This is a genomic window from Pseudomonas sp. F007 (genome assembly GCF_057814275.1).
This window is the reverse complement of record NZ_JBVATA010000011.1, coordinates 166,817-223,436: the sequence shown is the minus strand read 5'-3', so window position 1 is coordinate 223,436 and position 56,620 is coordinate 166,817. Positions and strand designations below refer to the sequence as shown.

General features: G+C 60.3%; 53 protein-coding genes and 2 pseudogenes (2 of these 55 cut by a window edge). 22 read left to right on the top strand and 33 right to left on the bottom strand.

Translation table 11 applies throughout. The features are described 5' to 3' along the window. From thiO to pilV, 5 genes and pseudogenes are all read right to left on the bottom strand, one after another. On the bottom strand, positions 1-355 hold the 5' portion of the coding sequence (gene thiO / locus ACZYR5_RS26710) for a glycine oxidase ThiO (protein ID WP_489092360.1). The gene continues 746 nt to the left of window position 1, outside the view; 355 of the gene's 1,101 nt are visible here — the first part of the coding sequence; the start codon lies at positions 353-355; its stop codon lies off the left edge, out of view. A gap of 57 nt (positions 356-412) precedes the next feature. Further along, positions 413-814, bottom strand: a complete 402-nt coding sequence (locus ACZYR5_RS26705; RefSeq protein ID WP_489092359.1) for a type IV pilin protein — start codon at positions 812-814, stop codon at positions 413-415. A 141-nt stretch (positions 815-955) separates the two neighbouring features. Next, positions 956-1,426 (bottom strand): annotated as a pseudogene (locus tag ACZYR5_RS26700) (pilus assembly PilX family protein); the annotation flags it as partial. Positions 1,427-1,438: 12 nt separating this feature from the next. Next, a complete protein-coding gene (locus ACZYR5_RS26695) occupies positions 1,439-2,143 on the bottom strand; it encodes a PilW family protein (RefSeq protein ID WP_489092358.1) in 705 nt (234 codons plus the stop codon). Then, a complete protein-coding gene (gene pilV, locus ACZYR5_RS26690; protein WP_489092357.1) occupies positions 2,140-2,517 on the bottom strand; it encodes a type IV pilus modification protein PilV in 378 nt (125 codons plus the stop codon). Before pilV ends, ACZYR5_RS26695 begins: the two co-directional genes overlap by 4 nt. A 219-nt stretch (positions 2,518-2,736) precedes the next feature. On the opposite strand from pilV, the pseudogene ACZYR5_RS26685 reads away from it, so the two are divergent. After that, positions 2,737-3,144, top strand: a pseudogene (locus tag ACZYR5_RS26685) (GspH/FimT family protein); the annotation flags it as partial. A 117-nt stretch (positions 3,145-3,261) separates the two neighbouring features. Here ACZYR5_RS26685 and ispH read toward each other — a convergent pair. The 6 genes from ispH to murJ form a co-directional block, all read right to left on the bottom strand. Continuing rightward, entirely contained in the window at positions 3,262-4,209 is a 948-nt protein-coding gene (ispH, locus tag ACZYR5_RS26680) for a 4-hydroxy-3-methylbut-2-enyl diphosphate reductase (RefSeq protein WP_489092356.1), read from the bottom strand. A gap of 131 nt (positions 4,210-4,340) precedes the next feature. Beyond that, positions 4,341-4,793, bottom strand: a complete 453-nt coding sequence (gene fkpB / locus ACZYR5_RS26675; protein ID WP_489092355.1) for an FKBP-type peptidyl-prolyl cis-trans isomerase — start codon at positions 4,791-4,793, stop codon at positions 4,341-4,343. After that, on the bottom strand, positions 4,786-5,298 hold the full coding sequence (gene lspA / locus ACZYR5_RS26670) for a signal peptidase II (protein WP_489092354.1): 513 nt from the start codon (positions 5,296-5,298) through the stop codon (positions 4,786-4,788). The genes fkpB and lspA overlap by 8 nt, the downstream gene beginning before the upstream one ends. Further along, positions 5,291-8,122, bottom strand: coding sequence for an isoleucine--tRNA ligase (gene ileS / locus ACZYR5_RS26665; protein ID WP_489092353.1), 2,832 nt, complete (start codon positions 8,120-8,122; stop codon positions 5,291-5,293). Before ileS ends, lspA begins: the two co-directional genes overlap by 8 nt. A 13-nt stretch (positions 8,123-8,135) precedes the next feature. Continuing rightward, positions 8,136-9,074, bottom strand: a complete 939-nt coding sequence (gene ribF, locus ACZYR5_RS26660; protein ID WP_489092352.1) for a bifunctional riboflavin kinase/FAD synthetase — start codon at positions 9,072-9,074, stop codon at positions 8,136-8,138. Between the two features lie 120 nt (positions 9,075-9,194). Then, positions 9,195-10,733 carry a murein biosynthesis integral membrane protein MurJ gene (gene murJ / locus ACZYR5_RS26655; protein WP_489092351.1) on the bottom strand — a complete coding sequence of 513 codons (1,539 nt, stop codon included), beginning with the start codon at positions 10,731-10,733 and terminating at the stop codon, positions 9,195-9,197. Positions 10,734-10,985: 252 nt separating this feature from the next. Here murJ and rpsT point away from each other — a divergent pair, with 252 nt between their 5' ends. Then, positions 10,986-11,264 carry a 30S ribosomal protein S20 gene (gene rpsT / locus ACZYR5_RS26650; protein WP_007901883.1) on the top strand — a complete coding sequence of 93 codons (279 nt, stop codon included), beginning with the start codon at positions 10,986-10,988 and terminating at the stop codon, positions 11,262-11,264. Positions 11,265-11,388: 124 nt separating this feature from the next. Here rpsT and ACZYR5_RS26645 read toward each other — a convergent pair whose 3' ends face one another. From ACZYR5_RS26645 to rplU, 5 genes are all read right to left on the bottom strand, one after another. Further along, a complete protein-coding gene (locus ACZYR5_RS26645) occupies positions 11,389-11,853 on the bottom strand; it encodes a CreA family protein (RefSeq protein WP_489092350.1) in 465 nt (154 codons plus the stop codon). Between the two features lie 16 nt (positions 11,854-11,869). Further along, positions 11,870-12,988: a glutamate 5-kinase gene (gene proB / locus ACZYR5_RS26640; protein ID WP_027617848.1), complete on the bottom strand. Its 1,119-nt coding sequence runs from the start codon at positions 12,986-12,988 to the stop codon at positions 11,870-11,872. Positions 12,989-13,125: 137 nt separating this feature from the next. Beyond that, positions 13,126-14,349, bottom strand: coding sequence for an Obg family GTPase CgtA (cgtA, locus tag ACZYR5_RS26635; RefSeq protein ID WP_489092349.1), 1,224 nt, complete (start codon positions 14,347-14,349; stop codon positions 13,126-13,128). Between the two features lie 193 nt (positions 14,350-14,542). After that, positions 14,543-14,800 (bottom strand): 50S ribosomal protein L27, encoded by a 258-nt coding sequence (rpmA, locus tag ACZYR5_RS26630; RefSeq protein WP_003176049.1) that lies wholly within the window; start codon positions 14,798-14,800, stop codon positions 14,543-14,545. 34 nt (positions 14,801-14,834) lie between these two features. Beyond that, a complete protein-coding gene (gene rplU / locus ACZYR5_RS26625; protein ID WP_003176051.1) occupies positions 14,835-15,149 on the bottom strand; it encodes a 50S ribosomal protein L21 in 315 nt (104 codons plus the stop codon). A gap of 239 nt (positions 15,150-15,388) precedes the next feature. Between rplU and ACZYR5_RS26620 the strand changes: the two genes are divergently transcribed. The 3 genes from ACZYR5_RS26620 (at position 15,389) to ACZYR5_RS26610 (ending at position 17,354) form a co-directional block, all read left to right on the top strand. Further along, a complete protein-coding gene (locus tag ACZYR5_RS26620; RefSeq protein WP_027617846.1) occupies positions 15,389-16,357 on the top strand; it encodes a polyprenyl synthetase family protein in 969 nt (322 codons plus the stop codon). 206 nt (positions 16,358-16,563) lie between these two features. Next, positions 16,564-16,905, top strand: a complete 342-nt coding sequence (locus tag ACZYR5_RS26615; protein ID WP_027617845.1) for a zinc ribbon domain-containing protein YjdM — start codon at positions 16,564-16,566, stop codon at positions 16,903-16,905. Positions 16,906-17,096: 191 nt separating this feature from the next. Further along, positions 17,097-17,354: a PA4570 family protein gene (locus tag ACZYR5_RS26610; protein ID WP_489092348.1), complete on the top strand. Its 258-nt coding sequence runs from the start codon at positions 17,097-17,099 to the stop codon at positions 17,352-17,354. Between the two features lie 111 nt (positions 17,355-17,465). Here ACZYR5_RS26610 and bamJ read toward each other — a convergent pair whose 3' ends face one another. The 3 genes from bamJ to ACZYR5_RS26595 form a co-directional block, all read right to left on the bottom strand. After that, complete coding sequence (gene bamJ / locus ACZYR5_RS26605; RefSeq protein ID WP_489092347.1) at positions 17,466-18,083, bottom strand: BamJ family beta-barrel-assembly machinery protein; 618 nt, start codon at positions 18,081-18,083, stop codon at positions 17,466-17,468. Between the two features lie 129 nt (positions 18,084-18,212). Then, complete coding sequence (locus ACZYR5_RS26600; protein ID WP_489092346.1) at positions 18,213-18,515, bottom strand: DUF6482 family protein; 303 nt, start codon at positions 18,513-18,515, stop codon at positions 18,213-18,215. A gap of 136 nt (positions 18,516-18,651) precedes the next feature. Continuing rightward, the gene (locus tag ACZYR5_RS26595) at positions 18,652-19,140 is read right to left on the bottom strand and encodes a TIGR00645 family protein (RefSeq protein ID WP_027617841.1); all 489 of its coding nucleotides are present in this window, start codon (positions 19,138-19,140) and stop codon (positions 18,652-18,654) included. 156 nt (positions 19,141-19,296) lie between these two features. Between ACZYR5_RS26595 and ACZYR5_RS26590 the strand changes: the two genes are divergently transcribed. Beyond that, the gene (locus ACZYR5_RS26590; protein WP_489092345.1) at positions 19,297-21,141 is read left to right on the top strand and encodes a hypothetical protein; all 1,845 of its coding nucleotides are present in this window, start codon (positions 19,297-19,299) and stop codon (positions 21,139-21,141) included. Here the strand turns inward: ACZYR5_RS26590 and ACZYR5_RS26585 are convergent. Continuing rightward, on the bottom strand, positions 21,138-21,479 hold the full coding sequence (locus tag ACZYR5_RS26585) for a PA4575 family protein (protein WP_489092344.1): 342 nt from the start codon (positions 21,477-21,479) through the stop codon (positions 21,138-21,140). The two genes, ACZYR5_RS26590 and ACZYR5_RS26585, sit on opposite strands and share 4 nt — an antisense overlap. Between ACZYR5_RS26585 and ACZYR5_RS26580 the strand changes: the two genes are divergently transcribed. After that, the gene (locus ACZYR5_RS26580) at positions 21,478-21,639 is read left to right on the top strand and encodes a hypothetical protein (RefSeq protein ID WP_489092343.1); all 162 of its coding nucleotides are present in this window, start codon (positions 21,478-21,480) and stop codon (positions 21,637-21,639) included. The genes ACZYR5_RS26585 and ACZYR5_RS26580 overlap by 2 nt on opposite strands. A gap of 115 nt (positions 21,640-21,754) precedes the next feature. Here the strand turns inward: ACZYR5_RS26580 and ACZYR5_RS26575 are convergent, their stop codons facing one another. Continuing rightward, on the bottom strand, positions 21,755-24,193 hold the full coding sequence (locus ACZYR5_RS26575) for a Lon protease family protein (RefSeq protein ID WP_489092342.1): 2,439 nt from the start codon (positions 24,191-24,193) through the stop codon (positions 21,755-21,757). Positions 24,194-24,470: 277 nt separating this feature from the next. Here ACZYR5_RS26575 and ACZYR5_RS26570 point away from each other — a divergent pair, with 277 nt between their 5' ends. From ACZYR5_RS26570 to ACZYR5_RS26555, 4 genes are all read left to right on the top strand, one after another. After that, positions 24,471-24,959, top strand: a complete 489-nt coding sequence (locus ACZYR5_RS26570; RefSeq protein ID WP_489092341.1) for a DUF3015 domain-containing protein — start codon at positions 24,471-24,473, stop codon at positions 24,957-24,959. Between the two features lie 92 nt (positions 24,960-25,051). After that, the gene (locus tag ACZYR5_RS26565) at positions 25,052-26,905 is read left to right on the top strand and encodes an Lnb N-terminal periplasmic domain-containing protein (RefSeq protein ID WP_489092340.1); all 1,854 of its coding nucleotides are present in this window, start codon (positions 25,052-25,054) and stop codon (positions 26,903-26,905) included. Between the two features lie 259 nt (positions 26,906-27,164). Then, on the top strand, positions 27,165-27,521 hold the full coding sequence (locus tag ACZYR5_RS26560; protein WP_489092339.1) for a hypothetical protein: 357 nt from the start codon (positions 27,165-27,167) through the stop codon (positions 27,519-27,521). 71 nt (positions 27,522-27,592) lie between these two features. Then, positions 27,593-28,087, top strand: coding sequence for a GreA/GreB family elongation factor (locus tag ACZYR5_RS26555; RefSeq protein ID WP_489092338.1), 495 nt, complete (start codon positions 27,593-27,595; stop codon positions 28,085-28,087). Here ACZYR5_RS26555 and gdhA read toward each other — a convergent pair. Further along, positions 28,084-29,421 (bottom strand): NADP-specific glutamate dehydrogenase, encoded by a 1,338-nt coding sequence (gene gdhA / locus ACZYR5_RS26550; protein ID WP_489092337.1) that lies wholly within the window; start codon positions 29,419-29,421, stop codon positions 28,084-28,086. The two genes, ACZYR5_RS26555 and gdhA, sit on opposite strands and share 4 nt — an antisense overlap. A 340-nt stretch (positions 29,422-29,761) precedes the next feature. Then, positions 29,762-31,426 (bottom strand): energy-dependent translational throttle protein EttA, encoded by a 1,665-nt coding sequence (gene ettA, locus ACZYR5_RS26545; protein WP_027617832.1) that lies wholly within the window; start codon positions 31,424-31,426, stop codon positions 29,762-29,764. Positions 31,427-31,710: 284 nt separating this feature from the next. Between ettA and ACZYR5_RS26540 the strand changes: the two genes are divergently transcribed. The 5 genes from ACZYR5_RS26540 (at position 31,711) to ACZYR5_RS26520 (ending at position 40,231) form a co-directional block, all read left to right on the top strand. Continuing rightward, a complete protein-coding gene (locus tag ACZYR5_RS26540; RefSeq protein ID WP_489092336.1) occupies positions 31,711-35,559 on the top strand; it encodes a sensor domain-containing protein in 3,849 nt (1,282 codons plus the stop codon). Positions 35,560-35,738: 179 nt separating this feature from the next. Further along, the gene (gene glyA, locus ACZYR5_RS26535; RefSeq protein ID WP_489092335.1) at positions 35,739-36,992 is read left to right on the top strand and encodes a serine hydroxymethyltransferase; all 1,254 of its coding nucleotides are present in this window, start codon (positions 35,739-35,741) and stop codon (positions 36,990-36,992) included. Positions 36,993-37,443: 451 nt separating this feature from the next. Next, entirely contained in the window at positions 37,444-38,757 is a 1,314-nt protein-coding gene (locus tag ACZYR5_RS26530; protein ID WP_489092334.1) for a C4-dicarboxylate transporter DctA, read from the top strand. 57 nt (positions 38,758-38,814) lie between these two features. After that, positions 38,815-39,516 (top strand): FadR/GntR family transcriptional regulator, encoded by a 702-nt coding sequence (locus ACZYR5_RS26525; protein WP_489092333.1) that lies wholly within the window; start codon positions 38,815-38,817, stop codon positions 39,514-39,516. A gap of 25 nt (positions 39,517-39,541) precedes the next feature. Next, positions 39,542-40,231, top strand: coding sequence for a GntR family transcriptional regulator (locus ACZYR5_RS26520; protein ID WP_489092332.1), 690 nt, complete (start codon positions 39,542-39,544; stop codon positions 40,229-40,231). 101 nt (positions 40,232-40,332) lie between these two features. On the opposite strand, the gene yjiA is transcribed toward ACZYR5_RS26520, so the two are convergent. From yjiA to ACZYR5_RS26505, 3 genes are all read right to left on the bottom strand, one after another. Next, positions 40,333-41,304 carry a GTPase gene (yjiA, locus tag ACZYR5_RS26515; protein ID WP_489092331.1) on the bottom strand — a complete coding sequence of 324 codons (972 nt, stop codon included), beginning with the start codon at positions 41,302-41,304 and terminating at the stop codon, positions 40,333-40,335. A 151-nt stretch (positions 41,305-41,455) separates the two neighbouring features. Next, a complete protein-coding gene (locus ACZYR5_RS26510) occupies positions 41,456-41,653 on the bottom strand; it encodes a YbdD/YjiX family protein (RefSeq protein ID WP_007937254.1) in 198 nt (65 codons plus the stop codon). Between the two features lie 14 nt (positions 41,654-41,667). Next, positions 41,668-43,734, bottom strand: a complete 2,067-nt coding sequence (locus tag ACZYR5_RS26505) for a carbon starvation CstA family protein (RefSeq protein ID WP_489092330.1) — start codon at positions 43,732-43,734, stop codon at positions 41,668-41,670. Positions 43,735-43,884: 150 nt separating this feature from the next. Between ACZYR5_RS26505 and ACZYR5_RS26500 the strand changes: the two genes are divergently transcribed. Next, the gene (locus ACZYR5_RS26500; RefSeq protein ID WP_489092329.1) at positions 43,885-44,253 is read left to right on the top strand and encodes a PilZ domain-containing protein; all 369 of its coding nucleotides are present in this window, start codon (positions 43,885-43,887) and stop codon (positions 44,251-44,253) included. 9 nt (positions 44,254-44,262) lie between these two features. Here ACZYR5_RS26500 and radA read toward each other — a convergent pair whose 3' ends face one another. Next, positions 44,263-45,630 carry a DNA repair protein RadA gene (gene radA / locus ACZYR5_RS26495; RefSeq protein ID WP_489092328.1) on the bottom strand — a complete coding sequence of 456 codons (1,368 nt, stop codon included), beginning with the start codon at positions 45,628-45,630 and terminating at the stop codon, positions 44,263-44,265. 581 nt (positions 45,631-46,211) lie between these two features. Between radA and mscL the strand changes: the two genes are divergently transcribed. Further along, complete coding sequence (mscL, locus tag ACZYR5_RS26490; RefSeq protein ID WP_489092327.1) at positions 46,212-46,625, top strand: large-conductance mechanosensitive channel protein MscL; 414 nt, start codon at positions 46,212-46,214, stop codon at positions 46,623-46,625. A 46-nt stretch (positions 46,626-46,671) separates the two neighbouring features. Here mscL and ACZYR5_RS26485 read toward each other — a convergent pair whose 3' ends face one another. Beyond that, complete coding sequence (locus ACZYR5_RS26485) at positions 46,672-47,448, bottom strand: ferredoxin--NADP reductase (protein ID WP_489092326.1); 777 nt, start codon at positions 47,446-47,448, stop codon at positions 46,672-46,674. A 349-nt stretch (positions 47,449-47,797) separates the two neighbouring features. On the opposite strand from ACZYR5_RS26485, the gene ACZYR5_RS26480 reads away from it, so the two are divergent. Both ACZYR5_RS26480 and ACZYR5_RS26475 read left to right on the top strand, forming a co-directional pair. Further along, positions 47,798-48,514, top strand: coding sequence for an autoinducer binding domain-containing protein (locus ACZYR5_RS26480; RefSeq protein WP_489092325.1), 717 nt, complete (start codon positions 47,798-47,800; stop codon positions 48,512-48,514). Between the two features lie 185 nt (positions 48,515-48,699). Continuing rightward, a complete protein-coding gene (locus ACZYR5_RS26475; protein ID WP_489092324.1) occupies positions 48,700-49,824 on the top strand; it encodes a methyltransferase in 1,125 nt (374 codons plus the stop codon). 64 nt (positions 49,825-49,888) lie between these two features. Here ACZYR5_RS26475 and ACZYR5_RS26470 read toward each other — a convergent pair whose 3' ends face one another. From ACZYR5_RS26470 to ACZYR5_RS26460, 3 genes are read right to left on the bottom strand one after another with little or no spacing between them, the layout of a single operon-like run. Continuing rightward, positions 49,889-50,056, bottom strand: a complete 168-nt coding sequence (locus ACZYR5_RS26470) for a DUF2474 domain-containing protein (protein WP_489092323.1) — start codon at positions 50,054-50,056, stop codon at positions 49,889-49,891. Between the two features lie 59 nt (positions 50,057-50,115). Next, entirely contained in the window at positions 50,116-51,123 is a 1,008-nt protein-coding gene (gene cydB, locus ACZYR5_RS26465; protein ID WP_489092322.1) for a cytochrome d ubiquinol oxidase subunit II, read from the bottom strand. A gap of 3 nt (positions 51,124-51,126) precedes the next feature. After that, positions 51,127-52,566 carry a cytochrome ubiquinol oxidase subunit I gene (locus ACZYR5_RS26460; protein WP_489092321.1) on the bottom strand — a complete coding sequence of 480 codons (1,440 nt, stop codon included), beginning with the start codon at positions 52,564-52,566 and terminating at the stop codon, positions 51,127-51,129. Positions 52,567-52,907: 341 nt separating this feature from the next. On the opposite strand from ACZYR5_RS26460, the gene ACZYR5_RS26455 reads away from it, so the two are divergent. Beyond that, entirely contained in the window at positions 52,908-54,191 is a 1,284-nt protein-coding gene (locus ACZYR5_RS26455; protein WP_489092320.1) for an MFS transporter, read from the top strand. Here the strand turns inward: ACZYR5_RS26455 and ACZYR5_RS26450 are convergent. Next, positions 54,157-54,708: a DJ-1 family glyoxalase III gene (locus tag ACZYR5_RS26450; protein WP_489092319.1), complete on the bottom strand. Its 552-nt coding sequence runs from the start codon at positions 54,706-54,708 to the stop codon at positions 54,157-54,159. The genes ACZYR5_RS26455 and ACZYR5_RS26450 overlap by 35 nt on opposite strands. Positions 54,709-54,787: 79 nt before the next feature. After that, entirely contained in the window at positions 54,788-55,234 is a 447-nt protein-coding gene (locus ACZYR5_RS26445) for a DUF4879 domain-containing protein (RefSeq protein WP_489092318.1), read from the bottom strand. A 243-nt stretch (positions 55,235-55,477) separates the two neighbouring features. Between ACZYR5_RS26445 and ACZYR5_RS26440 the strand changes: the two genes are divergently transcribed. Then, positions 55,478-56,620 carry the 5' portion of an NCS2 family permease gene (locus ACZYR5_RS26440; RefSeq protein WP_489092317.1) on the top strand. The gene runs 153 nt beyond the window's last position, so 1,143 of the gene's 1,296 nt are visible here — the first part of the coding sequence; it begins with the start codon at positions 55,478-55,480; its stop codon lies off the right edge, out of view.

Sequence of the window (56,620 nt, the reverse complement as noted above, 5' to 3'; positions counted from 1 at the left end):
GGTTCAACGGACGGTTCTCGCGCCGCGCCCACGCCAGCGCCTCGGCTTCGTCATCCAGATCGAGCCAATACAAACCGGTAGTGTGAACTTCAGGATCGATCCCGGTGCTGGCAAACAGACGCTCGCCCAGCTGTGGATAAAAATCCTGGGACCAATGGGCCAGTGCCGTAACGGCCTGGCTGTAGCGCCACGGATAAAGCGGTGAAACAATCCCGCCTCCGGCCCAGGACGACTCCTGACCCACTTTAGAGCGGTCCAGCAGGGTCACGCGCTGTACGTGCGGTGCCAGATTAAACGCGGTCAGCAGGCCAATCACCCCGCCACCGACAATCACCACGTGCTGTTGCTCGGTCATCATCTGATCCAACGATAAGGAAGACAGCGAGCGCACACCGCGCCCGAGAAAAGGGACTCAGCGCCCCCAGCAATCTTTGCTGGTCACGTCCGCTGCGGCATTGATCATGCTCATTGCGCCAGTGTTGTTCAGGGTGAAGTCACCACACTTGTCGGCGGCCATGCTCGAGTCGGCTTTACGCACCGCGGTCAGCAGGTAGGTCTGGTCAGCCAGGGTCGCTGTGATGCTGTAGTGTTCATTGCCTGCGCTGAGGCCGGTGGCATTGCTGTAGACATTGTTTTTCGAGTGAAAACGCTCAAGCAACTGCGCCTGTTCGGTCAACAAGCTGGCAATTTCGCTGCGATGGCCTTTCTTCACGTATTCGGTGAGCAGCGGAGCGGCTATGGTCACCACAATCCCGATGATCGCAATCACGATCATGATTTCGATCAGGGTAAAACCTCGGTTGGATCTACGCATTGCTTCAACTCTCACTTACTGAATTTGTCGCCACATGATTCGCCGGCCCGGGACATCGGCCTGACCATTGGTGCGGGAGGCGAGCATCTTACCGCTGATCGCAGCGCATTCGCTTGATTTGCCTTCGGTAAAACGCCAACAGGCGTGGATGCTTTCCAGGACGCTGCGCGATGGGCCGGCGCGACCGACTGCGGTAACCCGGTAAAGGGCTACCGGCATCTTGTTCGGGATATTCACGGCCTTTTCGCTGAGCCCAAGGTTTTGTACGCCGTAGAAACCGCTGCCAGCCGCCACCCAGGTGACGCCGGAGTGGGCGTTGAATCCGGCACTGGCGACTACCGCAGACTCGGCCGGCGGCGCACAGTGAATGGGGGCTGCACACATCGGCAACTGGAATCCACCGCCCAGGACTGCGCTTTCGCCCAAGCGCAAGGCGGACTCTGCGTCCTGGAACGACTGATTGCGCGACACAACACTACCGGCCATTTTCTCCTGAAGCGTGGCGCTTTGCATCGAGGTCAAGCCGATCACGCTCAACAGCAGCAGAAACACCAGGCTCATCATCAATGCGATGCCGTTCTGCTGTCGCGCCTCTATCAACCCTGTCCGCATCATCTGCCCCTCCTACATCAATCGATTGCGCAAGGCAGCAACCACATGAAAGGTTTGCTCGCGCACCCGCTGTTCAGGGTCGAACAGGGTCAGGCTCAAGCGCACACTGCGTATCCGCGCGGGATCTTCCGGGTTGGTGCTGTAACTGGAGACCGCAACGTCCGACGCACTGGCAGCCATGCCGAAGCTCACCGCGAAAGCGCTGACGTTACTGATCAAGGCTGCGGTCTGGTTGCTGACCGTCATCCGAATTTCGTTTCCTTGAAAGCGGTACTCCAGCCGCCGGATAGCAAAGGCAACCTCTCCGACATCTGCAGCTCGGTGCTTGCTGTAGGCCGTCGCGTAGGTTTTACAGTCCGACACCACGGTCCAGGTCGGCGTACCGCCATGAATCCCTGCATTCGCCGTCACCAAGGCCAAACTACCCGCAGCATTGTCCCAACTGACCGGCGTCTTGCGGTGGCGACTGAAATCACCGACCTCACTGGCATCAGTGATCTCTGCCAGACAACCCAACATGCCCACCATGCGAATGTCCTGGATCATTTTGCTCAGGGCAAAGCGCGCATCCTCCTGCATGCTCGCCGCCGCGCGCTGGCTGAGATGAGTGTTTTTCGCCGCGATAAATACCTGCGCCACACCCAGCACCAGCAACAGAGTGATGGTCAGCGCCAGCATCAGCTCGATCAGGCTGAACCCCTGATTTTTATGCTTCATGGCGTGGCAGCAACAAGACTGCTGACTTCCAGGCTGCGACGACTGTCACCCGTACCGGCGGCGCGCGAGTCATCCCACTCGATACGGATGCTGTACATCTGCTGGCTCTGCCTGACACGCCCGGTGGCGCTCGCTCCACCGAAGCTTTCGATATTGGCGGTAAAGTCGTGCAGGTCCTGATCGAGGACACCGGCGCTGGCGCGGATTCGGTCCAGCATGTCGTAGGCAATGAAACTGGCCTGTGTCGTCATCAGCGAGCTGTCGGTGTACTTCAGTGCGTTGAGCTGAACCGCCGCAGCGCCCAGTAACCCGACGCTCAATATCAGCAGTGCCACCAGTACTTCGATCAAGGTCATGCCGTCCTGTGCACGCATATTTTTCGTCCTTGGGTTGCGTCCATGTCTTCGCGAAAACTCAGGTACGAGGTTAGCGGGCGTGGCGCGTGACTGCCCGCCACGGGAACAACCGGCAATACTTGCGCCGCCGTTCGGGCCGCGAAACCTTTTGCACCATGATTGACCGCGCCCTCGGGCAGCCAGCGACTAGGGTTATTCACCACGGCAAAGGACACGCCCTCCAGGGAAGGAGACCGTATGTTTCAAAAAGGCTTCAGCCTGATCGAACTGCTGGCGGCGCTGGCCATCGCTGCCATTGCCCTGCAACTGGCCAGCCCGGCACTCGCCGCGTACGCGCAATCGCTACGCCGGGAGGATGCTGCCAATGTCCTGGCCAGCGGCCTACGCAGCGCCCGCACCGAGGCTCTGACGCGCAATCAGACGGTGATCGTGCATGCCTTGAATGATGATTGGGGCCAGGGCTGGCGGATCATTCTGGATATCAGCGGGCGCGGTCACCTGGACCCTGACAATCCGGTGGTATTGCAACGCCAGATGGGGACGAAGGTGATGATCGTAGGCAATCTGCGGGTGCGGCGCTTTGTGCGATTCAGCAGTCTTGGCGAGCCGCTGTTTCCCGGTGGTGGGTTTCAAGCGGGTACCCTGTTCATCTGCGATCAGCGTACATCGATGACCCACCAGCAAGTGGTGCTGTCGAAAACCGGGCGTGTCAGCCTGCGCCACGACAAGGCCGAGCAGGCCTTGTGTGCGTCAGGAAAAACCTCAGGGCAAGGTGCGAACGCGCAGTTCCTTGGGCATCGAGAACGTGATGTTCTCTTCGCGACCGGCCAGCTCATCGGCCCCCGTCGCGCCCCAGGCGTGCAACTGCTCGATCACGCCACGCACCAGTACTTCCGGGGCCGAGGCTCCGGCAGTGATGCCGATGCGCTGGACGCCATCGAACCAGCTGCGTTGCATGTCCTCGGCGCCATCGATGAGGTACGCCGGCGTCGCCATGCGCTCGGCCAGCTCACGTAGACGGTTGGAGTTGGAGCTGTTCGGGCTGCCGACCACCAACACCACGTCACATTCGTCAGCCAGTTGCTTGACCGCATCCTGGCGGTTTTGCGTGGCGTAGCAGATGTCATCCTTGCGTGGACCGCCAATGGCCGGGAAACGCGTGCGCAAGGCATCGATCACCCGACTGGTGTCGTCCATCGACAAGGTGGTTTGCGTGACGAAGGCAAGCTTGTCCGGGTTGTGCACTTGCAACGCAGCCACGTCTTTTTCGTCTTCGACCAGGTAGATCGCGCCACCATTGCTGGCGTCGTACTGGCCCATGGTGCCTTCGACTTCCGGGTGACCGGCATGGCCGATCAGGATGCATTCACGCCCGTCACGGCTGTAGCGCGCGACCTCGATATGCACCTTGGTCACCAACGGGCAGGTGGCGTCGAACACTTTCAGGCCACGGCCTGCGGCTTCGCTGCGAACAGCCTGGGACACGCCGTGGGCACTGAAGATCACGATGACGTCATCCGGCACCTGATCCAGTTCCTCGACGAAAATCGCCCCGCGAGCGCGCAAGTCTTCAACGACGAACTTGTTGTGTACCACTTCGTGGCGCACATAGATCGGCGGCCCGAAGACTTCCAGGGCGCGGTTGACGATTTCGATCGCCCGGTCCACACCGGCGCAGAAGCCACGGGGATTGGCGAGTTTGATTTGCATGTGTGCCTCGTGTCTGACTCTGCAGGAGCGAGCCTGCTCGCGATGATCGTTAACGATTACGCGTTCCTTGCGGATTAACGCGTTGTCCTCGAGTTCTTCGCGAGCGAGCTCGCTCATACGGGGGAAAGCAGTTACAACGCGTTGACGGAAATGATTTCCACGTCAAAGGTCAGCGTCTTGCCGGCCAACGGGTGATTGAAGTCGATGGTCACTTGCGCATCATCGAACTCCTTCACTACGCCTGGCAACTCGGTGTTGGCCGCGTCGTTGAAGATCACCAGCAAGCCCGGGGACAGTTCCATGTCCTGGAACTGCGAGCGTGGGATGATTTGCACGTTTTGCGGGTTGGGCTGGCCGAAGGCGCGCTCTGGCTCGATGCTCAGTGTACGTTTGTCACCTGCCTTGAAGCCGAACAGTGCCGCTTCGAACCCTGGCAACAGGTTGCCATCGCCGACCTTGAAGGTCGCCGGGGCCTTGTCGAAGGTGCTGTCGACCGTGTCGCCGTTCTCCAGGCGCAATGCGAAATGCAAGGTGACTTCCGTGTTCTGACCAATGCGTTGTTCGGTCAATACCTGTTCAGTCATGAACGGTTTCTCCGGTTTTCTTGCTTTTGAACATGTCCAGCGCGAGCATCACCGCACCAACGGTGATGGCACTGTCGGCAAAGTTGAACGCCGGGAAATACCAGCGGTTTTGCCAGTGCACCAGAATGAAGTCGATCACATGCCCCAGGGCAATGCGGTCGTAAAGATTGCCCAGCGCACCGCCGAGCACCAGGGCCAGCGCAACCGCCAGCCAGGTGTCGTTGCGCCCCAGGCGCTTGAGCCAGACTACCAGCACGCCACTGACCCCGATCGCGATCAGGGCAAACAGCCAGCGCTGCCAGCCGGAGCTGTCAGCCAGGAAGCTGAAGGCCGCGCCGGTGTTGTAGGCCAGGGTCCAGCTGAAGTAATCGGGGATCACCACGATTTGCTGGTACATGGTCAGCGAGCCTTCGAAGTAGAACTTGCTGGCCTGGTCGATGACCAGGACCAGCAGGCTCAACCAGAGCCAGCCCAACCGTCCGAAACGGCCAGTGGCATCAGGCATAGTGGCGAACCTCGCCGCTGCCGCTGATGTTATCGACGCAACGACCGCAGATTTCCGGATGCTCCGGATTCACGCCGACGTCTTCACGGCAGTGCCAGCAACGGGCACATTTGGCATGGCTCGACTTCACCACCTGCAGTTTCAGGCCGCTGACTTCAGTGACCACGGCGTCGGCCGGGGCCTGTACCAGTGGGGCAACGGTCGCGGTCGAGGTGATAAGCACGAAGCGCAGTTCGTTGCTCAGCTTGGCCAGGTCGGCGCTCAGCGCCTCTTCGGCGAACAAGGTGACTTCGGCTTGCAGGTTGCCACCCACGGCCTTGGCCGCGCGCTGGATTTCCATTTCCTTATTCACGGCAACCTTCACCGCCATGATCCGATCCCAGTAGGCACGGTCCAGCTCGAAGCCTTCCGGCAGCTCGCTCAAGCCTTCGTACCAGGTGTTGAGCATCACCGACTCGTTACGCTCGCCCGGCAGGTACTGCCACAGCTCGTCGGCGGTGAACGCCAGGATCGGTGCGATCCAGCGCACCAGCGCTTCGCTGATGTGGAACAGCGCGGTTTGCGCCGAGCGGCGAGCCTTGCTGTTGGCGCCGGTGGTGTACTGGCGGTCCTTGATGATGTCGAGGTAGAAACCACCCAATTCCTGCACGCAGAAATTGTGGATCTTCGAGTAGACGTTCCAGAAGCGGTACTCACCGTAGTGCTCTTGCAGTTCGCGCTGCAGCAACAGGGTCCGGTCCACGGCCCAACGGTCCAGAGCGAGCATTTCCTCGGCCGGCAGGATGTCGGTGGCCGGGTTGAAGCCGCTCAGGTTGGACAGCAGGAAGCGCGCGGTATTGCGGATACGCCGGTAGGCGTCAGCACTGCGCTGCAGGATCTGCTCGGACACCGCCATCTCGCCCGAGTAATCGGTGGAGGCTACCCACAGACGCATGATGTCGGCGCCCAGGGTGTCGTTGACTTTTTGCGGCGCGATCACGTTGCCCAGGGACTTGGACATCTTGCGACCGGACTCGTCGACGGTGAAGCCGTGGGTCAGCAGCTCGCGATACGGCGCGTGGTTGTCGATGGCGCAGCCGGTCAGCAACGACGAGTGGAACCAGCCGCGGTGCTGGTCAGAACCTTCGAGGTACAGGTCGGCACGCGGGCCGGTCTCGTGGCCCATCGGGTGCGAACCGCGCAGGACGTGCCAGTGCGTGGTGCCCGAATCGAACCAGACGTCCAGGGTGTCGCTGATCTTGTCGTACTGCGGTGCTTCGTCGCCCAACAGTTCGGCAGCGTCCATCTTGAACCAGGCTTCGATGCCTTCGACTTCGACGCGCTTGGCGACTTCTTCCATCAGCTCGACGGTACGCGGGTGCAGCTCGCCGCTTTCCTTGTTCAGGAAGAACGGGATCGGCACGCCCCAGTTGCGCTGGCGAGAAATGCACCAGTCCGGACGGTTGGCGATCATCGAGTGCAGGCGCGCCTGGCCCCAGGCCGGGACGAACTTGGTGTCTTCGATGGCCTTGATCGAGCGCTGGCGCAGGGTGTCGCCGGAGGTCGGCTGCTTGTCCATGCCAATGAACCACTGCGCGGTGGCGCGGTAGATCAGCGGAGTCTTGTGACGCCAGCAGTGCATGTAGCTGTGTTCGATAATGGTAGTGTGCAGCAGCGCACCGACTTCAGTCAGCTTCTCGACGATGGCCGGGTTGGCTTTCCAGATGAACTGGCCGCCGAAGAACTCCAGCGACGGCGCGTACACGCCGTTGCTTTGCACCGGGTTGAGGATGTCGTCGTTGACCATGCCATATTTCTTGCAGGTCACGAAGTCGTCGACGCCATAGGCTGGAGCGGAGTGAACCACGCCGGTGCCGGCGCCCAGTTCAACGTAGTCGGCCAGGTACACCGGCGACAGACGATCGTAGAACGGGTGACGGAAATTGATCAGTTCCAGGGCCGAACCGGTCGCGGTGGCGATCACCGAGCCTTGCAGCGAGTAGCGCGCCAGGCACGACTCCACGAGCTCTTCGGCCAGCACCAGCAGCTTGTCGCCGACATCGACCAGGGCGTAGGTGAACTCCGGGTGCACGTTCAGCGCCTGGTTGGCCGGAATGGTCCACGGGGTGGTGGTCCAGATCACGATCGAAGCCGGCTTGCCCAGCGATGGCAGGCCGAATGCTGCAGCCAGCTTGGCCTCGTCGGCGATCGGGAAGGCCACGTCGATGGTCGAGGACTTCTTGTTCTCGTACTCGACTTCCGCCTCGGCCAATGCCGAACCGCAGTCGAAGCACCAGTTCACAGGCTTGAGGCCCTTGAACACGAAGCCACCCTTGACGATTTCCGCCAGGGCACGGATTTCACCGGCCTCGTTCTTGAAGTCCATGGTCTTGTACGGGTTGGCGAAATCGCCCAACACGCCCAGACGGATGAATTCGGATTTCTGCCCTTCGATCTGCTCGGTGGCATAGGCCCGGCACAGTTCGCGGGTCTTGTCTGCGCCCAGGTTCTTGCCGTGGGTCACTTCGACCTTGTGCTCGATCGGCAGGCCATGGCAGTCCCAGCCCGGGACATAAGGCGCGTCGAAGCCCGACAGGGTCTTCGAGCGGATGATCATGTCCTTGAGAATCTTGTTCAGCGCATGACCGATGTGAATGGTGCCGTTGGCGTACGGAGGGCCGTCGTGCAATACGAACTTCGGACGATCCTTGCCAATTTCGCGCAACTTTCCGTACAGGCCAATGCTGTCCCAGCGCTGCAGAATCTGCGGTTCGCGCTGAGGCAGGCCGGCCTTCATTGGGAAGGCGGTGTCCGGAAGGTTAAGCGTGGCTTTATAGTCGGTCATTTAAGGCTCTTAATTAGCGATTGGCGCTAGGTGCGGCTAATGCACGGGCGGCGGCGACATCCGCGTTGATCGCCGTTTTCAATGCCTCCAGAGAGGCAAAACGCTGCTCTTCACGCAGCTTCTGGTGGAAAACCACCGTCAAACGCCGGTCATACAGATCGCCGGCAAAATCGAGAAGATGGACTTCAAGGTGGGCCTTGCCATCACCTTGGACCGTAGGCCGCACGCCGATATTGGCGACGCCGGGCCAGGTCGTGCCGTCGATCTGCACGTCCACCAGGTAAACCCCGGTGAATGGCACGCGACGACGCTTGAGTTGAATATTGGCAGTGGGCGTACCCAGTTGCCGAGCCAGTTTCTGGCCATGCAGCACACGCCCGGCGATTCGGTACGCACGCCCAAGCAGGCGTTCGGCCAGGCTGAAGTCGGCAGCGGCCAGGGCGTTACGCACCTGGGTGCTGCTGACTCGGATCCCGTCCAGTTCGACGGTTTGCGCCGCTTCGACGGTGAAACCGTGAACCTGGCCAGCCTGCAACAGGAAATCGAAGTCGCCCAGTCGGTCGCAGCCGAAACGGAAGTCGTCACCGACCTCCAGATGCTTCACGCTTAGGCCGTCCACCAGAATGGTGTCGACGAACTCACTGGCACTCAGCTTGCTCAGGCGTTGGTTGAACGCCAGGCACAACACCCGATCGACACCTTCGTCAGCCAGCAACTGCAATTTATCGCGCAACCGGGCCAGGCGTGCTGGCGCGGTGTCGGGAGCAAAGAATTCCCGCGGCTGCGGCTCGAAAATCACCACGCAGCTGGGTACGCCCAACTCAAGCGCACGTTCACGCAGCCGGCCCAGGATAGCCTGGTGACCACGGTGAACACCGTCAAAGTTGCCAATAGTGGCGACGCAGCCCCGATGCTGGGGGCGCAGATTGTGGAGGCCTCGAACCAGCTGCATAACGCGCTTCTTGCTCATAAAGTGGTCGATTATAACCACACCCGGCGGCCGACGACAGGCAACACCGTAACCCAAAGTGATCGAACCGACAAAAACGATATCCGGGCAGCGATCATGGCTTCAACTCAGCGCCTTGCGATTGAAGTCCCGCAGGCGGAAACCGAGCAACGCCAGCATGCCGAAATATGCCACGATCCCCGCCACCACCAGCGCCCCCAGGCGCAGGAAGCGCTCGAGCATATGCCCATCGCTCCAGGGCGGCATGAAGTGCATCAGCCCAAGCAAGACCGCCGACATCACGGCGACGGCCAGCACCAGCTTGAAGCCGAACATGCCCCACCCCGGCTGCGGCTGATACATCTTCTGCTTGCGCAGTTGGTAGAACAGCAAACCCGCGTTCAGGCAAGCGCCGGCGCTGATGGCCAACGCCAATCCGGCGTGCTTGAGCGGACCGATCAAGGCCAGGTTGAACAACTGAGTCACCACCAGGGTAAAAATGGCGATTTTTACCGGCGTTCGGATATTTTGTTGCGCATAAAAGCCTGGAGCCAGCACTTTGATCAGGATTATCCCCAGCAAACCGACCGAGTAGGCCACCAGCGCACGTTGGGTCATCGAGGCATCGAAGGCACTGAACTGACCGTACTGAAACAGCGACACAGTCAACGGCTCGGCGAGGATGCCCAGCGCCAGCGCGCACGGCAGCACCAACACAAAGCACAGGCGCAGACCCCAGTCGAGGATCCGCGAATACTCGTGACGGTCCTGATTGGCATAGGTCTTGGCCAGGGTTGGCAACAAAATGGTGCCCAGCGCCACCCCGAGCACACCCGATGGCAGTTCCATGAGACGGTCGGCGTAGTACATCCAGGATACAGAGCCCGCCACCAGGAACGAGGCAAAAATGGTGTTGATGATCAGCGAAATCTGACTGACCGACACCCCGAGGATCGCCGGCAGCATTTGCTTCATCACCCGCCAGACCCCGGTGTCACGCAGATTCAGGCGCGGCAGCACCAGCATGCCGATCTTTTTCAGGTGCGGCAGTTGGTAGAGCAACTGCGCCAGGCCACCGGCCAACACCGCCCAACCCAAGGCCATCACGGGCGGATCGAAATACGGCGTCAGGAACAGGGCGAAAATGATCATGCTGACGTTGAGCAGCGTTGGCACGAACGCTGGCACCGAAAAACGGTTGTAAGTATTGAGGATTGCCCCGGCCAGCGATGACAGGGAGATCAGCAATATATAAGGAAAGGTCACCCGCAGCAGGCTTGAGGTCAGCTCGAACTTTTCCGGGGTCGTGGTAAACCCGGGCGCTGTCGCCCAGATCACCCAGGGCGCCGCAATCATTCCCAGCACCGTGACCACTGCCAGCACCAGGGTAAGCAACCCCGATACATAGGCGACGAAAGTACGCGTCGCCTCCTCGCCCTGCTGACTCTTGTACTCCGCCAGGATCGGCACAAACGCCTGGGAAAACGCGCCTTCGGCAAAGATCCGCCGCAGCAGGTTGGGCAGTTTGAAGGCGATGAAGAAGGCGTCCGTGGCCATGCCGGCGCCAAAAATGCGCGCGACAAGGGTGTCACGGATAAACCCCAGAACCCGGGAAATCATCGTGATAGAGCTGACGGCGGCCAACGACTTGAGCAGATTCATTAAAGAGTTTCTTGTCTGTCGATAAACAGCAGGCGAACAATGCGCCTACTTATGCGATACTCCGCGCCGCAACAGCACAGAGCCAAAGCTCGCGAGTTTACAGGTCGCACGCCGGAATGAAATATCCCGCTGCTTTATACCTACCACTTAGCGGAACGTCTCAACCGCCCTTGACAAGACTTCAACTCATCGGCATGATTCGCGGCCTATTTTGTTTGCTATTTCCCAAAAAGTCTTTCGAGGAGCTCGACGGTGGCCAACACACCTTCCGCCAAAAAACGTGCAAAACAGGCTGAGAAGCGTCGCAGCCACAACGCCAGCCTGCGTTCCATGGTTCGTACCTACATCAAGAATGTAGTTAAAGCCATCGACGCAAAAGACGCTGCTAAAGCGCAAGCTGCTTACGTTCTGGCTGTGCCTGTTATCGACCGTATGGCCGATAAAGGCATCATCCACAAGAACAAAGCTGCTCGTCATAAGAGCCGCCTGAATGGCCACGTAAAGGCTCTGAACGTTGCCGCTGCTGCCTAAGCGACACGCTCACTAAAAAACCGACCTCAGGGTCGGTTTTTTATTGCCTGCGATTTGAGGATCAAACCGAAAAACAACCGCCGCGGGAGCAAGCCAACCCCCGCAACTTGTGGTTTTTGCCAGGTTACTGAGCACCAGGCCACGGCAAGATCGGAATCGCCGTCACCGCATTCTGCGGACTGCCCTCGATCAGGCGATCGCTATAGACCAGGTACACCAGCGTGTTGCGCTTCTTGTCGAGGAAGCGCACCACCTGCATGGTCTTGAACACCAGCGAGGTGCGCTCCTTGAACACCTCGTCGCCATCCTTGAGCTCACCCCTGAAGCTGATGGGCCCGACCTGACGACAGGCAATCGAGGCCTCCGCCCGATCCTCGGCCAAGCCCAGACCACCCTTCACGCCGCCCGTCTTGGCACGCGACAGATAGCAGGTCACTCCATCGACCTTGGGATCATCAAAGGCCTCGACCACGATACGATCGTTTGGCCCGACAAACTTGAACACTGTCGACACCTGGCCGACCTCTTCTGCCGACGCCAGCATTGGCAGCGCCAGCAACACCCCCAACAACCCTTTCGCGATACGCATGCGGCCTTTCCTCAGATCAAACCAGAATCAGGTTGTCGCGGTGAACCAGTTCCGGCTCAGCCATATACCCCAGCAAACCGACAATCGACTCGGACGACTGACCAATGATCTTTTGCGCCTCCAGCGCACTGTAGTTGGCCAGGCCGCGGGCAATTTCACGCCCATCCGGCGCCACGCACACCACCATCTCACCGCGACGGAAACTGCCCTGGACCAACTTGACCCCCACCGGTAGCAGGCTCTTGTTACCCTCCGACAACGCCGAAACAGCCCCCGCATCCAGCACCAGGGTGCCGCGAGTCTGCAGATGACCAGCCAGCCACTGCTTGCGCGCCGCCAGCATGCCGCGCTCAGGCGACAACAGCGTACCGATTCGCTCGCCCGACTTCAGGCGATCCAGCACCCGCTCCAGGCGACCACCGACGATGATCGTATGCGCACCCGAACGCGCTGCCAGCCGCGCAGCACGCAGCTTGGTCTGCATCCCGCCACGCCCCAGCGCACCACCGGTACCGCCAGCAACCGCATCCAGCGCCGGATCATCGGCGCGCGCCTCGTAAATCAACTGGGCATCGGGATTGTTGCGCGGATCGGCATCGAACATGCCGTCGCGATCCGTGAGGATCACCAGCAAATCAGCCTCCACCAGGTTGGCCACCAGCGCCGCCAGGGTGTCGTTGTCGCCAAAACGGATTTCATCGGTGACCACGGTGTCATTCTCGTTGATCACCGGAATTACCTTGAGCTCCACCAGCGCACGCAGGGTGCTGCGAGCATTGAGGTAGCGCTTGCGGTCAGATAAGTCGTCATGAGTCAGCAGAATCTGCGCAGTGTGACGACCGTGCTCGGCAAAGCTCGACTCCCAGGCCTGCACCAACCCCATCTGACCGATTGCAGCAGCCGCCTGGAGCTCGTGCATCGCACTGGGTCGTGCAGTCCAGCCCAGACGGCTCATGCCGGCCGCCACCGCCCCGGAGGACACCAGCACCAACTCGACACCCGCCTCATGCAGGGCCACCATCTGCTCAACCCAGACACCCATCGCCGCGCGATCCAGCCCCTTGCCGTCAGCCGTCAGCAAAGCGCTGCCGATCTTCACGACCCAACGCTGCGCACCTGTCACCTTGCTCCGCATCATCTTCAACCTTAGCTTGAGGGCAGCACGACCCAGCGCTGCCCGTGACGTTATTCGTGGTTATTCGTGACCAACAATCAATTCCCAGATACCAAAACGCCGCTCGATTGAGCGGCGCTTCAGTTTATCGCAACGAATCAGTCACGCACGTAAATGATTTCCGGACCGTCTTCGTCATCCACATCTTCTTCGTCCCAATCGTCGTCGCCGATATCATGGACCGACTTCACGCCGCTGCGACGCAGGGCACGCTGATCGTCCAGCGCCTGCAACTGGGCACGCGCCTCATCTTCGATACGCTGATCGAGCTCGGCCAGCTCTTCGCGGTAGGCCGGGTCATTGGCCAGGCGATCGGCACGATCCTCGAGGTAACGCATGATGTCGCGCGTCAGACGCTCGGTGCCTTCTTTGGCGATCGCCGAGATCACGTAGACCGGACCAGTCCATTCCAGGCGCTCAACGACCTCCTTGACTCGCTCCTCGTGCTCTTCTTCGAGAATCTGGTCGCACTTGTTCAGCACCAGCCAACGATCACGCTCAGCCAGGGACGGACTGAATTTGGTCAGCTCGCTGACGATCACTTCAGCGGCATCGGCAGCACTGGACTCATCCAGCGGCGCCATGTCGACGAGGTGCAGCAGCAGACGGGTACGGGACAAGTGCTTGAGGAAGCGAATCCCCAGGCCTGCGCCGTCGGAAGCGCCTTCGATCAAGCCCGGGATGTCCGCGACCACGAAGCTCTTCCAGCGATCGACGCTGACCACACCGAGGTTCGGCACCAAGGTAGTGAACGGGTAGTCGGCGACTTTCGGCTTGGCAGCCGAGACCGAGCGGATAAAGGTACTTTTGCCAGCATTCGGCAAGCCCAGCAGGCCCACGTCCGCCAACACCTTCATTTCCAGCTTGAGGTCACGCTGCTCGCCCGGCTTGCCCGGCGTAGTCTGGCGTGGCGCACGGTTGGTACTCGATTTGAAACGGGTATTGCCCAGGCCGTGCCAGCCGCCGTGCGCAACCATCAGTTTCTGGCCCGCCTTGGTCAGGTCGCCGATGACCTCCTGGGTAGCCGAGTCGATCACCGTGGTACCCACAGGTACGCGCAGGACCAGATCCTCGCCCTTCTTGCCGGTGCAGTCGGTGCTGCCGCCGTTGGAGCCACGCTCGGCGTCGAAGTGACGGGTGTAGCGATAGTCGACCAGGGTGTTCAGGTTTTCGTCGGCGATCATGAAGACCGAGCCGCCATCACCACCATCACCGCCGTTTGGACCACCGTTTTCGATGAACTTTTCGCGACGGAAACTCATGCAGCCGTTGCCGCCATCACCAGCCTTTACTCGAATCGATACTTCATCAACAAACTTCATAACAAAACGCCTCTCGCCATACGGACGAGCCGATAAAAACAAGACATAAGACTCTTGCAAAGATGAGCGCAGCGACCTCAAGCAACAACCGCAAATCCACTGCCTTCGCCCATCACAAACAGCTTTGCAAGAGACTCACCCCACAAACGAAAAAGCCCCGTCGCGAGACAGGGCTTTTCCAGCGATCGCGCAATTAAGCTGCGACTACGCTCACGTAACGGCGGTTGAAAGCGCCCTTTACTTCGAACTTGATCACGCCTTCGATTTTAGCGAAGAGGGTGTGATCCTTACCCATGCCAACGCCGTAGCCAGCGTGGAATTGGGTGCCGCGCTGACGCACGATGATGTTGCCCGGAATGATTTTCTGGCCGCCATACATCTTCACGCCAAGGCGTTTGGCTTCTGAGTCGCGACCGTTACGGGTACTACCACCAGCTTTTTTGTGTGCCATGAGTCAATTCTCCTAGTGAGGAATTAGGCTGAAATTAAGCCTGAATACCGGTGATTTTGATCTCGGTGTACCACTGGCGGTGGCCCATACGCTTCATGTGGTGCTTACGACGACGGAACTTGATGATGCGGACTTTATCGTGACGACCTTGGGAGATCACTTCAGCCACAACGGTAGCGCCAGCAACAACTGGAGCGCCGATGTTCACGTCATCGCCATTGGCGACCAACAGAACGCGATCAAAGGTAACGGATTCGCCGGTAGCGATTTCCAGTTTTTCGATCTTCAGGTATTCACCTGGGGCGACCTTGTATTGCTTGCCACCAGTAACAATTACTGCGTACGACATGGTATTTCTCCGATAATCCTGCTCACCCAGCTCTTTATAGGAAGAGGTATTGGCTGGCATGGCTGCATGGGATGGACGTCCCGAATGCAATTGCGTAAGGCAGGTGCTGCCCAGGAAGTTCAGGGTGCGCGATTGTACGCAAGCCACGAGCGCCTTGCAAGGGGCCGTCCATCGCGCCTTGACACCTGCTGGCGCGGGTCCTAGCATGCCGCGCAACCCTTATGGAGCAACTGTCGCTGATGCAACCCCAAGCTTTCTACCGCGCGGTGGCGGACGATTTTAGCGCCGTCGACGGCATCATCAAGAAGCAGCTGACTTCCCGAGTGCCGCTGGTATCGAAAATCGGCGACTACATCACCTCGGCTGGCGGCAAACGCCTGCGTCCTTTATTAGTGTTGCTGTGTGGCAAGGCCCTGGGTCGCGAAGGCGACGACATGCGCCTGCTGGCCGCCACTATCGAATTCCTGCACACCGCTACCCTGCTGCATGACGACGTGGTCGACATGTCCGGCATGCGCCGTGGCCGCTCGACCGCCAACGCCATGTGGGGCAACGCCCCGAGCGTGCTGGTGGGCGACTTCCTGTACTCGCGCTCGTTCGAAATGATGGTCGAACTGGGCTCGATGCCGGTGATGAAGATTCTCTCGCAAGCCACGCGGATCATTGCTGAAGGCGAAGTCCTGCAGCTGTCCAAGGTACGCGACGCCAGCACCACCGAAGAGACCTATATGGAAGTCATCCGCGGCAAGACCGCGATGCTCTTCGAAGCCTCGACCCACAGCGCTGCGGCGCTGGCCGGTGCCACTGCCGAGCAGAGCGAAGCGCTGCGCACCTTTGGCGACCACCTGGGTGTGGCCTTCCAACTGGTCGACGACCTGCTGGACTACCGTGGCGACGCCGAAACCCTGGGCAAGAACGTCGGCGACGATCTGGCCGAAGGCAAACCGACCCTGCCCCTGATCTACACCATGCGCGAAGGCACGCCGGAACAGGCCGCCCTGGTGCGCAAGGCAATTCAGAAAGGCGGTATCGAAGACCTGGAGAGCATCCGCGCTGCCGTGGAAGCCTCCGGCTCGCTGGAGTACACCGCGCAGCTGGCCCGTGATTACGTGGCTCGCGCAATCAAGTGCCTCGACGCACTGCCTGCCAGTGAATACCGCGACGCCCTGGTCGAACTGAGCGAGTTCGCGGTCGCCCGTACGCACTGATCCTGCTCCACTCCCCCCACTGTCGGGAGACTATCTGTAGGAGCGAGCCTGCTCGCGATAGCGTTTCTTCAGACACCAATGTGTTGTCTGATGCACCGCCATCGCGAGCAGGCTCGCTCCTACAGTTGTTTCCAGCCTATGCCCGCTCGCCGCTAAAACCCTATACAATGTGCGCCCTTTAATGATCCCGATCTCAAGGAGCTTTAGTGAGCACGTTGCCACCCTGCCCAAAATGCAATTCCGAATACACCTACGAAGACGGCGCCCAGCTGATCTGCCCGGAGTGCGCCCACGAGTGGTCCGCCAACGGCGAGGCCGAAGCGGCGTCCGATGAAACCGTGAAGAAGGATTCGGTCGGCAACGTCCTGCAGGACGGCGACACCATCACCGTGATCAAGGACCTCAAGGTCAAGGGCACTTCCCTGGTGGTCAAGGTCGGCACCAAGGTCAAGAACATCCGCCTGTGCGATGGCGATCACGACATCGACTGCAAGATCGACGGCATCGGCCCGATGAAACTCAAATCCGAGTTCGTCCGCAAGGTCTGAGCCTGCTGAATGCCATTGCGCACCCGTTGCGCGATGGCCCCCTTCTCCGCCGCGCCAAGCCATGGCAAAAAGCCAGTCGCTTTGACCTTCAGCAACACCTCGCAGAAAAACCGCAGAAACCGCCAATAGACACTTGCTATTAATTGAATAAGAATTATTCTCATCAAACCACTGACATGGAGATGAGCATCATGACTTACTTGATCGATGCATGGCTGGACCGTCCACACCCTTACCTCCGAATCCTGCATCGGGAAACCGGGGAAGTCTGCGCGGTATTGGAAGAAGAAGCCTTGAACGAATTGCAGGACCAGGGTGATCTGGACCTCAATGGCCTGAGTTCCAGCGAACCGGTAGTACTCAAGGAGGTGGTGCGCAACCTGTTCCTGTTCTGCTATGCCCGAGCCTTGCGCCCGGCGCACGAACTGACCCACAAGCTCGAAATATGAGCCACATGAAACCTTGTAGGAGCTGGCTTGCCAGCGATGCGGGCTGCGCGGTTCAGACTTGAAACCGTGCAAATGCAATCGCGAGCAGGCTCGCTCCTACAGGGTCAGGTATTACAGAACGTCCAGCAGCTCGACGTCGAACACCAGAACGCTGTGCGGCGGAATGCTGCCAACGCCTTGAGCGCCGTAGGCCAGCTCGCTCGGCACGTACAGGCGCCATTTGCTGCCGGCGTTCATCAGTTGCAGGGCTTCGGTCCAGCCGGCGATCACACCGCCAACCGGGAATTCTGCTGGCTGACCACGATCGTAGGAGCTGTCGAACACAGTGCCGTCGATCAGGGTGCCGTGGTAGTGAGTACGCACGGTGTCTTCACGCGATGGCTTGGCGCCTTCACCGGCGGTCAGCACTTCGAATTGCAGGCCGGAAGCCAGAGTGGTTATGCCGTCACGCTTGGCGTTTTCAGCCAGGAATGCCAGGCCAGCGCCTGCAGCCGCTTCGGCTTTGGCAGCGGCTTCGGCTTGCATGATTTCACGGATGACCTGGAAGCTGACGGACATGGCTTCCTGGGTTACGCGGCTTTCCTTGCCGGCGAAGGCGTCGGTCAGACCGGCCAGGATCGCGTCCAGGCTAACGCCCGGTGGCGGGTTGTCGCGCAATTGGTCGCCCAGCTGACGGCCAATACCGTAGCTGACGCGGGTTTCGTCGGTGGACAGATTTACTTCGGACATGACACTGCTCCGCTGTGCGGACGGCCCGAGACAGTGCCGTGCGTACACAGCGCATCCCGGAACGCCCGGAACCAAAAGGGCGAGCAGACTAGCACAGAAGCCGATGCCGTGATCAGCGCCAGAGTTGTATCAGACCGAACGAAAAGCGATGGGCACCTTCAGGCTTTCCTCGACATTCTCGACCAGCCCACACATCTCATCATGCACCAGGGTGTGGACCAGGTTGAACGGCAGGACTGGAAAGCTCTGCAGCGTTTGCCTGGCATGCTCCACCGAGCGTATTTTCATCATCTGCCCATGAGCATCACTCAGCGGAACCGCCGCTCCGTGCATCCGCGCCTCCAGCAGGTAGATCCCGCCCTCCATGGAAATCAGGTTCAGCTCATCGACCTTCCCGGCGATGGCATAGGCGTTCAACTCTTGCAGGTTCATGAGCACAGCCCTCGCAATGGCGAGCCAAGACCCTTACAGGGATAGGCTTCGGCACGCAAAAGCACAAGCCATGAACGACGCCGCCCGTCCGTTTCACAACGGCCGGGCGGCGAGGTCATCCAAGGCTGAGGACAAATCAGTGCTTGGTCAGCTTGTCCAGGTAACCCATGGCAAACGCGGAGATCACGAAGGTCATGTGAATGATCACGTACCACTTCAGGTGCTCGGGATCGACGTTTTTGGCGTCCATGAAGATGCGCAGCAGGTGGATCGAAGAAATCGCCACGATCGAGGCGGCGACTTTCATCTTCAGCGACGAAGAGTCCATGGTCCCCAGCCAGTTGAGCTTCTCCTTGGTTTCGTCGATGTCCAGTTGCGACACGAAGTTCTCGTAGCCGGAAATCATCACCATCACCAGCAGACCGCCTACCAGCGCCATGTCGATCAGCGACAACAGCACCAGGATCAGGTCCGACTCGGCCATCGAGAACACGTTGGGAATGACGTGAAAGACTTCCTGGAAGAATTTCAGGGCCAGGGCCAGCAGGCCCAGGGACAGGCCGAAGTAGATCGGCGCAAGCAACCAGCGCGAGGCGTACATTGCGTTTTCGATAAAGCGTTCCATTGAATCTCACACCAGGGCTGGAAATGGCGGCGAGTATATCAGCCGCTCAAACTGCCTTAAACCGCGGGCAACGCCATGACTCGGCGCTCGGCCAAGGGGTTTTCTGCTAGTGTCCAAAGGGTTGGCACCGACGTGCGCCGTACGGGAATGCAGGAAATGGATGTGCGATTGCCCCTCACTACTCTTGGTCTTTGCCTCGCGGTGCTGCTCGCGGGTTGTTCGCCCGGCGACGGCGACGACAAGCCAGCCCCCAGCCTGGAAGAGAAGACCACGCAGTTCGAGAAGTCGCTGGACGCGATTACCGACCCCAAGCTCAAGGACGCCATCGCCAACCTCGGCGGCTCGCTGCTGCTGCTTGAGCGCGCGCAGCAGAAGCTTGCCGGCAACAAGGTGGGGGACACCGAGTACGGCGACGACGCCATGGCCCTGCTCAAGCACTACCCAAGCCCCCAGGCGCTGGTCGACACCTACATCGATGGCCTGTTCGTGCTGCGCAAGGACTCCAGTTCCGACTACCTGACCGACCTGCAGCCGGTCTTCCCGTTCAACTTCAACATGCCCGCCGAGTTCCCGTTCCCCCATGGCCTGGAATGGCAGTCGGTGACATTAAGCAACAAAAAGGTCATCGCCTTTCAGCCCGAGTGGTCGGAAAACGATCCCGGCATACAGTTGAGCCCTTCCAGTTCCAGCCTCACTGCGGCCGACGACCTGACCGTCGCCTACCCCTTCATCGAAGGCCTGGAAGTCGCCAACAGCAGTCAGCCGCAACCGCAGACGTTGCAAGGCAAGGTAGAAGTCATCGCACCGCGCCAGGTCGTGACCTTCAACCTGGACAAAAAAGACGTCGGCAAAACCCACACCGAGGACAACCTCAGCGTCACCCTGCTGAGCCTGACGGGCAACTACGCCGAGGTGCAGGTCAGCAACAGCGCCGCCCTGGCGCCGGAGGTCAGCAACACCCCGCTCAACCCGCTGATCGTCCAGGCGAAGGACACGACCGGGCAGTTTCTCGCCCGCGCCGGTTCGATCAATGAAGACGCCGCGCAAATTGCCTTCTATCAGAAACAGCTGGCCGAGATGCAACAACAGACTGCCTGGAGCGACGCGTTCGAAAAGCAGCTCGATGACGAACTGCTGGCGTTTGCAGGACAGCAAAACCGCCACTACTCCAAGGTGTACTTCAATGGTCCGATTGACACCGTGGAAGTCAACGTCCTCGACTTCTCTACCGTCAGCGTCACACGCAAGGCGCTGGATTTGCCGGTACGGCGCTTCGACCGCCACACCCGCGACAAGACCATTCAGCCCCTGAACCTGCCGGTGGTGGTCTACGACGATCAGGCCGGCCACTGGCTCAAAGGGGCGGAGCTTGACGCAGAGCAGCTGAAAAAAAGCATTCGCATCACCCAGGCGGTAGACGATGCCAGCGCCGCACGCATCGAATTCGACCACCCAAAAAGCTTCAACGACGAACTGCTGGGCAGTGATTTCAACCTGAGCGACACGCCGCTGACCTTCTTCAGCGCAGATGACAACGGCCAGCGCGGCGAGCCCATCGAACTGCCCCCCCAGGCCTACGACATCGATCCGTTGCGCGGGACCATCACTTATGATCTGACCCTGTTCCCGGAAACACCCGCTTACGCCGTTGGCTCAATGCCGCTGTTTCTCGCACAGATCGAGAAAAACAGCCTCGACGCGAAGACGCTGCCAAAAGGCCTGGAGATTCGCGGCAACGCGCTACTGGTTGATCAGAAGCTGTTTCCCGCGCAGGACTGGCGATTCTTTGCCAGGGACGACAGCGGCAACTATCTGAAAGAGATTCTTGCGGTCAGCCACGACGCCGGCACAGAAGGGCCGGCACTGCTCGAAGTGCATTATTTCTATGGTCGGCCGACACAGCTGGAAAGCTATCGGCGTACCGATCTGGAGACGATCGAGTATGGCTTCGAGGTCAAGCTCGACAAAGCGGATAACCCGGAGCCAGCAGAGCAGAACTAGTGCTTGGGCCCCAGATCGAAACTGCCGGGACTGCGACTGCGCCCGCCGTTGATTTCCCGGAGTTGGGCCTGCAGATGCAGGCACCAGATCTGCGGATCGTCGGCCAGTTGATAACCATGCAGGGTCAGGCTTTCGACAATGGTGTCGAGGATGGATTCGGCCACGAAAGGACCATGAAACGGCCCTTGAGCCTTGATGGCAGAAGGTTGTTCGCCCGCCATGCCGGCGGCAAACAGCAGCGTCCACATGCCCGTGTCGCCGGCCAGCGGGCGCACACTGCACTCAATTCGGGTAACCAGGCCCAGGCATTGCCGGGTCAGGCAGAGGTTGCGCGACATGGCGGCGACCCTCGGTAGCTCCGGTATTCAGCCTCCACCAGAAGGCTGGCTCGATCCAGTGATGACTGTCGATGTCCTTGAGCTGAGCATAGAAGAAAAGTCGAATCAGCAGGTTGAGGCCGATCAAGAAGGCGCCGAATGGTCGTTGCTGGTTTTTTGACGTCACCGGCTCGGCAATGACTGCCACTTTTCGCACAGGGACAGGCTGTATCGCCAGAGAATAAAGGGCGTCCTGCAGACACCGGTTTTGCCGGCCTCTGCAGGACAGGCTCAAATCACGCCGGCTTGGCCGCTGCCAGCGCTTCCTGGGCGAGTTCTTTCTCGGCCTCCTTCAAGTCATCTTCACTGATCATTTCCGCGATCACCCGCAGACGCTCGACCACCCGTGCATTGACGCTGCCTTCCGGGAACTGCCCCTCCTCGTCCGGCTCACCGGCAGGCTCACCCACCAGCAGGCTCAGCGCTTCATCGGCCTGGCGCACCGCGTACACGTGGAATTGCCCGGCACGCACGGCGGCCAGGACCTTCTCATCGAGCATCAAGGTGGCCACGTTGGCCTGCGGAATGATCGCCCCTTGTTCACCGGTCAGGCCACGGGCCTCGCAGAGACGGAAGAAGCCTTCGATCTTCTCGTTGACCCCGCCCACCGCCTGCACTTCACCGAACTGGTTGATCGAGCCGGTGATGGCGAAGCACTGCTTGAGCGGGGTTTTCGACAGCGCCGAAATCAGCGTGCACGCCTCACCGAGCGAAGCGCTGTCGCCGTCGACGTAACCGTAGGACTGCTCCAGCGCGATACTCGCCGAGATGGCCAACGGGAACTCCTGCGCATAGCGACTGCCCAGGTAACCGGTGAGGATCATCACGCCCTTGGAGTGGATCGGCTGCCCGAGGTTGACCTCACGCTCGATGTCGACAATACCGCTGCCACCTGGGTAAACCGTGGCGGAAATCCGCGCCGGCACCCCGAAAGCCGAATCGCCGACTTCCAGCACCGTCAGCCCGTTGCACTTGCCCACGGCGGCACCGGCGGTGTCGATCAGGATGATCCCGGCCAGCATGTCATCGAGAATCCGCGCCGAGACCCGCCCGGTGCGCGTGGCCTTGGCCTTGAGCGCTCGCTCGATGTGCCCGGCATCGGTCATTTCGTCACCCGCCAGGTGGCGAATGAAATCCGCCTCGCTGACCAGCTGGAACAGATCGCCGATGCGCGCCGACAACCGCCCCTGATGCTCGGCCAGGCGCGCGCTGTAGGTCGCCAGGCGCGCCACCGCGTCGGCGGTCAGCGGCGCCATGCCCTCTTCCGAGGTGCGCGTCTTGAGCAACTGGGCGAACTGCTCGAGGCTTTCATCGACCATCGGAATGTCTTCGTCGAAGTCCACCAGCACGCGGAACATCTCCTGGAAGTCCGGATCCAGGTCCTGCAGGGTGTAGTACAACTGGCGAGCGCCAATGATGATGACCTTGACCTGCAGCGGAATGTGCTGCGGCGTCAGGGTCACGGTGGCCAGGCGGCCCAGCTCACCCAGCGGCGACTCCATCTTCAGCTTGCGCGATTGCAGGGCACGCTTGAGCGCATCCCACACGAACGGTTCACCGAGCATTTTTTCCGCTTCGAGGATCAGGAAGCCACCGTTGGCACGATGCAAAGCCCCCGGACGCAACTGCCGATAGGTGGTGTAGAGCGCGCCCTGATCGGTGCTGTACTCGATGCGGCCGAACAGGTTCTCGTAAGTGGGGTGCGGCTCGAACACCACCGGTGCGCCACCACTGGCCGAATGCCCGACCACCAGGCTTGGCGCGTATTGCTCTTCGAGCATCTTGCGGGCAACCGCGTCGGTCTTGCTGTCGTCGACCAACTGCTCGACCACGGTTTTCAGCAGGTACACCTGCATGGCTTGCAGGTAACCGCAGACCGCGGCGTTCTCTGCGTACTTTTCCGACAGGGGGGCAAGCAGCGGCTGCAGGGCCAGGGTGATGGTTTCTTCGTTGAGATGGCGCATCTGGTTGCTGGACTCACGCTTCCACTGCGGCAGGCTGGCCAGCTCTTCGTTGAGCCGCTCCTCGAGGCCCGAGATGTCGTCATGGAAACGCTCGCGCACCGCTTCCGGCAACTGCGCGAACTCAGCCTCGTCCAGGGCCTTGCCTTCGCTCATGGGGGTGAAGGCGATGTTGCTGCTGTCACGGTAGAGCGCGACTTCCTTCTCCAGCGCCAGGCGCTCGATCACATCCAGTGCGCGGTCATAACGCTGGTTGAAGGCGCGGTCGATGGCACTTTTCTTTTGCTGGTAGGACGGATGCTCGAACACCGCCGGAAACGTTGCCAGCAGGTTGTCGATCAGGCCATTGATGTCGGCGATAAATGCGCCAGCAGTGCCGGAAGGAAGCTCCAGGGCACGCGGTTCCCGGGGCTCATCGAAATTGTTGACGTAGACCCAGTCCGCCGGGGTCTGCAGGCGTTTGCCTTCGGCCTTGAGATAGCGTTTGACGAACGAGAATCGGCCGGTGCCGGGTTCACCCATGACAAACACGTTGTAACCGGGGCGTGGCATGGCCACACCGAACTGCAAGGCCTCGACCGCACGTTCCTGGCCAAGCACACCGCGAAAAGGCTCCAGATCATTAGTGGTAGAGAAGCTGAACTGTTCAGCGGAAAACGGACGGGTCAGCGCTTCTGGCGCTAGACGCAAGCTGGCAGCAACAGGATCAGGCATCGGGCTTCCTTACTTCAGGCGGGGCAGTGGAAAGCATTCTGGCGCTGCCCGTACCTGACTGGCAAGGCGCGTCATGGTAAAAGCATAGCCAAGGGCCAAGCCTTGCTCGGACGCAGGCTAAATCAATGGATTTTCGCAATATTTTGCAAAAACCCACGGAACCTGTGGAACGCGCCTAAACTCCAAACTGCGCGGCTGGACTAATAACCGGCCCACTGATGCCAAATTGGCCTCAGATCTCCTGTCCATTGGTACGCACATAAAAGAGAACAAAGCTATGAAACGGATTCTTCTTGGTACTCTCTTCACCGTTGCATCCCTCAACGCCATGGCCCAGGCGCCCGGCGGACCAGATTGCGGTTGGGGCAACATGCTGTTTGAAGGACAGCGTGGCACTCCGGCGCACTTCCTCGCTTCCACCACCAACGGCACCTCCGGCAACGCCACCTTCGGCATGACCTCCGGCACCAACGGCTGCGCAACCAACTCCGCGCTGACCTATGGCGGCAAATCCTGGTTCGCCATGAATGGCATGATGAACGAACTGTCGGAAGACATGGCCAAGGGTCAGGGCGAAGCGCTGACCACCTACGCCGTGGTTCTGGGCGTCGCACCGGAAGACCGTGCGCACTTCGCCGCCGTGACTCACGAGCACTTCCAGCAGATCTTCAGCAAGGCTGACGTGACCGCCGAAGACGTGCATACCAATACCCTGGCCGTGCTCAAGGGCGATGCTCGCCTGGCCAAATACGCCACCCCGGCTTAAGCTCGATCCAACCCGCCCTGTCACCAGGGCGGGTTTTATTTTTTTGACCCGACTGTATTCGGTCTTTATTTTTTCGACTCAAGTTGCCCACCATGCTCAAACGCCTTGCCTGTCTGGCGCTGTTTGTCTGCGCCCCGCTGTCCGCCGCGCCTCATGTCGACAACCAACGTTTGCAGCAACTGGCCAACGACCCGTTCTGGATTTCCCTGGGTCACTACGAGACCGCCAAGCTGGGCGGCTGGCGCAGCTACATCAGTGACAAAAAATTCTTCCTCGCCGCCGACGGCGCCGAACACCCTGATGCCGAACTGGCGGCCACGGTCCGGGCGTTGTATGCGCCGGCCAGTCTTGGGCAGAAGCACGCCCAATGCGTCTATCCGGCGCGCACCCGCTGGTTGCAGGCACAGCTGCAACTGGACGATCTGCCAGCGGTCGACTGCAGTGAATTCAAGCAATGGTTCAAGGACGTCTCGCCCCACAGCGCGGTGATGATTTTCCCGGCGGCCTACCTCAACAGCCCCTCGTCGATGTTCGGCCACACGCTGCTGCGGATCGATCAGGCCGATGTGCAGAGCGACAACACCGCCCTGCTCAGCTACGCGATCAACTTCGGTGCCTATATCGAAGGTTCCGACAACAGCATTCTCTACGCCTGGAAAGGCTTGATGGGCGGTTATCCCGGCCTGTTCGCGCTGGTGCCCTACCAGGAAAAGCTCTCCGAATACCGCAGCCTGGAGAACCGCGACCTGTGGGAATACCGGCTGAACCTGACGCAGGTCGAGACCGAACGCATGGTCGAGCACGTCTGGGAACTCAAGCAGATCCAGTTCGACTATTTCTTCTTCGATGAAAACTGCTCTTATCGTCTGCTGGAGCTGCTGCAAGTGGCTCGGCCAGGCCTGAAATTGACCGAGCAATTCCCGCTGACCGCGATTCCCACGGACACCGTCAAAGCCGTCAAGGACGCCGGGCTTGTCGAGAAGATTGATTACCGGCCATCCCGGGAGCGGGAGCTGTTGAGTCGCGCCGAGCCGCTGTCCGACACCGAGCAGCAGTGGGTGCTGGACATCAGCGCCGATCAGAAACAACTGCAGGCCCCCGCTTTCACGGCCCTGCCACGGGATCGCCAGGCCCTGATCATCGATGCCGCCTATCGCCTCGAGCGCTACCGGGCCAACGGCCAGGAACGCGACCCCGCGCGGGCGCAGCGCAGTTTCGAGCTATTGCGGGCAATCAATCGCAACCCCGCGCCGGAGCTGTCGATCGAACGTCCGGGACTGCCGGAAGAGGGTCATGAGTCACGCACCTGGCAAGCCGGTATCGGTACCCGCGGCGACCAGGCCTTTGGCGAGTACGGCCTGCGCATGGCTTACCACGACCTGAACGACAACGCCGAGAGTTTCCCGCTGGGTGCGCAGATTGAAATCCTGCAGATGAAGCTGCGCCAGTACGAAGGCAACCAATGGCAGTTGCAACAGCTGGACCTGGCGACCATCCGTTCCCTGACCCCGCGCAACGACCTGCTGCAACCCTGGTCGTGGCAGGTGACTGGCGGCCTCGAGCGGGTGCCGGGCAAGCACGATGACGAAACCCTGGTCAGCCATGTCAACGGCGGCGCCGGTGGTACCTGGCAACTGGGCGAAGATGTATTGGGCTTTGCCCTGGGCACGGTGCGGGTCGAGCACAACAATGATTTCGCCGAGTTCATCTCCCCCGCCGCCGGCTTCAACACCGGCGTGCTGTGGCGCAATCCGCTGGGCAACCTGAGCCTGGAAACCAAGGGCGACTACTTCACCAATGGCGAGGTGCGCCGTAGCCTGAGCCTGAATCAGCAATGGGAACTGTCGCGCAATCTAGGCCTGCGCCTGAGTGCCCAACGGGAATTCAGCCACGTCGCCTCGGCGGAAAACGAAGTGATGCTGGAGCTGAAGTGGTATCACTATTGATTACCACATCTTCCTGGTGATCACATAATCCACATCTACCGTACCCCCCTGTAGGAGCTGGCTTGCCAGCGAAAAGCGAGAACGAAAACGCGCGCTGTCAGAGTTCACGCGGCGCCCTCGGGTTTTTCGCTGGCAAGCCAGCTCCTACAAGGCGTTGAGACCCAGCATCCAACAAGTCCATCACACGCCTTTCACAAGCACCTCACAACCCCGTTCGTAAACTCCTGTCATTAACCGCAAAGCGGTTCAGGAGTCGAAGATGTGGCGCTGTATCGCGTTAATGGGTGTTTTGTTGGTGCTGGGTGGATGTCAGTCGACCCATGAAGAGCTGATTGCAAAAGGCTATCCACCGGCCTTCGCCGATGGCTTCGACGACGGTTGCAACAGCGGTCGCCAGGCAGCCGGAGCTATCAACGGGACCTTCCGCAAAGACGTTCCGCGCTACCTGCAAGATGTCCGCTACGCCGAAGGCTGGAGCGATGGATTTCGCCAATGCCAGGCCATGCGTGAAAGCCAGGACCGCGAGACCTATCAAAGCCGGCATATGGATGAGCGCGAACGCGCCTGGCAACAAGAGAAGGATCGGGACACCGCACGAGCTTTTCACTCGCAGTAGGTCGCTTTCGGATAACTCGCGAAACTAAAAGCCTGCCAACATGGCCTAAAGCCCATACCGGGAGAACCGCCATGAGCCGTGCTTTTGTCAATGAAGATAACGCCGCCGCGCAAGCCGACCAGCCGGTAGAGCGCCAGGTCAGCAGTCAGCCCAATTACGTGACGCCCGCCGGCCTGGCGCAGCTGCAGGACAAAGTCGCCGAGCTGCAACAACTGCACAGCACTCAGTCGGCCCTTGATGAGCAGGCCGACAAACAGCGCCTGGCCGATCTGGAGCGCGACCTGCGCTACTACAAGCAGCGCCTGCAAAGTGCCCAGCCCGTGCCGCCGGCCACCTCAACGAAAAAGGTGCAGATTGGCAGTTGGGTCACCTATGCCGACGAACAGAACACCGAACGCCGCGTGCAACTGGTCGGTGAAGACCAGGCCGCAGCCGCCAAAGGCTTGATCAACTGGAGTTCGCCACTGGGGCGGGCGCTGCTGGGAGCACAGCTCAATGATGAAGTGCTCTGGCAGCGACCCGCCGGCGATCAGGTGATCGAAGTGATCCGCATCGAGGCGGGTTAGACCACGCCTTGCGCCAGCATGGCGTCGGCAACTTTGACGAAGCCGGCGATGTTCGCGCCCTTGACGTAGTTGATCTTGCCGTTCTCCTCACCGTAGTGCACGCAGGCGTGGTGGATCGACTGCATGATGTTGTGCAGTTTGCTGTCGACTTCACCGGCGGTCCACAGCAGGCGCATGGCGTTCTGCGACATTTCCAGGCCACTGACCGCAACGCCACCGGCGTTCGAGGCCTTGCCCGGGGCGAACAGGATCCCGGCCTCGATGAAGATATCCACAGCCGCCAGGGTGGTCGGCATGTTGGCGCCTTCCGCCACGCAGATGCAGCCATTGCGCAGCAGGGTGCGCGCGGCCTCGGCGTCCAGTTCGTTCTGGGTTGCGCAAGGCAGCGCGATGTCACACGGCAGGTCCCATGGGCACTGGCCGGCGCGGAACTCCAGGCCAAAACGGCTGGCCAATTCGCTGATGCGGCCACGCTGGACGTTTTTCAGCTCCAGCAGCGCCTGCCATTGCTCCTCGGTGAGGCCCGCCTCGCAGTAAAGCGTGCCTTCGGAGTCGGAAAGCGAAATCACCTGGCCACCCAGGTCCATGACCTTGCGCGCTGCGTATTGCGCCACGTTGCCGGAGCCGGAGATCGCCACACGCTTGCCCTGGACCTTTTCGCCACTGCGCTTGAGCATCTCTTCAGCGAAGTAGACACAGCCAAAACCGGTGGCTTCCGGACGAATCAGGCTGCCGCCGTAGCTCATGCCCTTGCCGGTCAGCACGCTGGTGAACTGGTTGCTCAGACGCTTGTACTGACCGAACAGGAAGCCGATCTCGCGCGCGCCGACACCGATATCACCGGCTGGCACATCCACGTCGGCGCCAATGTGCCGATACAGCTCGCTCATGAAGGCCTGGCAGAAGCGCATGACTTCCGCATCGCTCTTGCCCTTCGGATCGAAGTCCGAGCCGCCCTTGCCGCCGCCCATGGGCAAGGAGGTCAGGGAGTTCTTGAAGGTCTGCTCGAAGGCGAGGAATTTCAGCACGCCGAGGTTGACCGACGGATGGAAGCGCAGGCCGCCCTTGTACGGACCGATGGCGCTGTTCATCTGGATGCGGAAACCGCGATTGACCTGCACCACGCCATGATCGTCGACCCATGAAACCCGGAACACCACGGCGCGCTCCGGCTCGCAGATGCGCTCCAGAATGCCGGAGGTCAGGTAGTGCGGATTGGCCTCAAGAAAAGGCCACAGGCTGCGCAGGACTTCTTCCACAGCCTGGTGGAATTCTGGCTGGTCAGGGTCGCGTTTTTTCAGGCGCGCAAGGAAGGATTCGACGGATTCGATCATGGAAAAGTCTCGGCAAATTTATTGTCGTTGGAGAGATTGAGCCGGACTGTAACAAACGAAAGTGGCACTGTAACAGCGCAAAATGTCGCATTAATGAAATTAAATGGTGCGCAGGATATAAATTAAGCGCTGTTTTTTGACCTTTTTGCACCAGAAAAGGGATTGCCGATCTGATTTGTGCACCATTCGGTAAACCGCTATCGCGAGCAGGCTCGCTCCTGCCAGTTGATCCCCTGTAGGAGCGAGCCTGCTCGCGAAGCATTCACTGCTGTCCCAATTTAAAACGGCCATAAAAAACGGAGCCCGAAGGCTCCGTCCTGATCAACAAACCAACCTGAAATCAGGCCAGCTTCTTGTGCCGTACCCGGTGTGGCTGGGCTGCAGCTTCGCCCAGACGTTTCTTACGGTCAGCTTCGTACTCGGTGTAGTTACCTTCGAAGAACACCGCCTGCGAGTCGTCCTCGTAAGCCAGGATGTGCGTCGCCACACGGTCCAGGAACCACCGATCGTGAGAGATCACAATGGCGGCGCCCGGGAAGTCCAGCAGGGCTTCTTCCAGGGAACGCAGGGTTTCGACGTCGAGGTCGTTGGACGGTTCGTCGAGCAGCAGGACGTTGCCGCCCTCTTTCAGGGTCAGGGCCAGGTGCAGACGACCGCGCTCACCACCGGACAGGTCCTTGACGAACTTCTGCTGATCGCCACCCTTGAAGTTGAAGCGTCCGACGTAGGTACGCGACGGGATTTCGTAGCTGCCGATGCGGATCTGGTCGGAACCGTCGGAGATTTGCTGGAAGACCGTCTTGCTGCCGTCCAGGTCTTCGCGGCTCTGATCCACACAGGCCAGTTGCACGGTTTCACCGACTTCGATGCTGCCCGAGTCCGGGGTTTCCTTGCCCATCAGCATGCGGAACAGTGTGGATTTACCCGCACCGTTACCACCAATTACGCCGACGATGGCGCCTTTGGGCATGGAGAACGACAGGTTGTCGATCAACACGCGATCGCCGTAGCCCTTGGTGACGTTCTTGAATTCGATGACCTTGTCACCCAGGCGCGGACCGGCCGGGATGTAGATCTCGTTGGTTTCGCTGCGCTTCTGGAATTCCTGCGATTGCATTTCTTCGAAGCGTTGCAGACGAGCCTTGGATTTCGACTGGCGGGCCTTGGCGCCTTTGCGCACCCACTCCAGTTCTTCCTTCATGGCTTTTTCGTGAGCCGACTGCTGCTTGGATTCAGCCGCCAGACGGTCGGACTTGGCTTCCAGCCAGCCCGAGTAGTTGCCTTCGTAAGGAATGCCCGCGCCGCGGTCGAGTTCCAGGATCCAGCCCGCAACGTTGTCGAGGAAGTAACGGTCGTGCGTGATCGCAACCACGGTGCCCGGGAAGTCGTGCAGGAAATGCTCCAGCCAGGCCACGGAATCGGCGTCCAGGTGGTTGGTTGGCTCGTCGAGCAGCAGCATGTCCGGTGCGGACAGCAGCAGGCGGCACAGAGCCACACGACGTTTCTCACCACCGGACAGGTGTTCGACCTTGGCATCCCAGGCCGGCAGGCGCAGCGCATCGGCGGCGACTTCCAGCTGGCGCTCGAGGTTGTGACCGTCGCCGGCCTGCAGGATGGCTTCGAGCTTGGCCTGTTCTGCCGCCAGCTTGTCGAAGTCGGCATCCGGTTCGGCGTAGGCCGCGTAGACCTCGTCGAGACGCGCCTGAGCGTCCTTGATCACGCTGACCGCTTCCTCGACCACTTCACGCACGGTCTTGGTCGGATCGAGAATCGGCTCCTGCGGCAGGTAGCCGATGTTCAGTTCCGGCATCGGGCGGGCTTCGCCTTCGAATTCAGTATCGACGCCGGCCATGATTTTCAGCAGCGTGGACTTGCCCGAACCGTTGAGGCCGAGGACGCCGATCTTCGCGCCAGGGAAGAACGACAACGAAATGTTTTTCAGGATTTCCCGCTTCGGCGGAACAACTTTGCCCAGCCGATGCATGGTGAAGACGTATTGAGCCAAAATGTGCACCTAGCGTCAGTAACTGTTGAAAAAAGCGGGTCAAGCCCGTGCAGGCCATGCGCGGCGCGGGCATGGACCGGGGTCGATGCCTGCTTGCATGAAAATAGCCTGAATATCTGGGGCTGGAACGCCCTGCGTAACCGGCAAAGCTACCTCAATGCGGCATACCCGTCCAGCCGCACAGGGCTGGCACTTTGCCACAACTCAAGGCATGCTAGCCGCCCTCCGGGCGTCAGGCTTATAGTGCACGTCGCGCAGGTCCAGCCCCACCGCAGGATTACAGATTGCCCAACGCCATGCCTCCATCGTCTCCGCGCGCACCGAGCCCTGCGAACGGGTCGCCCCTGCGCGGATCCCTCAAGGGCGCGCTGGCGATGCTGGTATTGCTGCTGCTTGGACTGCTGTTCTGGCAACTGCTGGATCAACTGAGCGAAACCCAGAAAAACCAGCGTCAGTACACCATCGACTACACCGCCGATCTGGCCGCCCAGGTCAGCCTGAACATGGCGTTGAACGCGCAGATTGCCCTCAATCTGCTACCGATCGTCGAACAGCCTCAGTCAACCGACCAACAGCAGGTCCTGCTGCGCAAGCTCCAGCAATCCCTGCCGGACGTCCTCAGCGTGGCGTTGCTCAGCCCCTCGGGCAAAGTGCTCGGCGACAGCGCCACCGATAGCAGCGACGCCACGTACCTGGGCGAACTGGTCCAGCGCAGTCGTGCCCAGGCGCACTATTTCAGCAACGCCAATGACGGCTCGGTCGTCCATCTATTGCTGCACCAGGCCAGCGGCAGTTCGCGGGGCTACTGGGTGCTGCGCCTGCGACCGACCTTTTTCTCGGCGCTGACCAAGCAAGCCGACATGGCCATACGCCCACTGTGGGTCGTGGAAAACCGCATTACCCAACAGATCATCAGTCGCGATGACCTGCTACCCACCGCACAGCCCGCCCGCTTGACCGTCGAGGACCAGGCCAACACCGTGCTGATCGTGCCCTTGAGCAGCAGTGACTGGCAGTTGCGCGGCCTGTTCGACCGGCAACGGGTGATCGAGCAACTATTACCTGCCTTCATTGGCAAGTGCCTGTTGGGCCTGGCGTTCTCCCTGGTGCCCTTCATCGCCTTGTTGAACATGCGCCGGCGCCAGCGCCAGTTGCTGGAGGGTCGCCGACGCTATCAGGACATCTTCGACGGCACCGGCGTGGCGCTGTGCGTGATGGATCTCTCGGGGCTCAAGACAGCCTTCGAAAAAGCCCGGTTGCAGAGCACCGAACAATTACGCGCCTACCTGGACAATACCGGGCAACGCCAGCAATTGCTGCAGGAACTGCGCATCACCGAGGTCAATCAGGTGGCCCTGCAACTGCTCGGCGTCCAGGCCAGCGAGCACGCCTGGACCCTGCTGATCGAAGGTCGCATGCTGGACAACAACGGCATCGGCAATCTGTTGCTGGAGGCCGTGCTCAACCAACAGAACACCCTGGAACTGGAGATCAAGCTCAAGGACCGCGAGGGCCGCGACCAACACCTGTGGCTGGTGGTACGCCTGCCTCAGGAGCAGCATGACTATCGCGCGGTGATCCTGAGCATCAACGACATCACCAGCCGCAAACTGGTCGAGTTGTCGCTGCTGGAGCGTGAAGGTTTCTGGTCCGATGTGGTGCGTACGGTGCCCGATCACCTGTACGTCCAGGACGTGATCAGCCAGCGGATGATTTTCAGCAACCATCACCTGGGCCAGACACTCGGCTACAACAAGACCGAACTGCACCAGATGGGCGAGTACTTCTGGGAAATTCTCCTGCACCCCGAAGACGCCGAGCTTTACCACCGCATGCGCCAGCAACAACGCCAGTCTGGCTACCGACAATTGATGCAGTGCCCGCTGCGCTTTCGTCATCGTGATGGCAACTGGCGCTGCTTCGACATCCGCGAGCAGGCCCTGGCGCGCGACCCGCAGGAACAGGTCACGCGGATCATTGGCGTGGCCAAGGACGTCACCGACCAGATCGCTGCCAGCGAATCCCTGCGCGACAGCGAGCAACGCTACCGGATGCTCGCCGAAAGCATCAGCGACGTGATCATCTCCACCAACAGCACCCTCTCGCTGAACTACGTCAGCCCTTCGGCCGAGGCGGTGCTGGGCTATGACGCCGAGTGGATTTTCCGCAATGGCTGGCAGTCGATCGTCGCCAACCCGCAACAACTGACCGGCATCTATAGCCTGATGGACCGGGTCAGCAAGGCCCTCAACAAACCCGAGCAACTGGCGCAACTGCGCAGCCAGGTGCAGACCCAGCTATTCCTCTTCGACTGCTTGCGCGCCGACGGCCGCAAGATCCCCATCGAACTGCGCCTGGTGCTGGTCTGGGACGATGCCGGCATCTTCGAAGGCGTGCTCGGGGTCGGTCGCGACATCAGCCAGCAACGGCGTGCCGAAAAAGACCTGCGCATGGCGGCCACGGTATTCGAACACTCGACGTCGGCGATCCTCATCACCGACCCCGCCGGCTATATCGTGCAGGCCAACGAAGCCTTCAGTCGTGTCAGTGGCTATGCCGTGTCCGAGGTCCTCGACCAGTTGCCGAACATGCTGACCGTCGACGAACAACAGGAAGCCCACCTGCGCTACGTGCTCAAGCAACTGCACCAGCACAACACCTGGGAAGGCGAAGTCTGGCTCAAGCGCCGCAGCGGCGAGCATTACCCGGCATGGGTCGGCATCACCGCCGTGCTCGACGACGAAGGCGACCTCGCCAGCTACGTGTGTTTCTTCAGCGACATCAGTGAGCGCAAGGCCAGTGAGCAGCGGATTCACCGCCTTGCCTACTACGACGCCCTGACCCACCTGCCCAACCGGACCCTGTTCCAGGACCGCCTGCACACTGCCCTGCAGACCGCGCAACGGCATAAGTCCTGGGTGGTGCTGATGTTCCTCGACCTCGATCGCTTCAAGCCGATCAACGACTCCCTGGGACACGCCGCCGGCGATCGCATGCTCAAGGATATGGCCACTCGCCTGCTGGGCTGTGTCAACGACGATGATACGGTGGCCCGCATGGGCGGCGACGAGTTCACCTTGCTCCTGCAACCACGGGCCACACGCGAGCAGGCACTGAACCAGGCGATCAATGTCGCCGAGCAGATTCTCGCCAGCCTGGTCAAACCGTTCGTCCTCGAAGGCCGGGAATTCTTCGTCACCGCCAGTATCGGTATCGCCCTGAGTCCGCAGGACGGCAATGAACTGAGTCAGTTGATGAAAAACGCCGACACGGCGATGTACCACGCCAAGGAACGCGGCAAGAACAACTTCCAGTTCTACCAGGCCGACATGAACGCCAGCGCCCTGGAACGCCTGGAGCTGGAAAGCGACCTTCGCCATGCCCTCGAACAGAATGAGTTCGTGCTGTTCTACCAACCGCAATTCAGCGGCGACGGCAAACGCCTGACCGGCGCCGAGGCCTTGCTGCGTTGGCGCCACCCACGGCGTGGCCTGGTGCCGCCGGGGGATTTCATTCCGGTGCTAGAGGAGTTGGGGCTGGTGGTGGATGTCGGCGACTGGGTCATCAGCGAAGCCTGCCGCCAACTAAAGAGCTGGCACCAGAGCGGGGTTCGCGTACCGAAAGTCTCGGTCAATATCTCGACCCGGCAATTCTCCGATGGTCAGCTCGGCACCCGCATCGCCAATATTCTCAGAGACACCGGCCTGCCGCCGGCTTGCCTCGAGCTGGAATTGACCGAAAGCATCCTGATGCGCGAAGTCAGCGAAGCCATGCAGATCCTCGCCGGCCTGAAAAACCTCGGCCTGAGCATTGCCGTCGACGACTTCGGTACCGGTTATTCCTCGCTCAACTACCTCAAGCAATTCCCGATCGACGTGCTGAAAATCGACCGCACCTTCGTCGACGGTCTGCCGTCCGGCGAGCAGGACGCGCAAATTGCCCGGGCGATCATTGCCATGGCCCACAGCCTGAACCTGGCGGTAATCGCCGAAGGCGTCGAGACCCATGAGCAACTGGAGTTCCTGCGTGAACACGATTGCGATGAGGTACAGGGGTATCTGTTCGGACGGCCGATGCCGGCGGCACGCTTCGAAGCGCAATTCAGCAATGATGCGCTCTTCGTTTTCGAGTAAGCGGTGCTGATTGCCCCCTGTTGGAGCGGGCTTGCCCGCGATGACGACAGCACAATCACCGCTGATCCCGGCATGAACGCCACTTGTCTGCGACATGATGTCCTTTCATATGCCAGACAAAAGCCATTGAGTTAGAATGCCTGCCTTTTCCGCCCCACCCCCGATCCTTGAGGACCGCCATGTTCAGCCGTGATTTGACTATTGCCAAGTACGACGCCGACCTTTTTGCCGCCATGGAGCAAGAAGCTCAGCGCCAGGAAGAACACATCGAGTTGATCGCTTCGGAAAACTACACCAGCCCAGCGGTCATGGAAGCTCAGGGTTCGGTTCTTACCAACAAGTACGCCGAAGGCTACCCGGGCAAGCGCTACTACGGTGGTTGCGAGTACGTCGACGTTGTTGAGCAGCTTGCAATTGATCGTGCAAAAGAGCTGTTCGGCGCCGATTACGCCAACGTTCAGCCACACGCGGGCTCCCAGGCCAACGCGGCGGTCTACCTGGCCCTGCTGTCGGCCGGCGACACCATCCTGGGCATGAGCCTGGCCCACGGCGGTCACCTGACCCACGGCGCCAGCGTTTCGTCCTCGGGCAAGCTGTACAACGCCATCCAGTACGGCATCGACGGCAACGGCCTGATCGACTACGACGAAGTCGAGCGCCTGGCGGTCGAGCACAAACCAAAAATGATCGTCGCCGGTTTCTCTGCCTACTCGCAGATCCTCGACTTCCCACGTTTCCGTGAAATCGCCGACAAGGTAGGCGCCTACCTGTTCGTCGACATGGCTCACGTGGCCGGCCTGGTTGCTGCGGGCGTCTACCCGAACCCGGTGCCATTCGCTGACGTCGTGACCACCACCACCCACAAGACCCTGCGCGGTCCACGTGGTGGCCTGATCCTGGCCAAAGCCAACGCCGACATCGAGAAGAAGCTGAACTCCGCCGTATTCCCAGGCGCCCAGGGCGGCCCGCTGGAGCACGTGATCGCCGCCAAGGCCATCTGCTTCAAGGAAGCGCTGCAGCCTGAGTTCAAGGCCTACCAGCAACAAGTGGTGAAAAACGCCCAGGCCATGGCCGGCGTGTTCATCGAGCGCGGTTTCGACGTGGTTTCCGGCGGTACTGAAAACCACCTGTTCCTGCTGTCGCTGATCAAGCAGGAAATCTCCGGTAAAGACGCCGACGCCGCTCTGGGCAAAGCGTTCATCACCGTGAACAAGAACTCCGTGCCAAACGACCCACGCTCCCCATTCGTCACCTCCGGCCTGCGCTTCGGCACTCCGGCTGTGACCACTCGTGGCTTCAAGGAAGCAGAGTGCAAGGAACTGGCTGGCTGGATCTGCGACATCCTGGCTGACCTGAACAACGAAGCGGTGATCGATGCCGTTCGTGAGAAGGTCAAGGCCATCTGCAAGAAGCTGCCGGTATACGGCGCTTAATCAGCCCGCTAAAACCGCAGTCAAAAAAACCGGCACCCGTGCCGGTTTTTTTATGCTCGCTATTCTCGATAAGAAATCGAACATCGCTCAATCACAACGCGTACCCTGCGAACGCCACTTCTAGCAACACCTGCGCGCCATTTCACTTGAATCGGCAAATAGCGTTCGTACTTCATAGATCAGTCGTGCGGGCTCTAAAACTGATGGCCTGCTCAGCCCCTCCTCGAATCGCACATCCAAATTTTTCATGCGCCGCAATCGCTCAAGATCGGGCACCACCGCCCAACTGGTCAGACCGGTCATGCCAATTTCGCATTTTTCACTTGCAGCGACCCAAAAGCAACGCCTAGACTGAGCCCGCACTGGACATACCGGTAAGACCACAATAATTAAGTCCTCAATCTGATGTGCCCCGCACACAGCAGCCAGGACACCGACCAGGATTCCTCCCATGCTCAGATGGTGCTCGCGTTCAATCTTCCTCCAAGTGGTCCTCGGACTGGTGCTCGGCATCGTCTGCGGGCTGACCCTTCCTGAATACTCCGCTCAGCTCAAACCGCTTGGTGACGGTTTTATCAAGCTGATCAAGATGCTCATCGGCCTGATTGTATTTTGCGTCGTGGTCAGCGGCATCAGCGGTGCCGGCGACCTGAAGAAGGTTGGCCGTATCGGCCTCAAATCGGTGATCTACTTCGAAGTGCTGACCACCATCGCCCTGGTCATCGGCCTGGTGTTCGCCTTCAGCACCGGGATCGGCAGCGGTGCGAACATTCACCTGGAGCAGCTTTCCGCAGCTGACATGGGCGACATTGCCCAGCGTGGTCAGCACATGCATTCCACCACACAGTTCCTGATGGACCTGATTCCAACGTCGGTGATCGGTGCCTTTGCAGACAACAACATCCTGCAGGTCCTGCTGTTCTCCGTGCTGTTCGGCAGCGCGCTGAATCTGGTGGGCGAAGCGGCGTCGGGCATTTCGCGATTGATCAATGAATTGAGCCATGTGATTTTCCGTATCATGGGCATGATCGTGCGCCTTGCACCTATCGGTGTATTCGGCGCAATCGCTTTCACCACCAGCAAATATGGCCTGGATTCGCTGCAGCACCTGGGCAGCCTGGTCGGCCTTTTTTACCTGACCTGCATCGCCTTCGTGACCCTTATTCTCGGCCTGGTGATGCGCCTGTCCGGCCTGAAAATCTGGCCGTTGCTCAAATACCTGCGCGAGGAACTGCTGATCGTCCTGGGTACCGCGTCGTCCGATGCCGTGCTGCCGCAAATCATGCGCAAGCTTGAACATCTGGGCATCGGCAGCTCGACGGTCGGGCTGGTCATTCCTACCGGGTACTCGTTCAACCTCGACGGTTTTTCGATTTACCTGACCCTGGCCATCGTGTTCATCGCCAATGCCACCGGCACGCCGTTGGCAATGACCGATCTGCTGACGATTCTTCTGGTGTCGTTGATCACCTCCAAGGGCGCGCATGGTATTCCGGGCTCGGCGCTGGTGATTCTGGCGGCCACTCTGACAGCCATCCCGGCGATTCCAGTGGTAGGTCTGGTACTGGTGCTGGCCGTGGACTGGTTCATGGGCATCGGTCGAGCGCTGACCAACCTGATCGGCAATTGCGTCGCGACTGTCGCCATCGCCCGCTGGGAAAGAGACATTGATATCCAGAGGGCGAACAAGGTGCTTTCCGGGCAGATGGGTTATACCTTCCAGCCGAGAAAACCGGTCGTGCCGGCGCATCAGAAGGAATTTTGAATCATGTGGGAGTCCGCCGGAGGGTGGGCTCCCCTGCCTTTAACCATGGAGCAAGCCGTGATCAGCACCTCAACCGTCGTCAATTCAGTCGTAGAAAAACTTCGGGCCGCTTTGGCCCGAGGTCAGTGGCGCTCCGGCGAAATGCTGCCGGGGCAACGTGAACTGGCCGAACAATTGGGTATCAGCCGTCCGAGCTTGCGTGAGGCAGTCATTGTGCTGGAAACCCTCGGCCTGGTGCGTTCGATGCCGGGCAAAGGCGTGGTGGTGCTCGATGCCAATCTCGCCGACAGTCCTCAAGAAAGCCCTGTGGCCGCAGCGAGCCTGGAAGATGTACTGCAGCTGCGCTACACCCTTGAGCCGTTCATCGTTGGCCTGGTCACGCAATCCATCAGCAGCAAGGAAATCGGGCAACTGCGCCTGACCCTGATGGACATGCGCGAAGCCCTGGACGCCAACGACAGTGAGGCTGGCGTGAATGCCTACATCGCTTTCCACGAAGAACTGTTCGCACTGACATCCAACCCAATCTTCCAGAGCGTGGTTCAGCAAACCAGCAACGCCCTCAAGCAAAGTGCCGACGTACTGCGCAACTCCCCGGAGCACCTGGCTGAACGCCTTGAAGAAAACGAAGCGGTGGTGCGGGCGATCCGCAGCAAGAACAGCGCCCAGGCCAGTGCGCAGATGCGTCGGCACATTTTGCGAGAAGGCCAACGCATGGGCATCGAATTGAATATTCCGGAAGACAACGTCGGCAGTTGAAACCTCTTCGACCTGGAGATTGGCCATGAACAGCTTCGCCTCGCCACAAACGCCGACTACCCTCCCCATCCGTCCTTCGGTGGATGATCTGTATTCGCAGGTCCTGGACGCCATTTTTGAACAACGCATCCATTCGGCCAGTCGCTTTACCGAAGAAAGCCTGGCGCAGATGTTCGGTGCAAGGCGCAGTGACATGCGTGAAGTACTGACGCGCCTGTCCCATCACCGGCTCATCATTCTTCGCGCCAATCATCGTCCCCGCGTCGCCGAACTGGATGTCGAGCAGACCCGGCAGATACTGCATGCCCGGCGTCTGGCCGAGATCATGCTGGTGCGGCTGGCCTGTCAGCGACGCAGCGCGCAAGACGTGAAGCACTTGCGGACACTGGTCGAAAACGAGCGTCAGTGCACCCAGCGCGGCCGGGAAATTCGTATGGCGGGAGAGTTTCATTTGCAGTTGGCACAAATGGCGGGAAATGCACCATTGGCGCATTTTCTTGTGAGCCTTGTGGCACTGACATCGCTGGCGGTTGCGCAGTTTGATCTGCAGCAGAAGGATTATTGCCTGGAGCAAGTGCACATGGAAATCCTGGATGCACTGGAGCGCAGAGACGCCGCAAACGCGCAAGCCGCACTCAACCGACACCTGGACTCTCTGGAAGAGGTGTTACTAAGCCCTGCCTCTGCACTGGGTCAAACCTGTGCCGCGGGTTAGACCGCGTTCCGCGACAGGCTCGTCACCACAGGCAACTGCACTTCAAAGGTGGCCCGAGCCTGTTCGCGATAGCGGCTTGAGGCTCGCCGCACTTGCTCACTTCAATCCGCCGCCACCTGCGCAAAACCCTCGCGAATCCTCGCCTCCGGCAAGTCATCGGCAATGAACACGATCACGCTTTCCCGCGATTCGTCTTCGGCCCACTCGGTATCCCAGTCGAAGCCATACAACTTCAGAACCCCCTGAAACACCAGGCGCCGCGGTTCGCCGATGATGTTCAGCACGCCCTTGTAGCGCAGCAATTGCTTGCCGTGCTCCTCCAGCAGCTCGTTCATGAACTCGCTGAGCTTGTCGATATCCAGCGCCTTGTCGCTGCGCAGCACCAGGCTGCTGATGCGATCGATGGACGGGGCTGTGCTCACCGGCCGCAGACTGACCCCACCACCGAGGTCGGCATTGAGGTTGAAGCCGCGCACATCCAGCAATTCAGCCAGGTCGATCCGACCATGTTCGACCACACGAATCGGCGCACGCCGGTTGATCCGGGTCAGGCGCTCACTCAGCGCCGTGAAGCTCGCCTCATCCACCAGGTCGCGCTTGCTGACCAACAGGCGATCGGCAAAGCCGACCTGCGCCTGGGCGATGGTCTGGCTCAGGTGTACGTCAGCGTGGGCGGCGTCGACCAGGGTGATGATGCCGTCGAGCAGGTAGCGCTCGCGCAACTCTTCATCAATGAAAAAGGTCTGTGCCACCGGCGCCGGGTCGGCCAGGCCCGTGCATTCGATCACCAGGCGGTCGAAGGCGATTTCACCGCTGTCCAGGCGCTCCAGCAGCAGATACAGGGCCTTGGTCAGGTCGGTATGGATGGTGCAGCAGACGCAGCCATTGGACAGCGTCATGACCTGGACCGGTTCGTCGCCCAGCAATTGGGTATCGATACCGGCGTCACTGAATTCGTTTTCGATCACGGCGATTTTCAGCCCGTGCTCGGCCTTGAGCAAATGGCGCAACAGCGTGGTCTTGCCGGCGCCAAGGAAGCCGCTGAGGATGGTGACAGGTAGGGGAGAAGACAAAACACGATCTCCTGAAAGAAACACAAAAAAATGTGGGAGCCAGCCTGCTGGCGATGACGGTCAATCAGTCGACATTGCTGTTGATTGATACACCGCTATCGCGAGCAGGCTCGCTCCCACAGGGGGATTGCATCAGCCCCTGGCCGTCAGCTCAACAGCACTTGGGCCCACCCTTGCCGCCGTATCGAGCCTCCTGGCGTTCACGAAAGAACGCCTCGTAGCTCATCACCGGCTTGTCCGGGTGCTTGGTCTGCATATGCTCGACGTAGTTGTCGTAGTCGGGCATGCCGACCATCAGGCGTGCAGCCTGACCGAGGTACTTACCGAGGCGACTGAGGTCATTGAACACGCTGCAATCCTCTATTACGCATCCGGCAGTGCCTGGTAGGGCGATTCTTTATCCGTGCGCTCTTTGCTGCCCCAGGCGGAAATACCGACCTTGAGCGCGAAGTACAGGATGCTGAAGACCACAAACAGGAACAGCGCGGTCAGCGTGGCGTTGGTGTAGGCGTTGAAGATCACGTGTTGCATCTGCGTGATGTCCTTGGCCGGCGCGAGGATCTGACCATTGGCCAGGGCGTCGCTGTATTTCTTCGCCAGCGACAGGAAGCCGATCGCCGGGTTGGCGTCGAACAGCTTGATGAAGCCTGCGGTGGTGGTGCAGATCAGCAGCCATACGGCCGGCACCAGGGTGACCCAGATGTAGCGCTGGCGCTTCATTTTGATCAGGACCACGGTGGCGAGCATCAGCGCGATACCGGCGAGCATCTGGTTGGAGATGCCGAACAGCGGCCACAAGGTGTTGATACCACCCAGCGGATCGATCACGCCCTGATACAGCAACCAGCCCCACATGGCCACGCAACCGGCGGTTGCGATCAGGTTGGCAGTCCACGATTCGGTGCGCTTGAGTGCTGGCACGAACGAGCCCAGCAGATCCTGCAGCATGAAACGACCGGCACGGGTACCGGCGTCGACCGCGGTCAGGATGAACAGCGCCTCGAACAGGATTGCGAAGTGGTACCAGAACGCCATGGTGTTTTCACCCGGCAGGACACTGTGCAGGATCTGCGCGATACCCACCGCCAGGGTCGGAGCACCACCGGCACGCGCCAGGATGGTGGTCTCGCCGATGTCGTGGGCCACCGCCTGCAACGCTTCAGGGGTAATTGCAAAACCCCAGCTGCTGACGGTCTGCGCCACCGACACCACGTCGCTGCCAACCACAGCAGCAGGGCTGTTCATGGCGAAATACACGCCTGGCTCGATCACCGACGCGGCGACCATTGCCATGATGGCCACGAACGACTCCATCAGCATGCCGCCGTAACCGATGTAGCGGGCGTTGGTTTCGTTATCCAGCAGTTTCGGCGTGGTACCGGAGGAGATCAGCGCGTGGAAACCAGAGACCGCGCCGCAGGCAATGGTAATGAACAGGAACGGGAACAGGCCGCCTTTCCAGACTGGGCCGGTGCCATCGATGAACTGCGTCAGGGCCGGCATTTTCAGCTCTGGCATGGTCACCAGAATGCCGATGGCCAGCGCGATGATCGTACCGATCTTGAGGAAGGTCGACAGGTAGTCACGCGGCGCCAGGATCAGCCAGACCGGCAGCACGGCAGCCACGAAGCCGTAGCCGATCAACATCCAGGTGATCTGGATCCCGGTGAAGGTAAATGCCTTGGCCCAGACCGGATCGGCGGCAATCTGCCCGCCCAGCCAGATGGAGCCGAGCAGCAGCAACACGCCAATGACCGAGATTTCGCCAATGCGACCCGGACGGATGTAGCGCATGTAAATGCCCATGAACATCGCGATCGGGATGGTCGCCATCACCGTGAAGATACCCCACGGGCTTTCGGCCAGGGCCTTGACCACGATCAGCGCCAGCACCGCGAGGATGATGATCATGATCAGGAAGCAGCCAAACAGCGCGATGGTCCCGGGGATACGGCCCATTTCCTCACGGACCATGTCGCCCAGGGAGCGGCCGTTGCGCCGGGTGGACAGGAACAGGACCATGAAGTCCTGGACCGCACCCGCGAGCACCACGCCGGCAATCAGCCACAAGGTGCCGGGCAAATAGCCCATCTGCGCTGCCAGCACAGGCCCGACCAGCGGACCCGCACCCGCGATCGCCGCGAAGTGGTGACCGAACAGAATGTGTTTGTTGGTCGGCACATAGTCCAGACCATCGTTGTTGAGCACTGCGGGGGTGGCCCGCCGTGGGTCGAGTTGCATCACGTTGTTGGCGATGAACAGACTGTAGTAACGATAGGCGACCAGATAGATGGCCACTGCCGCTACCACAATCCACAAGGCGTTGATCGCCTCGCCCCGCCGCAACGCTACTACTCCGAGGGCGCACGCCCCGACGATTGCCAGCACCAGCCAGGGTAGGTGGCGGAGCAGGCTATTATTATTTTTCATTATTTTGTATTCCAGCCAGGTGGACTTGGGAAAAAGCCACCCCGAGTTTAGCGCCGATTACGGCAAAGACCATACCCGACATTGGTCTAGAGCCTCGCGCTGGCTGCCAGCGTGGGTCTATAGTCAGCCCAATCGCAGAGGAACAGCAGCATGAGCCCCCACTCCGGTAATCGCCGTCGCTTCAGAAGAATTGGTTTCGATGCCAGGACCGAGCTCAGCCAGGGCAACCAGCGCTGGCCGGTCAAACTGATCGACCTGTCGCTCAAGGGCTTGCTGGTCGAGTGCCCGGCAGCCTGGGTGGGTGACCGGACGAAAATGTTCTCGGTGGATATCCATCTGGCTCCCCATACCGAGATTCGCATGGATGTCCAACTGACCCATGAAGAGCAGGGTCAGTTGGGTTTCGTCTGTCGCTACATCAGCCTGGAGTCCATCAGCACGCTGCGCCGCCTGATGGAGCTCAACCTTGGCGATCAAGAAGAGCTGGAACGCGAACTGGGGGCTTTGATCGAAACCTGACGGCGCGGCCTATTCGAACAGCGCATCGAGCGCCTGCTCCAGACGGCTGACGGCAATGATCCGTAGCCCCGCAGGTGCCTCCTTGGGCGCGTTGCCCTTGGGCACGATGGCGCGCTTGAAGCCATGCTTTGCCGCTTCCTTCAAACGCTCCTGGCCGCTGGGCACCGGACGCACTTCACCGGACAAGCCGACTTCGCCAAACACCAGCAGGTCATGGGGCAACGGCCGGTTGCGCAGGCTAGACATAACCGCGGCCATCAGCGCCAGATCGGAAGCCGTCTCCAGCACCTTGACCCCACCCACCACATTGAGGAAAACATCCTGGTCGTGGGTCGGAATCCCGCCGTGGCGATGCAAGACCGCCAGGAGCATGGCCAGTCGATTCTGATCCAGGCCCAGAGTCACTCGCCGCGGATTGGACAAATGGCTGTCGTCCACAAGGGCCTGGACCTCGACCAGCATCGGACGGGTACCTTCCCAGGTGGCCATGACCACGCTGCCCGGTACTTCTTCCTGGGCACGGGTCAGGAAAATCGCCGAAGGGTTGGAGACTTCTTTCAGGCCCTTGTCGGTCATGCCGAAGACGCCCAGCTCATTCACCGCACCGAAACGGTTCTTCACCGCCCGCAACAAACGTAGGCGACCATCGGACTCGCCTTCGAAATACAGCACGGTATCGACCATGTGTTCCAGCACTCGCGGCCCGGCCAGTGCACCTTCCTTGGTCACGTGGCCGACCAGGAAAATCGCCGTGCCACTCTGCTTCGCGTAGCGCACCAGCAACGCCGCACTTTCGCGAACCTGGGACACGCCACCCGGCGCCGACTGCAACTGCTCGGTGAAAATGGTCTGGATCGAGTCGATCACCATCACCTTGGGCTTCTCCACCCGAGCGGTGGCGATGATGGTTTCGATGCAGGTTTCGGTCATCACCCGCAACTGATCCTGGGGCAATCCCAGGCGCCGGGCGCGCATGGCGACCTGTTGCTGGGATTCCTCGCCCGTGACGTAAAGCGCCGGCATGCGAATCGCAAGGTTGCACAGGGTTTGTAGAAGAATGGTCGACTTGCCGATGCCCGGGTCACCGCCGATCAGCACCACCGAGCCATCGACCAGACCGCCGCCAAGCACGCGGTCGAGTTCGCCGGACGCGGTGGAAAAGCGCGGAATCTCTTCGACGCTGACCTCCGCCAGGGTCTTGATCTGAGCTTGCTGCCCGGCCCAACCGGTACGCCCGCTGGGCGCGGCTGCGCCACCACTTTCCACCATGGTTTCGGTGAGGGTGTTCCAGGCCCCGCACTCACCACATTGGCCAGCCCATTTGGGAAAGGTCGAGCCGCACTCGGTGCAGCCGTACATGCGCTTTGCCTTGGCCATCTGAACTCCCGGAAAAAACCGCGATGATAACTCAGCTAGAACGATTCGGCTGATCAGGCTCGATGGCACTCTTGGCTTGATATGTCATTCAACATTTACAGGCATGGCGACCCGTCAACAATCGCCTCTCGACACGACCCGCGCATTACTTGTAGGACAATCGCAACAAATAACTTATCTCATTAGCTGATTAATATTTCACAGCCTGAAAATATATCCACTGCCGAGCTCAATGCTCCAGATACCTCAAAACTTGTACAACACTTAAAACTTAAAACAATTGTTTGTATAACGCAGAATCCAAAACGCCATCACTTCATAAAATAAAGTTCACACACCTTCGGCTCAGGTCGCCTCGCTTATTGCTTAACACTTAATGATGGAAACCCGGCGAGCCTGGTGAGCTGACCCAAAAGTCCACTTCTATTGCCGTCACCCTTGGCGATCAATTGATGGCGTTTCATAAACTTTTTGCCATCATCCAGGTCGATAGGGGGCAGCGTAAGCGCTTGAGGCAAGCAAGACCCGGGTTGCTGAATTACACTGCCTTCACCAACCTCATCTGTAACAAGGAATAACCTATGGGCGTGATAAGTGAGTTCAAGGCCTTCGCGGTCAAAGGGAATGTGGTCGACATGGCCGTGGGTATCATCATCGGCGCGGCGTTCGGCAAGATCGTCACTTCGTTTGTCGGTGACGTGATCATGCCGCCTATCGGCCTGCTGATCGGTGGTGTGGACTTTGGGGACCTGGCCGTCACCCTCAAGGCGGCGCAGGGCGATGTCCCGGCCGTGGTACTGGCCTATGGCAAATTTATCCAGAGCATCATCGACTTCGTGATCGTGGCCTTTGCCATCTTCATGGGCGTCAAGGCCATCAACCGCTTGAAGCGTGAAGAGGCCGTAGCACCGAGCCTGCCGCCTGTTCCGACCAAGGAAGAAGAGTTGCTGGGTGAGATCCGTGACTTGCTCAAGGCCCAGAACAACAAGCCCTGAGACGCTGTGACGCAATGCAAGACGGCGCCCGCGGGCGCCGTCTTGCTTACCAGTAGTTCTCCACTGCCACCTGGCCGGGGCGACGGCTCAGGCTCAACCGCAGGTCCCGCGCCTTGAGCAGGCCGCGTGTGTCATCAATCATCTGCGGATTGCCGCACAACATGACCCGTGAATGCTCAGGGCTGATGGCCACACCTGCCGCCCGTTCCAGCTCACCATTCTCCAGCAACTGGGTGATGCGTCCGTGCAACGCTCCCGCATGTTCTTCCCGGGTCACCGTGGCGATGAATTGCAGCTTGTGCGCGTGCTCAGTCAGGTATTCACGCTCCTTCAATCCGGCAATCAATGCCTGATACGCCAACTCGCGGGCTTCGCGCACGCTGTACACCAGGATAATCCGCTCGAATCGCTCCCATACTTCGAAATCCTGCAGGATCGATAAAAACGGCGCGACCCCCGTACCGGTGGACAACAGCCACAGGTCGCGGCCATCGACAAACCGATCCAGGGTCAGGTAGCCAAATGCCTGGCGGTCGACCAGCAACGTGTCCCCCTCCTGCAAGCGGCAGAGCTCGCTGGTGAATTCGCCTCCCGGCACCACAATGGAGAAGAACTCGAGGTACTCGTCATGGGGCGCACTGACCATGGAATAGGCCCGCCATACCGTGCTGCCATCGGCCTTGGTGACGCCCAGACGTGCAAACTGGCCGGCACGAAAGCGAAAACCCGGATCACGTGTGGTGCGCAGGGTAAACAGGCTGGAGGTCAGCGGCTGGACCTCAAGCAGGGTCTGGCGGGTAAATTTCTCTTCGCTGGCGCTCATGGTGTGCTCCGTGAATCAGATGCCACCAGTGTCCCGCAAAGCGCAGCAGAGAAACACCACCGATTTGTAGTGGTATTGAGAGCAGCCGAAACCCTCCTGCTATAAACATAGTGTTTAGTTGCCAGCTACTCTTGGTTACTTATACAAAGGCATCAAGACCATATAGGATTACACCAAACATGCAATAAAACTAACACATTGGTTAATCCAGCTATAACCAACCACCACACTTCAAGAGAACACCAAATAGCAAAAAAATCCCACATTGCTCCTAGGAGATATCCTACACTGCGACAGTGCCGATTTCGGACGTACCCGGCATGCAAACGAGTGCTTATGGAGCATCCCCATGGATATCTGGAAGGAAGTTCAGTTAAAACAGTTGGCGGCAGAGTCGAAACTCGAAGTTGCATACAGCATCGCACTTCAGTTCTTCAACAATCTCGGTTATGAATACTGTGCCTTTTCAATGACTTCTCCAACGCCGGGACAGCACCTGACGCCGGTGAGCCTGAATAACTACCCCAACGACTGGAACACTCAGTACGAACAGAACCAGTATCATTCGATCGACCCAATAGTGGCGCATTGCAATCACTCAATACTGCCGATCCTCTGGGACAGCGAAACCTTCGGCACGGCGCCCGCCCTGTGGCACGCGCTGGAAGACCAGGGCATGCAGCACGGCTGGTCACAACCGGTGCACGACCCAGGTAGCGTGGCCATCGCCATGCTGAGCCTGGCCCGCAGTCATTGCCGGATAACGGCCTTCGAGTTGTACGAACAATTGGGCTATGCGGTATTCATCTGCCAGAAATTGCAAACCCTGGCGATTCGATTGACCACAAGCCATCCCCAGGAATGTATCCACAGGAGCCATCTTTCTCCCCGGGAGATCGAAGTGCTGAAATGGTCGGCGTACGGCAAGACCGCCTCGGACGTAGCCGCCATCCTCAGCTTGAGCGAGCGCACGGTGAATTTCCACGTCAACAGCGCCATCAAGAAGATGGGCGTGGCCAACAAGATGTCCGCCGTGGTCGCTGCGGTGAAGTCGCGGATGATCTAGGCAGGCAGACCGCCGAGGTAAAACCGACAAGTATTTCAAGACAAAAAAACGTACCATTTGCGCCGAATTGAGTGGTGATGCCCCCAACGACGCACTGCCGTCCACTCAGAGACGCCCGCCAGCCTCCAGTGCGCACGCGCGGGCTACCCGTTGAACGCCTGCCGTTGATTATCAAGAGTCCCCCGATGCCACTGCTCGAAAGCCCCTTTGCCGAACTCGACCTGATCCGTCAGCCGGAACAGCCAAACGAACCGTTGCAGGCCTTCGATGCTGCCGATGAGTACTTGCTCAATCATCTGGCGGAACAACAACCTGACGCGCAGACCCGCGTCCTGGTGCTCAACGACAGCTTTGGTGCCCTGGCGGCCAGCCTGGTGGGCAAGGTCGCACTCACCAGCAGCGGCGACTCCTTCCTCGCCGCCCTGGCCCTGGAGAAGAACCTGGTACGCAACGGGCTGCCCTTCGATGCCATCAGCCTGTTACCCGCCAGCGTGCCGTGGGTGGGGCCGTTCGACCGGGTGCTGATCCGCGTACCCAAGACCCTGGCCCTGCTGGAGGAGCAGTTGATTCGCCTACAGGGCCACCTGGCACCGGGCGCCCAGGTGATTGCCGCGGCCATGGTCAAGCATCTGCCGCGGGCAGCCGGCGACTTGCTGGAGCGGTACATCGGCCCGATGCACGCCTCGCTGGCCGTGAAGAAAGCCCGGCTGCTGATCGCCACCGCAGACGGCAGGCCCGCGACGGCCTCGCCCTACCCGACCCGTTACCGCCTGGACGAACCCGCCGTCGAGTTGCTCAATCACGCCAACGTGTTCTGCCGCGAAGGCCTGGACATCGGCACCCGGGCGTTTCTCCCGCACCTGCCGAAAAACCTCGGCCAGGCCCGGGTCGCGGACCTGGGTTGCGGCAACGGCGTACTGGCGATCGCCAGCGCCCTGCACAACCCCGACGCGCAGTACACCCTGGTCGACGAGTCGTTCATGGCGGTGCAATCGGCAACTGAAAACTGGCAGGCGGCGCTGGGCGAGCGTCCGGTGATCGTGCGTGCCGGCGACGGCCTGGCCGGCCAGGAAGCACAGTCGCTGGACGTGGTGCTGTGCAATCCGCCCTTCCATCAACAGCAAGTAGTGGGCGACTTCCTCGCCTGGCGCATGTTCCAGCAGGCACGCGAGACCCTGGTGGTCGGTGGAGCGCTGTACATCGTCGGCAACCGCCACCTGGGCTATCACAGCAAGCTGGCCCGCTTGTTCCGTGGCGTCGAACAGGTGGCGGCCACACCCAAGTTCGTGATCCTCAAAGCGCGCAAATAAAAGCCGAAAAAAAACCCTCCAGCGGAGGGTTCAAAGCCGTGCCACAAGGCACGGGATGGGATGTTCAGTGGGTACTCAGGCCCGCCGCATTCATGAACAGGCGCATCAGGCTGGCGACCACAAACAGTGCCAGCACGCTGCCAACCCAGATTGCGGCCAGCCAGCCAAGCCGGTGCCACAGCGGTTTCTTTTCCGCCTCTTCGATTTCCTGCAGGGAATGTTTATCTGCCATTGCCGGATCCTCGGTTTCCAGGCGGTGCCGCCCTTTGGATCAACACCGCCCGCAAGCAATTAGTGATAGCCATCCTCGTGGGTTACCTTGCCGCGGAACACGTAGTAGCTCCAGAAGGTGTAGCCCAGGATAAACGGAATGATGAACAGCGTGCCGACCAGCATGAAACCCTGGCTCTGGGGCGGCGCAGCGGCATCCCAGATCGAGATGGATGGCGGAATGATGTTCGGCCACAGGCTGATCCCCAGCCCGCTGTAACCCAGGAAGATCAGCACCAGGGTCAACAGGAACGGCGTGTAATGGGCATTGCGCGCCACCGCCCGGAGCAATCCGTACATGGTCACCAGCACCAGGATCGGCACCGGCAGGAACCAGAACAGGTTTGGCAGGGTAAACCAGCGCGCGGCGATCTCGGCATGGGCCAGCGGCGTCCACAGACTGACCACCCCCATCACCGCCAGCACCACGAATGCCAACGGTCGCGCCAGGTTGTGCATCTGCTCCTGCAGCTTGCCTTCGGTCTTCATGATCAGCCAGGTGCAACCGAGTAGCGCGTAAGCCGCCACCAGCGCCACGCCGCAGAACAGGGTGAAGGGTGTCAGCCAGTCCAGCGAGCCACCGGCGAACTGCCGATCGACCACTTTGAACCCATCGATAAAAGCACCCAGCGCCACGCCCTGGAAGAAGGTCGCGGTGACCGACCCACCGATAAACGCCTTGTCCCAGATATGCACCTTGTCTTCCTTGACCTTGAAGCGGAACTCGAACGCCACGCCGCGAAAGATCAGGCCGATCAGCATCAGGATCAGCGGCAGGTACAGCGCCGACAACACCACCGAATAGGCCAGCGGGAAGGCACCGAACAACGCTGCCCCACCCAGCACCAGCCAGGTTTCATTGCCGTCCCAGACCGGGGCGACGGTGTTCATCATCACATCACGATCGCCCTTGTCCTTGATGAACGGGAAGAGAATCCCGATCCCCAGGTCGAAGCCGTCCATGACCACGTACATCATGATGCCGAAGATGATGATCACGGCCCAGATCAGCGGAAGATCAATACCCATGACTCAATTCCCCTTGTTCAGGCTGTCGCCGTGATCACTTTCGGTACCGTCGTCGGCAGCCGAAAGCGGACGGGCTGGCGTACGTTGCTGGCCAGGGCCACCGTGGCTCGGCTCGGCACCCTCGTTGAGCTTCGGCCCCTTGCGCACCAGGCGCATCATGTAGCCCAGGCCCACCCCGAACAGAGAGAAATACACCACGACAAACAGCGCCAGGGTGATGCTCATCTGCATCACGCTGTGCCCCGAGGAAGCATCCGCAGTGCGCATCACGCCGTAGATCACCCAGGGCTGGCGGCCGATTTCAGTAGTGAACCAACCGGCAAGAATGGCGATCAGGCCCGAGGGTCCCATCCACAGCGCCAGGTGCAGGAAGGTCCGGTTCGAATACAGCCGATCACGCTTGCGCAGCCACAGACTCCACAGGCCGGTGAAGATCATCAGCATGCCCAGGCCGACCATGATCCGGAACGACCAGAACACAATGGTCGAATTCGCCCGGTCTTCCGGCGGGAACTCCTTGAGTGCCGGGACCTGCTTGTCCAGCGAGTGGGTCAGGATCAGGCTGCCCAGGTAGGGAATCTCGACGGCGTACTTGGTTCGCTCTTCCTTCATGTCCGGCCAGCCGAACAGAATCAACGGCGTCGGCTCGTCACCGACGTTTTCCCAGTGGCCTTCAATCGCGGCGATTTTTGCCGGTTGGTGCTTGAGGGTATTCAGGCCGTGGAAGTCGCCGATGACCGCCTGGATCGGCGCGACAATCAGCGCCATCCACATCGCCATCGAGAGCATGGTACGGATAGCCGGGTTGTCACGTCCGCGCAGCAGGTGCCAGGCAGCGGAGGAGCCGACGAAGAACGCGGTGGCGACGAAGGCGGCCGTCGCCATGTGCAGCAGGCGGTATGGGAATGACGGGTTGAAAATGATCGCCAACCAGTCCACCGGAATCACCTGGCCATTGACGATTTCATAACCCTGGGGAGTCTGCATCCAACTGTTGGAGGCGAGAATCCAGAAGGTCGAGATCAATGTGCCAATCGCCACCATGACGGTGGAAAAGAAGTGCAGCTTGCGCCCCACCTTGTTCCAGCCGAACAGCATGACGCCCAGGAAGCCGGCCTCGAGGAAGAACGCCGTGAGCACTTCATAGGTGAGCAATGGCCCGGTGACCGACCCGGCGAAATCCGAGAATCGGCTCCAGTTGGTCCCGAACTGATAGGCCATGACCAGGCCCGAGACCACGCCCATGCCGAAGTTGACGGCAAAGATCTTCGACCAGAAATGGTAGAGGTCACGGTAGGTATTGTTGTTGGTTTTCAGCCACAACCCTTCGAGCACTGCCAGGTAACTCGCCAGGCCGATGGTGATCGCCGGGAACAGGATGTGGAATGAGATGGTGAATGCGAACTGAATTCGGGCGAGATCAAGAGCCTCCAAACCGAACATAAGTCTTCCTCTGTCAGGTAATACGGCTACAGGCTCGTGGCCTGCACCCACCGCCCCCACGGGTATGGAGTGTGGCGAATTGGAATTCGTTCTTTTTTTTCTACCTTCAGCACAACGCAGGGAGTCTGGCCATCTGGCCGTCAGAGCAAATCCTGGAAAGGCTTTGATCTGGATCAAGTAACGATCAAAGAGTAGTCGCATTTTTGCTGGCAGAGTGTGTGGTCGATTGCCGCGTGACAGGTTGCCTCAGGAGGCCAGCCCACGGATTTCCACGACCGACGCAACCTTTAGTTACAACTTGATGATAATCTCGGCCCCTCCCCCTGCAGATCTGCCCGCCGATGCCCAGCCCAGAGCCTCTGTTGTTACGTCACCAGCGTCCTTTCCTGGCGTTCTGGCTGGCCCGCATTTTCACCGCCAGCGGCTTTCAGATGCTCACGGTGGCCATCGGCTGGAACCTCTATCAGCTCACCGGCAACGTACTGGACCTGGGGTTGGTAGGCCTGGTGGAATTCGCGCCCAGGGTGCTGTTCATGCTGCACACCGGGCACGTGGCGGATCGCTATGACCGACGCAAGGTCGCGGCGCTCTGCCAGTCCCTGCAGGCCTTGATCGCCCTCGCCTTGGCGATCGGCAGCGCCACTGACCATGTCACTCGCGAGATGATTTTCATCCTCGCCTTCCTGCTCGGCGCGGCCCGCTCGTTCGAGATGCCCACCACCCAGGCGTTGCTGCCCAGCATTGTGCCCAGCGCCCTGTTTCCCCGGGCGGTGGCCGCCGCCCAATCGGCACAGCAGTCGGCCACCATCGTCGCCCCGGCACTCGGCGGCCTGCTCTATGCGTTCGGCAGCGTCTGGGTCTATGGCCCCACCGTCGTGCTGTACGTCATCGCCTGCTGCCTGATGCTCAACCTGCCGGCGCGGCAAACCCCGCTCAACAAAGGCAAGGCCACGCTCGACTCGTTGCTGGCGGGCGTGCGCTTCATCCGCAGCCGTCCGGACATTCTCGGGGCCATTTCGCTGGACCTGTTTGCGGTGCTGCTCGGCGGCGCCACGGCCTTGTTGCCGGTGTTTGCCAAGGACATCCTGCTGACCGGGCCCTGGGGCCTGGGGCTGCTGCGCTCGGCGCCAGCGGTCGGTGCGCTGCTGATGTCACTGTGGCTGGCACGCTTTGCCGTCGAGCGTAAGGTCGGCCGGGTGATGTTCACCGCCGTTGGCATCTTCGGCGTAGCGACCATCGCCTTCGGCCTGTCGACCTCGTTCTGGTTTTCCTTGGCGGTACTGGTGGTACTCGGCGCGGCAGACATGATCAGCATGGTGATCCGCGCTTCGTTCGTGCAGTTGGAAACCCCGGATGAAATGCGCGGACGAGTCAGCGCCGTAAACGGCTTGTTCATCGGGGCCTCGAACCAGTTGGGTGAGTTCGAATCCGGCCTCACTGCCCATTGGTTCGGCACCGTGCCAGCAGTGGTTATGGGCGGTGTAGGCACGCTGCTGGTCACCGGGGTTTGGATCAAACTCTTCCCCACCCTGGCCTCGCGTGATCGTATGCACACGCCGGTGCCAAACCCGCAGGACCCGACAGTCGCTTCTACGCCAGCAGCGCCTGCGCCACCGACTGCCTGACCGCCTTGCCTTGCAATTGCTCGACCAGTTGCAAGGCAAACGCCAGTGCAGCCCCCGAGCCCTGAGCGGTGATGCAGTTGCCATCGACCACCACCGGCTGATCGACGAAGGTGCAGCCGAGCAACTGCTGGCTGACCGCCGGCAGGCAGGTCATGCGCCGCTGTCGCAAGACTCCGAAGGCTTGCAGGGCCAATGCGGGAGATTCGCCGATCGCCGCAAACAGGCGGCCGGCAGCGCTCTGGTCCTTGAGCAACTGCTGCAAAGGTTGATGGGCGGCCAGGTGTTTGGCGCCTACGGCACCGCCGGGCAGGACAATCAGGTCGAAGGGCTGCGCCAGCACGTCCAGCAACATGCCATCCGCCGTCAGGCGGGTTCCGCGAGCGCACGTCAGCATGCGCCGCGCCTCGATACTGGCGACCACCACTTCGACATTGGCCCGGCGCAACACGTCGATCAGCGTGACGCTTTGCAAGTCATCGACGCCCTGGGCCAGGGTAATCAGTGCTCTTGAGGTCATGGTCGGCATCCACAGGAATATCCTTGAAGCTTAGTCAGCTTTGCAGCCAGCGGCTCTGACCCTGTGGACGATCGGGCAACTACTTGATGTAAAGCTGGGTCGCCAGGGTGTTGCCCGGGCTGTTGATCGAGGTATTGCTGAAGGTGAAAGTGCCGCGTTGCTTGTCGGCCAGATCAAAGATATAGAGGAAGCCGACGATCTTGCTCACGGCGCCCGAGCACTCCGTCAGGTTGCCATTGTCGTAGGCGCACACCCGTTCACGCACGCCGTTGACCTCAATCCCGTCCAGAGCAACCTGGGGCGCGCGACCATAGCCGACTTCCAGCACGTAGACCTTGATGTTCGGCCCCTGGTGATCACAGCTGGTTTGCACCTGCCCGGGGCGGATGTCCTCCAGGCCGCAGGACGGCGACTGGACCTTGAGCACCTTTATCTCGGTCAGTGGCGGCGCGGAAGCCGCCGAGGCCGTTGCGGCCGCCATCGCCAGCCAAAGACCTGTCATTAAAGCCGAAACCCTGTTTTTCATACGCCCCCCACAAAACGAGCCGGCAGTATGCACCAGTGGCGGAACTGGCAAAAACACCGCTTGACCCGCCACATGCGGGCTGTCGGCACATCTGGCACAGATGCAGGCAGCCATTGACGTTTTCCGCTGGTATGATGCGCGGCTTTTTCCGACCGACAGAAAAATCCAGGCGCCTGCAGCGGTCTGTGCTTTGCTGTTGAAGTCGATACATTCACGGCGCAAGACGCGCCACGGGGAGCAGACATGCTGGAAAGGCTGTTTCAACTCAAGGCACACAACACCAACGTGCGGACCGAGATTCTTGCGGGCGTCACGACCTTCCTGGCCATGGCCTACATTCTGTTCGTCAACCCGAGCATCCTCGGCGAGACCGGCATGGACAAGGGCGCGGTGTTTGTCGCGACGTGCCTGGCAGCCGCCATCGGCTCCGCGGTAATGGGCCTGATCGCCAACTACCCGATTGCACTGGCACCAGGCATGGGCCTGAACGCCTTCTTCACCTACACCGTGGTCCTGCACATGGGCCACACCTGGCAAGTGGCGCTGGGTGCGGTGTTCATTTCGGCCGTGTGCTTCTTTCTGCTGTCGATCTTCCGCATTCGTGAATGGATCATCAACAGCATCCCGCTGCCGCTGCGCTCGGCCATCGCTGCGGGTATCGGCCTGTTCCTCGCACTGATTGCCCTGCACAACGCCGGTATCGTGGTTGGCAACTCGGCGACCATGGTCGGCCTGGGCGACTTGAAACAACCGGCCCCCATTCTCGCGACCCTTGGTTTTGCCCTGATCGTCGCCCTGGAAGCCCTTGCCGTGCGCGGTGCCGTGCTGATCGGCATCCTGGTGGTGACCATCGCCTCGATCGCCCTGGGCTTCACGCCATTTGGTGGCGTGGTGTCGATGCCGCCTTCCCTCGCGCCTACGTTCCTGCAACTGGACATCAAGGGCGCGCTGGACATCGGCCTGGTCAGCGTGATCTTCGCCTTCCTGTTCGTCGACCTGTTCGACAACTCCGGCACCCTGATCGGCGTGGCCAAACGTGCTGGCCTGATGGGCAAGGACGGCCACATGCCGAAAATGGGTCGTGCGCTGATCGCCGACAGTACCGCCGCCATGGCTGGTTCCCTGCTGGGCACCTCGACCACCACCAGCTACATCGAGTCGGCCGCGGGCGTCAGCGCCGGCGGTCGTACCGGCCTGACGGCGATCGTGGTCGCGTTCCTGTTCCTGCTGGCCTTGTTCTTCTCGCCACTGGCCGCCAGCGTCCCGGCATTCGCGACTGCGCCAGCCCTGCTGTTCGTCGCCGTGCTGATGACTTCCGGCCTGGCGGAAATAGACTGGGATGACATCACCGTCGCCGCCCCCGTGGTCATCACCGCCCTGGCGATG

Excerpts from the sequence above, each read along its gene's own strand:
- ACZYR5_RS26705 (WP_489092359.1), bottom strand. The coding sequence starts at position 814 with ATGCGTAGATCCAACCGAGGTTTTACCCTGATCGAAATCATGATCGTG.
- ACZYR5_RS26695 (WP_489092358.1), bottom strand. The coding sequence starts at position 2,143 with ATGAAGCATAAAAATCAGGGGTTCAGCCTGATCGAGCTGATGCTGGCG.
- pilV (WP_489092357.1), bottom strand. The coding sequence starts at position 2,517 with ATGCGTGCACAGGACGGCATGACCTTGATCGAAGTACTGGTGGCACTG.
- ispH (WP_489092356.1), bottom strand. The coding sequence starts at position 4,209 with ATGCAAATCAAACTCGCCAATCCCCGTGGCTTCTGCGCCGGTGTGGAC.
- fkpB (WP_489092355.1), bottom strand. The coding sequence starts at position 4,793 with ATGACTGAACAGGTATTGACCGAACAACGCATTGGTCAGAACACGGAA.
- lspA (WP_489092354.1), bottom strand. The coding sequence starts at position 5,298 with ATGCCTGATGCCACTGGCCGTTTCGGACGGTTGGGCTGGCTCTGGTTG.
- ileS (WP_489092353.1), bottom strand. The coding sequence starts at position 8,122 with ATGACCGACTATAAAGCCACGCTTAACCTTCCGGACACCGCCTTCCCA.
- ribF (WP_489092352.1), bottom strand. The coding sequence starts at position 9,074 with ATGCAGCTGGTTCGAGGCCTCCACAATCTGCGCCCCCAGCATCGGGGC.
- murJ (WP_489092351.1), bottom strand. The coding sequence starts at position 10,733 with ATGAATCTGCTCAAGTCGTTGGCCGCCGTCAGCTCTATCACGATGATT.
- ACZYR5_RS26645 (WP_489092350.1), bottom strand. The coding sequence starts at position 11,853 with ATGCGTATCGCGAAAGGGTTGTTGGGGGTGTTGCTGGCGCTGCCAATG.
- proB (WP_027617848.1), bottom strand. The coding sequence starts at position 12,988 with ATGCGGAGCAAGGTGACAGGTGCGCAGCGTTGGGTCGTGAAGATCGGC.
- cgtA (WP_489092349.1), bottom strand. The coding sequence starts at position 14,349 with ATGAAGTTTGTTGATGAAGTATCGATTCGAGTAAAGGCTGGTGATGGC.
- rpmA (WP_003176049.1), bottom strand. The coding sequence starts at position 14,800 with ATGGCACACAAAAAAGCTGGTGGTAGTACCCGTAACGGTCGCGACTCA.
- rplU (WP_003176051.1), bottom strand. The coding sequence starts at position 15,149 with ATGTCGTACGCAGTAATTGTTACTGGTGGCAAGCAATACAAGGTCGCC.
- ACZYR5_RS26620 (WP_027617846.1), top strand. The coding sequence starts at position 15,389 with ATGCAACCCCAAGCTTTCTACCGCGCGGTGGCGGACGATTTTAGCGCC.
- ACZYR5_RS26610 (WP_489092348.1), top strand. The coding sequence starts at position 17,097 with ATGACTTACTTGATCGATGCATGGCTGGACCGTCCACACCCTTACCTC.
- bamJ (WP_489092347.1), bottom strand. The coding sequence starts at position 18,083 with ATGTCCGAAGTAAATCTGTCCACCGACGAAACCCGCGTCAGCTACGGT.
- ACZYR5_RS26600 (WP_489092346.1), bottom strand. The coding sequence starts at position 18,515 with ATGAACCTGCAAGAGTTGAACGCCTATGCCATCGCCGGGAAGGTCGAT.
- ACZYR5_RS26595 (WP_027617841.1), bottom strand. The coding sequence starts at position 19,140 with ATGGAACGCTTTATCGAAAACGCAATGTACGCCTCGCGCTGGTTGCTT.
- ACZYR5_RS26590 (WP_489092345.1), top strand. The coding sequence starts at position 19,297 with ATGGATGTGCGATTGCCCCTCACTACTCTTGGTCTTTGCCTCGCGGTG.
- ACZYR5_RS26580 (WP_489092343.1), top strand. The coding sequence starts at position 21,478 with ATGGCGGCGACCCTCGGTAGCTCCGGTATTCAGCCTCCACCAGAAGGC.
- ACZYR5_RS26585 (WP_489092344.1), bottom strand. The coding sequence starts at position 21,479 with ATGTCGCGCAACCTCTGCCTGACCCGGCAATGCCTGGGCCTGGTTACC.
- ACZYR5_RS26575 (WP_489092342.1), bottom strand. The coding sequence starts at position 24,193 with ATGCCTGATCCTGTTGCTGCCAGCTTGCGTCTAGCGCCAGAAGCGCTG.
- ACZYR5_RS26570 (WP_489092341.1), top strand. The coding sequence starts at position 24,471 with ATGAAACGGATTCTTCTTGGTACTCTCTTCACCGTTGCATCCCTCAAC.
- ACZYR5_RS26565 (WP_489092340.1), top strand. The coding sequence starts at position 25,052 with ATGCTCAAACGCCTTGCCTGTCTGGCGCTGTTTGTCTGCGCCCCGCTG.
- ACZYR5_RS26560 (WP_489092339.1), top strand. The coding sequence starts at position 27,165 with ATGTGGCGCTGTATCGCGTTAATGGGTGTTTTGTTGGTGCTGGGTGGA.
- ACZYR5_RS26555 (WP_489092338.1), top strand. The coding sequence starts at position 27,593 with ATGAGCCGTGCTTTTGTCAATGAAGATAACGCCGCCGCGCAAGCCGAC.
- gdhA (WP_489092337.1), bottom strand. The coding sequence starts at position 29,421 with ATGATCGAATCCGTCGAATCCTTCCTTGCGCGCCTGAAAAAACGCGAC.
- glyA (WP_489092335.1), top strand. The coding sequence starts at position 35,739 with ATGTTCAGCCGTGATTTGACTATTGCCAAGTACGACGCCGACCTTTTT.
- ACZYR5_RS26530 (WP_489092334.1), top strand. The coding sequence starts at position 37,444 with ATGCTCAGATGGTGCTCGCGTTCAATCTTCCTCCAAGTGGTCCTCGGA.
- ACZYR5_RS26520 (WP_489092332.1), top strand. The coding sequence starts at position 39,542 with ATGAACAGCTTCGCCTCGCCACAAACGCCGACTACCCTCCCCATCCGT.
- ACZYR5_RS26505 (WP_489092330.1), bottom strand. The coding sequence starts at position 43,734 with ATGAAAAATAATAATAGCCTGCTCCGCCACCTACCCTGGCTGGTGCTG.
- ACZYR5_RS26500 (WP_489092329.1), top strand. The coding sequence starts at position 43,885 with ATGAGCCCCCACTCCGGTAATCGCCGTCGCTTCAGAAGAATTGGTTTC.
- radA (WP_489092328.1), bottom strand. The coding sequence starts at position 45,630 with ATGGCCAAGGCAAAGCGCATGTACGGCTGCACCGAGTGCGGCTCGACC.
- mscL (WP_489092327.1), top strand. The coding sequence starts at position 46,212 with ATGGGCGTGATAAGTGAGTTCAAGGCCTTCGCGGTCAAAGGGAATGTG.
- ACZYR5_RS26485 (WP_489092326.1), bottom strand. The coding sequence starts at position 47,448 with ATGAGCGCCAGCGAAGAGAAATTTACCCGCCAGACCCTGCTTGAGGTC.
- ACZYR5_RS26480 (WP_489092325.1), top strand. The coding sequence starts at position 47,798 with ATGGATATCTGGAAGGAAGTTCAGTTAAAACAGTTGGCGGCAGAGTCG.
- ACZYR5_RS26475 (WP_489092324.1), top strand. The coding sequence starts at position 48,700 with ATGCCACTGCTCGAAAGCCCCTTTGCCGAACTCGACCTGATCCGTCAG.
- ACZYR5_RS26470 (WP_489092323.1), bottom strand. The coding sequence starts at position 50,056 with ATGGCAGATAAACATTCCCTGCAGGAAATCGAAGAGGCGGAAAAGAAA.
- cydB (WP_489092322.1), bottom strand. The coding sequence starts at position 51,123 with ATGGGTATTGATCTTCCGCTGATCTGGGCCGTGATCATCATCTTCGGC.
- ACZYR5_RS26460 (WP_489092321.1), bottom strand. The coding sequence starts at position 52,566 with ATGTTCGGTTTGGAGGCTCTTGATCTCGCCCGAATTCAGTTCGCATTC.
- ACZYR5_RS26455 (WP_489092320.1), top strand. The coding sequence starts at position 52,908 with ATGCCCAGCCCAGAGCCTCTGTTGTTACGTCACCAGCGTCCTTTCCTG.
- ACZYR5_RS26450 (WP_489092319.1), bottom strand. The coding sequence starts at position 54,708 with ATGACCTCAAGAGCACTGATTACCCTGGCCCAGGGCGTCGATGACTTG.
- ACZYR5_RS26445 (WP_489092318.1), bottom strand. The coding sequence starts at position 55,234 with ATGAAAAACAGGGTTTCGGCTTTAATGACAGGTCTTTGGCTGGCGATG.